This is a genomic window from Microbacterium sp. Leaf288 (assembly GCF_001422925.1).
Lineage (GTDB): Bacteria > Actinomycetota > Actinomycetes > Actinomycetales > Microbacteriaceae > Microbacterium.
The window spans coordinates 627,956-685,081 of record NZ_LMNI01000012.1 but is presented as its reverse complement, the minus strand read 5'-3'; the positions used below and the strand labels follow the sequence as shown (position 1 = coordinate 685,081).

Below are 57,126 nucleotides of genomic sequence, written 5' to 3'. Positions count from 1 at the left end.
GGACGACCAGCAGACGCTCGCGACCGTGGCGCTGCTGCTGGCGATCGCCGTCGTCGCCGTGGTCGCGCTGGTCGCGGGGATCACCTGGTGGGTCGTCGGCCGCGCCCTGCGACCGGTCTCGCGCATCCGTGCGGAGGTCGACGACATCACGGCCGACCGGCTCGACCGGCGGGTCGTCGTTCCGCCGTCGGGCGATGAGATCGCCGCGCTGGCGAGCACGATGAATCGCATGCTGGACCGATTGGATGCTGCCGCCACCGCGCAGCGCCGATTCGTGTCCGACGCCTCCCACGAGCTCCGTTCGCCGCTGGCGACGATCCGCCAGCACGCCGAACTGGCACAGCTGCATCCCGAGGCGACGTCCGTCGACGACTTCGCCGGGGTGGTCCACGACGAGGGGCTCAGAATGCAGGAGCTCGTCGACGCGCTGCTGCTGCTGGCGCGCCTCGACGAGCGGGCGGCGCTGCAGCGGGACGAGGTCGATCTGGACGACCTCGCGCTCGCCGAGGTGAAGCGGCTGCGCACCGGCGGCGTCGCGGTGGATGCGTCCGGCGTCCATGCCGCGCGGGTGCGCGGCGATGCCCGCCTGCTCGGCCGGCTCCTGCGCAATCTCGCCGACAATGCCGCCCGTCACGCGCGAAGCGCGATCGCGATCGGCGTGATCGAGCGCGATGGGCAGGTGCTGCTGACGGTCGACGATGACGGCGCGGGCATTCCGGGGGAGGAGCGCGAGCGCATCTTCGAGCGGTTCGTGCGGCTCGACGAGGCGCGTGCGCGCGATGCCGGCGGCAGCGGGCTGGGGCTCGCGATCGTGCGTGCGATCGCGAACGCCGAGGGCGGCAGCGTGCGGGTCGAGGACTCGCCGCTGGGGGGCGCGCGGTTCGCCGTCGCGTTGCCGGCGTCACCCTGAACGCCGCTTCAGGATGCTTCAGGTCTGCTTCAGCGACAGCTCGGCACCATCGAAGCATGGATGACAAGAACAGCACCCCCGAGACTTCCCCCGCTGCAGCGCAGCCCGCCGACGATCGTCAGCCCGAGGCGCTCGCGGCCGCTCCGGCCCCGGCTCCCGCCGGTCCGGCGGACGCGACCACGGGATCCGCGCACGCCGCTCCCGCCCCGAAGCGCAGCCGCACACGCGGCTGGCTGATCGGCGGCGGCGCGGTGCTGGCCGCCGCGATCCTCGCCGGCGGCGGCATCGCCCTGGGCGCGGAGATGGCCGATGAGGCCGGCGACCTCGCCGCATCGGCGTCGTCCGACTCGAGCGACGACGACTCGCGTGACACCGACGACTCGAGCGACGACACCGCCGGCAGCACCGGCGGTGATGTGTCGAACCTGGGCACCGACTCCGCCGACGACCTGGTCGCGATGATCGACGCCGCATCCGCCGCCGGCGAGGGCGAGCCCACGTCGATCGATCTGAAGCGCGACGGCAGCGCCGAGGTGACGCTCGAGGCCGCGGACGGCTCCGAGACCGAGGTGCGCGTCGACGCCGGCGGCGAGGCATCCATCGTCTCCACGGAGTCCGCCGACGACGACGGCGCCCCGCAGTACGTGCTCGACGCCGACTCGATCGCCGCGATCGTGGACGCGGCGCTCGCCGAAGCCGACGGCCGCATCGTCGAGATCGAGGCCGACGACGACAGCACGTCGCCCTGGGACGTCACGGTCCTGACCGCCGCAGGAGACTTCGTCGAACTCGATCTGGACGCCCAGTTCGCGGTGGTCGCGACGGGGACCGACAGCGACGACTGAGCGCGGATGGAGACGGCGGCCGCTCACGAGGGCGGCCGCCGCTCGGCGTCGCTGCCGGGTGCTCGCTTCCGATCGGATCCCGCGGGCGCCTGCCGGCCGCGGTCAGTCGTTCGTCAAGGACTCGAGTGCGCCCGCGTCGAGCTCGTCCCGGGAAGTCAGCCCGAGTTTCCGGAGCGCGTTCGACATGTGGGTCTCAACGGTGCGAGGAGAGAGGTACAGCTCTGCGGCGATCGCGCGGTTCGTGCGTCCCGCCGCCGCTCGCTGCACGACCTCCTGCTCGCGCCGCGAGAGGTCGTTGCCGTGGGTCGGCCGCCCCCCGCGCCACGGATACGGCACGGGAACGCCGTGCCGCCGCATGGTTCGGGTCACCCGGGCGATGTCCTGCCGTGCCGACAGACGGCCGTACGCGGTGAGGGCCTCCGTGAGCAGACCGGGGCCGTCGGCCGCGTCCCGTTCGCAGCGCCAGTCTCCGAGCCGTTCCGTCGATCGAGCCGCCACGTAGACGAGCCCCGCCTCGTGCGCGGCCGCCCGGGCGTGCGACAGCCGCTCCTCGGCGGTGGAGGTGTCGCCGTCGTGGTGCGCGATCAGGGCCTGGCACGTCGTCACGGCCACGGTGATCGCGGGCGCCTGCGCGTCGCGGATGCGCTCGCCGACGGCCGTGACCCGCCCGCGGATATCGTCTACCGTGCCGAGGTCCGACGCGGCCTCGACCTGGCAGACCAAGGCGTCGGCTGCCCACGCCCACATGCCCTTGCGCTGGATCTGCTCGAGGGCGGCGGATGCCTCGTCGAAGGCCTTCTGCGGATCGCCCAGCGTGAGCCGCAGGCGAGCGAGCGCCGCGCGTGCGGGCACCAGCGGCCACACCGCGCCGACCCTCTCGCAGTCGCGGATGAGGTCGGTGAGACCCTCGACCGCTTCCGCGGCGTTCCCGCGAGAGCCTTGAACGAGGTGGTGCAGGTAACGCGCCTCGAACGACGCGGCACCGAATCCGAACGCGCGCGAGGCCAGGGCGTCGGCCCGCTCGGCGAGCCCGTCCCATCGACCTGCGGCGTGGTCGACCATCGCGCCGACCAGTTCGAAGACCTCCAGCAGGCGCGGCGAGAGTGACCGCTCGGCGATCGACCGCCCCTCGGCCAGCAACTCGTCGGCGCGGCGCACGTTGCCGATGTGGAGGGCGCCCTGCGCCCAGTTGAGTGCGGCGCGAGCGTGTTCGCGGGGCTGCGTGAGCACGACGGGGTCGCGTCGCGCGGCGTCGATCAGCCCCCATGCGGCCGGATCGCCCTGTTCGAGAAGAAGCGAGGCGCGCGCGATGCGCACCCCGAGCTCGACGTCCACCGATCCGGCGCGCTGGGCCGCCGCCACGGCTTGCGCGCATCGCGCCAGATGCGCCTCGAGCGACACATCGACGACGGTCTCGGGCGCGGCGAGCACGGCCAGCGCCCGCGCCTGGAGGTCGGGACGCTCGTCGAGCTCATCGACCGCGCGCTCGATCTCGCCGTACCCGTCGCGGGCGAACCCCTGCTGCCGATAGAGCCGGCCTAGGGCGAACCGGAGCTCGCCGCGGGCGGCCGGCGTCAGCTGCTCGCTCTCCAAGAGGCGGGTGAGGATCGGGGCCGACTCGGCGTGTGCCAGTCCGTCGACGGCGGCACGCCCCAGCTTCGTCGCGATCCGCACGCGATCGTCGATCGAGAGGTCGGTCATGTCGGCGGTCGCCTCGCGGAGGAACTCGGCCGCCGCCGCCTCATTGCCGTGGCGCACCGCTTCATCGGCCGCGGCCTCCGCCCAGCGGACGAAGTCCTTCACGAGACCGGCGCGCTGGTAGTGGTGGGCGATGCGCGCCGAGAGGATCGGGTCGTGCCGCTCCTCGAGCACCCGGGCGATCCGGGCGTGCCACCACTGACGGGTGGGCAGAAGTGTGGCGTCGTAGACGATCTGCTGTGCGAGCACGTGCCGGAAGCGGCTGCGGCCGTCCTGCTCATGCAGCAGGCCCGCGGCATGGGCTGCCGTGAGAGCGGTCGCCACCTGCCGGGCGTCGTGCTCGGTGAGCGCTGCGATGAGGCCCGGGTCGACGGTGGGCCCGACCACGGCGGCCGCCTCGATGACCTCACGGGCGGTCGCGTCCAGCGTCATCAGCCGCTGGATGACGACATCACGCAGCGCCGTCGACACCGACAGCGCCGCGAGGGCGTCCGTGTGGGTCGGGATGTCCGCGGCCGGAAGCTGCGCCAGCAGGGTGCGCAGGACCTCCTCGACGACGAACGGTACGCCGCCCGTGACCTCGTGCAGCGCCGCGGCGACCGGATCAGGGACGTCCACGCCGAGCAGGTGCCGGGTGAGTTCGCCGACCTGCGCGACGTCGAGCGGCGCGAGCCGTGCCGTGCGGGTCCGGCCCTCCGGGGCGCGTGCGAACGACTCTCCGACGGGCGTCGCGCCGAGGTCCGTGCGACTGGTCACGACGATCGTCACGTCGGCGGGCTGGTGCGCGATGAGGTAGGTGAGGAAGTCGAAGGTGACGGCGTCGGCCCAGTGCACGTCCTCGAGCACCAGCACCGCGGGGGAGAGATGCTCGATCAGCTCGGTCGCCGCGCGGAAGATCTGGTGTCGCGCGTCGCGCTGATCCGCCGGGCGTTCGGGTGGCGCGGGGAGGCGGTCGGCGATCTCGGGCACGAGCGGAGCCAGATTCCCCACGACGGGGCTGAGGTCGCCGACGTCGATGCGATCGCGCTGTTGCCGGAAGGCGTCCAGTACCGGTCCGAGCGGGAACGGATCGTGGAGCGGCTGACACTGACCCATCAGCACCGCGGCCGAGGGCGGTGCCGCGGCGAGGAGTTCGCGGGCCAGGCGGCTCTTGCCGATCCCGGCTTCGCCCTGGACGACGATGAGCGCCGGGGGTGACGTGATCGCGCGAGCCAGTGCGTCGAACTCGGCGCGACGACCGACGAGGACAGGCGACACCCCGCCGGGAGGTGGAGCGGGGGGCTGAGGCATGACTGCCATTCGTCTCGTGGGGCGCGAGCAAAAGTCAGTGTAGGTCACGGATGCAGGCCCCGTTCACCCGTCCGTAACCTCCAACGCAAGGTGTGAAACGAATCATCCGTGTGCGAGGAGAGACAGTGCCCAGACATCTCAGACAACGACCGCGGAGGCACGCCTCTACGCGGCTGACCATCGCGGCGGCCGCCGCCCTCGCCCTCGTGGTGACAGCCGCACCGGCCGCACCGACCGCGGCGCTCGCCGTGGACCCGGCGCCGGTCGCGGTGGAGGACCTCGGCGACCGGACCGGCGGCGTGAAGGTCACGACCCCAGAGGACGCGCAGGCGCTGGTGAGCGAAGCCGCGCAGCCGCAGACGTACATCGTGCAGATGGGGCCCGCGCCCGTGGTCGCATACGAGGGCGGTGAGAAGGGGCTGAAGTCGACGAAGCCTCGCGGCGGCGCGAAGGTCGACCCGGCCGACCCCGCGGTCGAGGCGTACAGCACGCACCTCAAGGGTCAGCAGCGGGCGGCTCTCGCGAAGGTGAAGGGCGGCAAGCCCTCATACAGCTACGTGTACAGCTTCAATGGCTTCGCGGCCGAGCTCACTCCCGCGCAGGCTGCCGAGCTCGAGGCCCAGCCGGACGTCGTCTCGGTGCACCCCGACGAGGCGGTCGAGACCGACACCTCGTCGACGGAAGGATTCCTCGGACTGGACGACGAAGACGGCCTGTGGGCACAGCTCGGCGGTCCGACCGGTGGCAAGAAGACGCCGGGAGCGGGCGAGGACATCGTGATCGGCGTCATCGACAGCGGCATCTGGCCCGAGGTCGCCAGCTTCTCCGATCGCAGTGACAAGAAGCTCGTGTACCAGGGCAAGCCCCAGGGGTTCCGCGGCACGTGCGCGTCGGCGGAGAAGGTGGGCGACGATTCGTGGGACGCCAACCTCTGCAACAACAAGCTCGTGACCGCCCAGTACTTCAACGCAGCGTGGGGAGGCGATGAGGGCGTCGCGCAGCAGCTGCCGTGGGAGTTCCTCTCGCCGCGTGACTACAACGGTCACGGCACCCACACCGCCTCGACCGCCGGCGGCAACCACGGCGTCGACGTGACAGGCCCGGCGGCGCCGTTCGGTGAGATCTCGGGCATCGCGCCGCGGGCGCGCATCGCGGCGTACAAGGCGCTGTGGTCCGTCGAGGACGGCTCTACCGCGACGGGCTACACGTCCGACATGGTCGCCGCCATCGACAAGGCCGTCGCCGACGGCGTCGACGTCATCAACTACTCGGTGTCGGGTTCCAGCACCGACTTCCTCGAGCCCACCGAGGCGGCGTTCCTCAACGCCGCCGCCGCGGGCATCTTCATCGCGGCATCCGCCGGCAACTCGGGCCCTGATGCCGCCACCGTCGCCCACCCCGGTCCCTGGCTGACCACCGTCGCGGCCGGCACCCATGACCGCACGACGACGGGCGCCGTGGTGCTCGGCAACGGCGCGCGCTTTGAGGGCGTGTCGCTCAGCAGCGCCGCGGTCGGCCCCGCGCCGGTCATCACGGGCGCCGCGGCGCGGCTCTCGGGTGTCTCGATCGGCGCCGGTGCCCGCTGCTACCCCGCGAGCGACAACAACGGCAAGCCGGCGCTCGATCCCGCCAAGGTCGCCGGCAAGATCGTGCTGTGCGAGCGCGGCGGCGACATCGCCCGCGTCAACTCGTCGCGCGCGGTCGCCGAGGCGGGCGGGGTCGGCATGATCTTCGTGAACGCCTTCGGCAACTCGCTCAACGCCGACTTCCACTCGGTGCCCACGGTGCACCTGCAAGACACCGAGTGGAGCGCGATCAGCGCCTACGCGGCAACGGCAGGAGCCACCGCGACCATCGAGAAGGCGGTCATCGCGAACGGCGGCACGGCGCCCTTCACCGCGGAGTTCTCCTCGCGCGGCCCGCTCGTCGCCGGCAACGGTGACGTGCTGAAGCCCGACGTGATCGCTCCGGGGCAGGACATCCTCGCCGCGGTCGCCCCTCCCGGCCAGGGCGGGATGGACTTCAACCTGATGAGCGGCACGTCGATGTCGGCGCCTCACGTCGCCGGTCTCGCCGCCCTGCTGCAGGACCTCCACCCGGACTGGTCGCCGATGGCGATCAAGTCGGCGCTGATGACCACGGGATCGGACGTGCTGGACGGCGAGGCGAACACCGACCCGAACCTCATCTTCAAGCAGGGTGCGGGGCACGTGCAGCCCACGAGCGCGGCCGACCCGGGCCTGGTCTACGAGAGCGGCGTCGACGACTGGACCGCGTTCCTCTGCGGCTCGACCCGCAGTGTGTCCGGCACGGCATGTGACGACCTCGAGGCGGGAGGCCGCTCGCTGGACCCCAGCGATCTGAACACACCCTCGATCGGCATCGGCCTGCTCGACGGCACCCAGACCGTCACCCGTACGGTCACGAACGTCGACGACGAGGCCGCGACCTACTCGGCGACGGTGAGCGGGCTCGCCGGAGTGGGTGTCACGGTCGAGCCGAGCACGCTCACCGTCGCGCCGGGCGAGACCGCGTCGTACTCGGTCACGTTCGCCGTCGGCGAGGAGACCCAGCTGTTCGACTACCTCGCCGGTCAGCTCTCGTGGACCGATGGCACGCACACGGTGCGCTCGCCGATCGTGCTCCGGGCGAAGCAGCCGGGCGACGAGGACTGGGCCGCCCGGTACGACGGAGCGGGCGGGCAGTTCGGCAGCTCGTCGGATGTCGGCACCGAGCTCCTGCTCCACCCCGACGGCCAGCGCGTCTACATGAGCGGCTACAGCCGGCCGCCGTCGGCGGGTGGGCTCGTGAGCGACTTTCTCACCGCGGCGTACGACCCCGAGACCGGCGACGTGATCTGGGAGGAGCAGTGGGATGCCTCGAACGGCGGGTCCGACGAGCCGGCGGGCTTCGGAATGAGCCCCGACGGAGAGACGCTGTACGTCGGCGGCACCAGCGGTGGCGACTACCTCACGGTCGCCTACGACGGAGCCACCGGTGAGCGGCGCTGGACCGCGCGACTGGACGGTCCGGTTCAGGCCGGGGACTCGCTGAACGACCTCGTCGTCAGCCCGGACGGATCGACCGTCTACGTCACCGGCTACCAGACCACGGGTGAAGCGCAGCTCGACTACGCGACCGTCGCGTACGACGCGGCGACCGGCGCCGAGCGCTGGGTGTCGCGCTATGACGACCCCGTGAACGGGACCGACGACGCGCGCAGCATCGCGGTGAGCGAGGACGGCTCCACGGTTGTCATCACCGGTCAGAGCGCCGGCGACGGCACCGGCCTCACCGACTGGGGTACGGTCGCGTATGACGCCGCGACCGGCGCGCAGAAGTGGGACGTGCTGCGCAACGGTTCGGACGGGCAGATCGACATCGCGGACAACATCGCGATCGTCGGTGACTCCGTGATCGTGGCCGGCGTCGTGAGCAACACCGACCGCCAGGTCGACTGGGAGACGGTGGCCTACGACCTCGCGACCGGCGAGGAGCGCTGGGCGACCGGATACGGCGAGGCGGGCACGGACGTGCCGCAGGCGCTCGCGGTCAGTCCGGACGGCGGCACCGTCGTGGTCGTCGGCAACGTGGAGGGTGGCGCCGAGATGGACTACGCGTCGGTCGCCTACAACGTGGCCGATGGCGCTCAGCTCTGGGCGACGCGGTATGACGGAACCGCTCACGGGCTGGACGTCGCCTACGACGTGGCGCTGACCGCTGACGGCACCCATGCCGTCGTCACCGGTGAGTCTCGCGACGCCGAGACGGCCTGGGACTACGTCACGATCGCCTACGACCTCGTCACGGGCGAGCAGGTCTGGTCGGCGAACTACGACGCGACCGGCGCGAGCGACGGGGCGAACGGCGTGGCGGTCGACCAGCGAGCCGACGGCACACGGCGGGTGTTCGTCACGGGAGCGAGCACCACCGCGTTCGACGCGGTCGGACTCGACAGCAACATCGACGCCGCGACGGTGGCGTACTTCGACCCGTTCGACTGATCGACAGGGCGGCGAGGCCGCCGGGCGAGGACTCCCGTTCTCGTCCGGCGGCCGTCGGCGTTCTCGGGAGTTCGCGGTCGATACGCTCGCTGTCATGGTGAGAGGCCTGAGCAGACGGGGGCTCGCGGCGGCTGTGGTGCTCGCGGGCCTTGCCGGATACGTCGACGGCTTCGCGTTCGTCTTCCTCGGCGGCTACTTCGTCTCGTTCATGACCGGCAACACCACCCGCGCGAGCGTCGACCTGTCGCAGCTCTCGCTCGTCAGCGCGGCGTTCGCCCTCACGCTGATCGTCGCGTTCGTAGTGGGCGTGATGGCGGGGACAATCGTTCCCGGCGATCGCGCCAGCGGGCAGCTCCGGGTGCTGCTCCTGATCCTCGGCCTCGTGTGCGCCGCTGCGATCCTCGCCGGATTCGAATGGCGGTGGGCGACGGGATGCTGCCTCGCCTTCGCGATGGGCGCGCTCAACACCGTCTTCGCACGAGGTGGCCAGGTCGCGTTCGGAGTCACCTACATGACGGGTGCCCTGGTGAAGGTCGGGCAGGGTCTCGTCGGAGCGATCCGCGGCCAGGCCGGAACGGCGTGGCCGCGGCATCTGCTGCTGTGGGCCTCCATCGCCTCCGGCGCCGTCCTCGGCGCCGCGGCGTTCGCCTGGATCGGGCACGGTGCCCTCTGGATCATCGCGGCCGCGCTGGCCGTCCTCCTGGCGAGCCGTTGGGTGTCACGGGCCCGCCCCACGCGCGGCGGATCTGTGGGCTGACACCCGCACTCCTGAAGAACCCGGCCGGCGGGATGCGTCGAGTCTTCGGCAGGGGAGCGAGCAAGCCGCATTCGACGGGGCCGGTCTCGACATCGACGTGGATCGGAAATGCCGACGACGGTGGACGCGTTGGCGTGTGGCATGCGATCGATCGTCTACTCCCGCACCGGAAGCTCGTCCGTCCTCTCGCTCGCGGAGCGCGAGCCCGCGAATCCGGGGCCGGGGGAAGTGCGCGTGAAGGTCGCCGTCTCGGGCGTGAATCCGACGGATTGGAAGGCGCGGGCCGGGAGCGGAGCGAAGCCGGCCTTCGACGAGGTCGTGCCGAATCAGGATGGTGCGGGCGTCGTCGACGTCGTCGGCGACGGTGTGACGGAGCTCGTGGTCGGCGACCGCGTGTGGCTGTATCTCGCCCAGCACCAGCGCCCCACCGGCACCGCTCAGGAATACACCGTGGTCCCCGCCGAGCGGGCGGTGAAGCTGCCGGCTGGCGTCGGCTTCGACGTGGCAGCGAGCCTCGGTGTGCCCGCGATGACGGCGCACCGGGCGCTCACGGTGCACGAGTTCGGACCCGCACGGCTGGCGCCGGGTTCGCTCGACGGACGTGTCGTGCTCGTGGCCGGGGGAGCGGGTGCCGTCGGGCATGCGGCGATCCAGCTCGCGGCCTGGGCGGGTGCGACGGTGATCGCGACGATCTCGAGCGAAGAGAAGGCGTCGCTCGCGCGTGCCGCGGGGGCGCACCACATCGTGAACTACCGCGACGAGGATGCCGCCGTCCTGATCGCCGCGATTGCGCCCGGCGGCGTCGACCAGGTCGTCGAGGTGTCGATCGCGCAGAACGCCGGTCTCGATGCTCAGGTGGTCGCGAATCACGGTTCGATCGCGTACTACGCCGACAACGGCGGCGAGGAGGCCACCATCCCGGTGCGGCCGACCTTCGCGAAGAACGTGCGCATCCAGGGGCTGCTCCTGTACACGGTCGGCGCAGCCGCCTTGGAAGCCGCCGCCGAGGACATCACCGCCGCGCTGCGCGACGGCGCGCTCCCCGTGGGTGAGGAGGCGGGGTTTCCGCTGACGTGGTTCTCGCTCGAGCAGACCGCGGCGGCACACGATGCCGTCGAGCAGGGTGCCGTCGGCAAGGTGCTCATCGACGTCTCGGGTGAGAACCGCTGAGGACGGATGCCGCCGCCCTGCCCGCAGAAGCAGGCTGGAGTGGGGCGCGACGCGCACCGCCGGCGAGGTGGGTGACAGTCCGTACCCGCGGAACCGGGTGGAGTGGGGCGCGACGTGCACCGCCGGCGAGGTGGGTGACAGTCCGTACCCGCGGAACCGGGTGGAGTGGGGCGCGACGTGCACCGCCGGCGAGGTGGGTGACAGTCCGTACCCNCGAACCACCCTCCGAGCGCGGCGAGGGCCGCACGAGCGGCCGCGTGCTGCCGCGCACGACCGGCACCTCCGGGCTACCCAGCCGGTGCAGCAGCTCGAGCGTCAGACCGCCGGCGAGGTGGGTGACAGTCCGTACCCGCGGAACCGGGTGGAGTGGGGCGCGACGTGCACCGCCGGCGAGGTGGGTGACAGTCCGTACCCGCGGCCCGGTGATCGTTGCATCGCGCCCCGCCGCTACCCGGCGGGGAGGAGTCTTCGCGGCGCTGGTCGGAGGTCGCCGAAATCGTATCGGCGAGTCACCCGAGTCGGCAGCGCGGTGGGGGGAAGTCCCGGGCGATGGAGGACGAAGTCCTCCTTCCCGTTTCTCGTGATTCGCCAGCCATGGTGGTGAAGATTCATGTGGTGGAACGGACACAGCAGGATGCCGCGGTCGATGTCGGTGTGGCCGCCTTGTGCATACGGATCGATGTGATGCGCCTCGCAATACGATGCGGGTCGGTCGCACGCGGGGATGCGGCATCCGCCATCCCGAATCGCGAGTGCGATGCGCTGCCTGGGGGTGAAGAGCCGCGCCTCTCGTCCGAGATCGAGCGGATTGCCCGCCGGATCGAGGGTGACGGTCATGGTGGCGGTGTCGCAGGCTCGGGTGCCGATGATCCAGCCGGGCAGCGTCGCGCCTGAGTCTTCGACCAGCGCAACCGCCGGCCGTCCGTCCCACGCGTCGTCCCGGGCGGCTCGTGTGGCGACGACGCGGATGCCCGCCTGGCGGGTGCCGAACACGGCCTGGGCATCGGCGAGCGCGCCCGCACGGATGATATCCATCATCAGGTCGTACGCGAGCTGGTCGTTGGTGCGCGGATCGTCCTGCAGCTCCTGAGCCCGCGCGGCCTCGTCGGGGTCGACGAAGCGCGGTCCGCCGCGACGCGGACGCAGCGCGGTGCCGATGATCGTCTCGACGCCGACCGCGCCGATGTCGTCGAACGTGAAGCTGCCGCGCCGCACCCCGTCGCGGTCGGTCCAGGTGCGGAACGAACGTGCCTCGAACCGCTCGTCGAAGCGGCGCTCCGCACCCTCGGGGTCGAGCAGGTCGCGCACGGCTCGCGCGGCCGTCACCAGTTCTTCGACGGTACGCACCTGCGCTTCATCGATCAGGTGCGCCGCCGCCATGACCCACGCATCGCGCGCGTGGGTCTCGTCGTCTGCATCCGATCCGGTCGGCGGCCCCCCGAGCCCTCGGAAGATCGCGTCGTGCTGCGCAGACGTGAGTGCGCCCGCCATGAGCGCCGCGCCGAGCGCCGCGTGCCACGGCCGTGGCGCCGGCGCTGCTGCGACGGGGGCCGTGGCGTCCTCGCCGCCACCGGCATCGGCTTCAGCAGGAACGGATGCCGCGGCCAGCGCCTCGCCGATGCGCACCTGCTTGGTCGCGTCGGCGCGCGTGCTGCCGGTGAGGTCCTGGATCAGCGACACCGCCGAGCGGTGCCCGCGCTTCTGGGCGAGTCCGCCGTGCCCGGCATCCCTCGTGGAGCGAGCTGCCACAACCCCGGACGCCGCGATCCGCAGGGACTCCCCGGCACGGACGAGTACCGTGGCACTCCGGATCACCGACAGCAGATCGTCGTCATCGAGCCCCTGCGCCGTTGCCGGAATGCCGGCCGCGTCACCGTCTCCGAACGCCGCGCGCAGCGCGTCGAGCGCCGCTTGCAGGTCGGAGAAGATGTCCATGATTGATTGTGTCGAGAACCTCCGACATTCGAACAAGGGGACGCATCCTGCTTCCGTAATGACGCTGGCCCCAGCGCTGTGTGCCGGCGCAACCAGGGGAGGGGTCGGCGGCCGCTGACCTCGGAGCCGCGGCCTCCGGAAACTTCGCCCGCACAGTTCGGCCTGCATGACGATGGAAGTCGCGGTCGGTTTCCGTTCCGGGCGAATCCCCGGTAGAGAACGAGTATGGATGCCGCGATCGAGACCGCCCTCGCCCTGACCGACGACGCGCCCTTCGCGCAGCGCGTGGTCGACATCACCACGCGGGGAGCCCGCTCCCAGCAGCTCCGCCGGATCGAGATCTGGTTCCACAACGTCGACGGCGAGGTGTACATCACCGGCACTCCCGGCGCCCGGTCCTGGTACGCGAATCTGCTGGCCCACCCCGAGTTCACCTTCCATCTGAAGCACGAGGTGCAGGCCGACCTTCCGGCGACGGCGACCGCGATCATCGACCCGCAGGAGCGCACCGAGGTGCTGAGCGCGATCGTGGGCGGCATCGACGCGATCTACTCAGGGCGCGCTTCGCGGCCGGCGTTCGCGCCCGTCGAGGAGTGGATCGATCGCAGCCCCCTGGTACGGGTGAACTTCAACTGACGCGGGCGCGCGCCGCGGCGCGGCTGGAACGGGGTCGCACGGGGCGCGGCTCGCGTCGCGATGGATTTCCCGCATGCGGCCCCGAGGCCCGCGCACCAGGCGTAGCCTCCCGGCATGACACCTTCGCCTTCCGGAATCACGACGGCCGGCCAGCTGCGCGCATCGGGTCACACCTACCGGCCCGTCCGCATCGAGATGCGCGAGAACCTCCTCGCCGCCCTCGCGAACGGCGACGATCCGTGGTCGGGCATCCACGGCTTCGACACCACCGTCATCCCGCAGCTCGAGCGGGCGATCCTCGCCGGCCACGACATCGTCCTCCTGGGTGAACGCGGCCAGGGCAAGACCCGCCTCCTCCGCAGCCTCAACGGCCTGCTCGACGAATGGTCGCCGGTCATCGAAGGGTCGGAACTCGGCGAGCATCCGTTCCACCCCATCGCCCCGGCATCCGTTCGTCGTGCAAGCGAGCTGGGCGACGAGCTGCCCGTGAAATGGCGCCACCGCCGCGAACGGTACGCCGAGAAGCTCGCCACGCCCGACACGTCGGTGGCCGACCTCATCGGCGACGTCGACCCGATCAAGGTCGCCGAGGGGCGCTCGCTCGGCGATCCCGAGACGATCCACTACGGGCTCGTGCCGCGCAGCAACGGCGGCATCGTCGCGATCAACGAGCTGCCCGACCTCGCCGAGCGCATCCAGGTGTCGCTGCTGAACGTCATGGAGGAGCGCGACATCCAGATCCGCGGGTACGTGCTGCGCCTCGACCTCGACGTGCTCGTCGTCGCGACGGCGAACCCCGAGGACTACACCAACCGCGGCCGCATCATCACGCCGCTGCAGGACCGCTTCGGCGCCGAGATCCGCACGCACTACCCCCAGGCGATCGACGAGGAGATCGCCGTCATCCGCCAGGAGGCCGACCTCGTCGCCGAGGTGCCGGCGCACCTCCTCGAGATCCTGGCTCGGTTTACCCGCAATTTGCGGGAGTCGGATGCTGTGGACCAGCGCTCGGGCGTATCCGCCAGGTTCGCGATCGCCGGCGCCGAGACGATCGCTGCCGCGGCTCTGCACCGCGCGACCCGCCAGCACGAGGAGGTCGCGGTGGCCCGCCCGGTCGACCTCGAGACCGCGGTGGATGTGCTCGGCGGCAAGATCGAGTTCGAGACGGGCGAGGAGGGCCGCGAGCGGGCGATCCTCGAGCACCTGCTGCGGACTGCGGTGGCCGATACGGCGCGGGCGCATCTGCGCGGCCTGGATTCCCGTGCGCTGGCGGACGCCCTGCACACCGGCGCGACGGTGATGACGGGCGAGCAGGTGCCCGCGGCCGAGGTGCTGTCGGCGATGCCGGTGCTGGGCGAGTCGGACCTGTACGACCAGGTGGCCGCGCGGCTGGAGGCGGTGACTCCGGGTGAGCGGGCTGGTGCGCTGGAGCTTCTCCTCGAATCGCTGTACCTCGAGAAGAAGATCGGCAAAGACAGCGCAGGCGGTGAGACCGTCTATGGCTAGGTACCCGGCGTCACACCCCCGCTCGTTGAGCGAGCGAGGAACGAGCGAGTCGAAACGCCCCGAACGCGGTCGCAACCCATCCCCGAGGCATCCGTAATGCCCCGCTCCGTCCACCGCACCCCCGCGCACACCTCCCGTTACGGCCGTTACGCCGGCGGCGACCCGCTCGCGCCTCCCGTCCCCATCCAGTCCGCGCTCGAGGCGATCGGCCGCGAGGTCATGGAGGGAACCTCCGCCGAGCGCGCGATGCGCGAGTACCTCCGGCGCGGCGACCAGAACCGCCTCGGCCTCGACGAGCTCGCCCGCCGCGTTCGCGAGCGCCGAGCCCAGCTCACCCAGCGTCACCGCCTCGACGGCACCCTCGAGGAGGTCCGCCGCCTGCTCGACCATGCCGTCCTCGAAGAGCGCAAGCACCTCGTCCGCGACGTCGATCTCGACGACGACACCAGAGCCTTCGCCGAGATGCGCCTCGAGAATCTCCCCACCAGCACCGCCGCGGCGGTCAACGACCTCGCCGACTACGACTGGCAGAGCCCGACCGCACGGGCCGACTACGACCGCATCCGCGAGCTGCTCGGCCGCGAACTCCTCGACCAGCGGTTCGCCGGCATGAAGAACGCACTTGAGAACGCGACGGATGCTGACCGCCAGGCGATCCGCGACATGCTCAACGATCTGAACGACCTGCTCGAGAAGCGCCGGCTCGGCGAAGACACGCAGGAGGACTTCGACGAGTTCATGCGCACGCACGGGGATCAGTTCCCCGAGAATCCGCAGAACCTCGACGAGCTGCTCGACACGCTCGCCGAGCGCGCCGCGGCGGCGCAGCGGATGCTCAACTCCATGACCCCAGAGCAGCGCGACGAGTTGCTGAGCCTCGCCGAGCAGGCGTTCGGCTCGCCCGACCTCATGCAGTCGCTGTCGCGCCTCGACGACAATCTGCGGTCGCTTCGTCCCGGCGAGGACTGGTCGGGTTCGGCATCCTTCTCCGGCGATCAGCCGACGGGTCTCGGCGAGGCGACCGGCATCATGCAGGACCTCTCCGACCTCGATTCGCTGACCGATCAGCTCGGCCAGATGTATCCGGGCGCGCGCATGGACGACATCGATCTCGACGCGCTCGAGCGGCTCATGGGCGAGGACGCCGCCGTCAGCGCCCGCACCCTGCGCGAGCTCGAGCAGGAGCTGAGGGATACCGGGATGCTGCAGCGCGCGTCGGACGGACAGCTCCGGCTGACCCCGCGGGCGATGCGGCAGCTGGGGCGCGCGTTGCTGAGGGACATCTCGACGCGGCAGTCCGGTCGCTCGGGGCGTCGTGAGACCCGCAACGTGGGTGCCGCCGGCGACCGCACCGGGTCGACGCGCGAGTGGGCGTTCGGCGACACCGAGCCGTGGGACATCCCGCGCACGGTGTCGAACGCGGTGCTGCGGACGGTGCTCGACGGGGGAGAGGTCTCGGCCGGGGTGCGGCTGGACACGCGCGATGTCGAGGTGGTCGAGACCGAGGAGCGCACGCAGGCCGCGGTCGCGCTGCTGGTGGATACGTCGTTCTCGATGGCGATGGACGGACGCTGGGTCCCGATGAAGCGCACGGCGCTGGCGCTGCATCACCTGATCTCGACGAGGTTCCGGGGCGACAAGCTGCAGCTGATCGCGTTCGCGCGTCACGCTGAGGTGATCGACATCGAGCAGCTCACCGCGAAGGACGCGGTGTGGGACAAGGGCACGAACCTGCAGCACGCGCTGCTGCTCGCGCAGCGGCATTTCCGCAAGAACCCCGTGGCGCAGCCGGTGCTGCTGATCGTGACGGACGGCGAGCCCACGTCGCACCTGCGTCCCGACGGGAGCGTGTTCTTCGCCTACCCGCCGGACCCGCGGACCGTCGCGGTCACGGTGCGCGAGCTCGACAACGTGCAGCGGATGGGCGCGCAGACGACGTTCTTCCGGCTGGGGGAGGACCCCGGGCTGGCGCGGTTCATCGACGCGCTGGCGAGGCGGGCCGGCGGGCATGTGGTGGCGCCGGAGCTCGACGACCTGGGGCGTGCGGTGGTCGACAGCTACCTCGGCGCGCGGCACACGGGGCGCGGAACCCCGGAGGACTTCGGCGACATGCTCCACGGTCGGTCGTGGTGGTGGTGACCGCTCGCGGCTAGCATGCCGACCTCCCTCGACCTTCCGGCTCGGGGGAGTCTTGCGCTGATCTTGCGCTTCGTGTGAAGGCCGTCCGGCCTCGCAGGTTTCTTGTCGCGATCTTGCGGCAGCGCTCGTGCTCACTCGGTGGGACGTTGCGGTGCGCCGCCAAGACTTGCCACGTGCTCGAGGAGCGGTCGGAATCCGACCGAATGTCCGCCGGCACCTCTGCCTCCACGAAGAAGAGCGGCGCCGCCCGCGAAAGGACACTCCCATGAAGAAGATCGTCAAGGCCTCCATCGCCACCACCGCCGGTGTCATCCTGCTGCTCGGCGGCGCGGGCACCTTCGCCACCTGGAACTCGTCGGCGACGGCGCAGGGCGCCTCGATCATGGCGGGCAACCTGGTCGTCGAGGCATCGCAGGACGCGGGCACCTGGACCGCCAACGGCTCGGCCATCTCCATCGACGACTACCGCGTCGTCCCCGGCGACGTGCTCACCTACACCAAGACGATGAAGGTGGGCGCCGAGGGCGACAGCCTGAGCGCGACGCTCGCCCTGACCGACTCGTCGATCGCTCCCGCCGACGTGACCGAGCCCGCCGACGTGGCTCTCGCGAGCTACCTCACCGACTCGGCCGTCCTCACCGCCTCGGGCGCCGGCATCGCCGGCACCGGCCCTACGTTCACCGTCACCCCGGCCGGCGACGTCGTCAGCCAGGACGTCACCGTCACGGTCACCATCGCCTTCCCGTACGGCGACGTCGCCGGCGGCAACAACGCCGCGATGAACGGTGCGGTCACGCTCGACGAGCTCACCGTCAGCCTCACGCAGAACACCAACTGAGCCCCGGGGGCCCGCTTTCCCGAGGCGGGCCTCCGGTTCCACGTCCGTCCCACCCGAGAAGGAGCCGCGATGAGCCGCCGCACCCGCCGCCACGCCGCCCGGCGCGCCGCCCGCCGTGCGGCGGCGCCGCGGCGCCTGCTGCTGGGCGCGCTCGGCACGGCGGGAGCGATCGTCCTCGGCGTCCTCGCCGGCGGCGGCACGTTCGCCCTCTGGACCGTCGCCGCGCCCGCGGCCTCCGCCGTCACGCTGCAGGCGGGGTCCGCGGGCCTCAGCTCGACGCCGCTCCAACTTTCGGCCACCAACCTCTATCCGGGCCGCACCGTCTACGCTGCGACCACGGTGAGCAACACCGGCACGACGCCGCTCGCCCTCACGATCGACCCGGTCGCGAGCACCGCCGCGGCCACCCCTTTCGCATCGGCGGTCGCCGTCACCGTCGGCAAGACCTCCTCGGCCGCGGACTGCACCGCCGGCCGCGTCCCCGCCACCGTCACGACCACCGTCGGCGCCGCCGGCTCCGACCTGCAGCTCACCCTCGCTCCTGGTGCCTCCCAGCTCGTCTGCGTAGGCGTGGGGCTGCCCCAGAACGCGTCGTCCGCCGCGGCCGGGGCCGCAGCATCCACCCTCACGATCACCATCTCGGGAACGCAGGTGCGCCGATGACCCGCCGTCGCCTGCTCGGCCCGATCGCAGCGCTCGTCACCCTCGCGGTGCTCGGCAGCGCCGGCGGCGCGACCGCCGCGTGGATCGCGCGCACGTCGGTGGCAGCATCCGTCTCCTCCACGGCCATCGCCACCACGGCGCAGCTGACGAGCGGCCTCGACGCGAACTACCGTTCCGGCACGACCGCGCCGGCCACCGCGGGCCAGCTCACGATCGCCAACACCGGCGGCGCTCCGCTGTCGTACGCGCTCGCGACGCAGCTCGGCGCGGGCAGCAGCAGCGCGCTCGCCGCGAAGATCACGCTCCGCCTGTGGTCGGGCAGCGCGTGCGGCACCACCGCTCCGAGCGGTGCCGTCAGCACGACTCTCGCCGACAGCGCGCCCGCCCTGCCGACTGCGGCGCGCTCCCTCGCACCGGGCGCCTCCGTGGTGGTGTGCGTGTCGACGCAGATCGACGGGCAGACGGATGCCTCGCTCTCGGGGCAGTCCGTCACGGCGGCGTTCCGGGTGACTGGCGCGGTCGGGACGAACTGGACCGCAGCGGCGACCACGGCCGCGTTCACCCAGTCCGTCTCGGGACTCGGCCCTGCGAGTGCTCCGGCCTGCACGCAGGCGCCGCCGCACGGGGTGCAGCTGAGCTGGACCGCCCCCGCGAACCGCGCGGCCGGCGTGAGCCTGCAGTACCGCGTGGTCGACAGGTCCAACACCGTCGTCAAAGAGGTCTCGAGCAGCGCCGCCACCGTCTCCGTGACCCTGGCCGGCACCGACATCCGCGCAGACGGTGTTCACGAGCTGCGCATCGTCGCCATCGAGACGACCGGTTCGACAACCACCTCGTCCGACAGCGCGATCCTCACCGTGCGCCGGACCGCCGTCGGAAACTCCAACGTCAAGTACGAATGCGTGAACCCATGACCATCTCCACAGCCGCCTCGACGTCCACCCTCCCGACGCCCCGCGCCGCCGAGTCGTCACGCCGAGCCCTCCGCGCCGATGCCCGCCGCCGTGACGAGGGGCAGAGCCTGCTGCACTACCTCGCCGTGTCGGTCAGCGCGTCGATCCTCGTTCTGCTGCTCGGCGTGGCGGTCGCGGTGGTCGGCCTGCCTGTCGTCGTCGGCGGCAGTGCCATGACGGTGCTCACGCAGTCGATGGAGCCCGGCTTGCCGCCCGGAACGCTCGTGGTCATCCGCCCGACGCCGGTGGACGAGATCCGCGTCGGCGACGTCATCACGTACCAGATCAGCTCGGGCGAAGCGGCCGTGGTGAGCCACCGCGTGGTGTCGAAGACGTACGCCGACGGCGAGCTGACCTTCGTCACGAAGGGTGACAACAACGACACCGCCGACCCTGCACCGGTGCGTCCGGTGCAGGTCCGCGGAACCCTCTGGTACAGCCTGCCGCTGCTCGGCTGGGTGAACAGCCTGCTGAACGGCGCGAACCGCACGATCGTCCTCGCGGTCGTCGCCGGCGGTCTCTTCCTCTATGCCGCGGTGTCGGTCGGCGGGGCCGTACGGGATCGACGGAAGAAGACGGATGCTGCAGCCGCCGCTGCAGAGCACGCTGAGGCCCGAGGCGGGTCGCGGCGCGGCAGCCGGTAGGCGCTCTCTCGCTGCGGAGCGCGGTGACGGCACCCGCGCGACCCGCGAGCGTCGGTCGCATCGGCCATTGATCGAGATGGTGCCGCGGGCTCCTCACAGCGAGGAGCCCGCGCCGTTCGTCAACCGGACGCGCCCTTGCGTGGCTTGATGAACGCTCGTGACTCCTGGCTCGCGCGCTTCTCGGCGCGCTTCTCCTTCGGTGACGAGCGGGCGACCTTCTTCGTGTCGCGTGCTCGCGGTGATCGGCCTGACATGCGGACTCGCTTCCCCTGGGTGGCTGGCGGGTGAACCCACGACCATAGCCGTCTTCCTGGGGAAGTCAACTCGCGCACCTCGAGCGCAGAAAAATCCGCTGACTTGCCTTTTTCTGGAAGCGGGCTATGGTGATGGCCATGACCCCGATGACCCGCCCACACCGCACAGAGCGTCTCGCCGACGCCTCCGTGGTGACGGCAGTGGTCGACATCGCGGGCGCCCGTCACGAGGTGCTGCCGCCCCGGCGGCGCGACGCGGATGGTCTGTCCGTGCAGCCCATCCGTCGCGTCGCGCCCCCGTGATGTCCGATCTGAACGATCGGTCCAACCGGACACACCCGCGCGTCGCATCTGCGGCGCTTTTTTTGTACCCCGAGGAGCATCAATGTCCATCAAGACCACCGAACCCGTTCCGCTCGACGGCGTGCAGCGCGAGCTCGAGCGGCGGCTCGAGGAACGGCTGGCCGTCCTCCAGGAACTCGAGCCGTTCGCTCTCCCGAGCGTCGATCCCGTCGCCTACCAGTCGGCGGCGTCGCACCGGATCGCGATCGAGCAGATCAGCGCGGCGCTCAATCGCATCACCCAGGGCACGTACGGCCGCTGCACCCGGTGCGGAGGGCAGATCGCCCCCGAGCGGCTCGAGGTTCTCCCGTACGCGGCCGCCTGCATCGAATGTCAGAGCCATGCCGAAGCCGCGTGACCGCAAGCCCTTCGCGATTCCGTCCGTCCCGCCGGTCGCCTGCGCCGGTGCGGCCGGCGCGCATCACGCAGAAGCACCCGTGCCGTCGCTTGCGGCCCGGGTCATCGTTCGAGCAGGCGCGCTCTTCCGTCTGCGCGGCGACCGTCAGGTTGTGCACCGCAGACTCGTCGATCGCCGCCCTGCGACGCCGCCCCCTTCGATTGCTGCGCCGGGAGCAGCGTACGCCGGCCCGGCGAGCACTTTCCGCGGTACCACCGCTCGCTACGTCGCGTTCGGCTGAACCCGACTGAGACCCGCACCATCAGGTCGGGGTCGGTCGTCGTGGTGGGGAGCGAGGCCGTGCCTGGGCGAAGCATCCACTTCGCCCAGGACGGTGCGCCGGTGCGGAGGTGGGTGGCACGAGCCCGCTCGTCGTTCCATCATGGTGAGGACGGCGTGGCTGGGAGCGCTCAGGCTCCACGCGTTCGCCCTTCGTCCGGCGACGGGAGGTCGACGGTCGCTGAGGACCTGTCGGCAGACCTTCGATGGCGGAAGGAGTCACCGATGAACCAGAACGGATGCCAGCTGCCCAGCGCCCTCGCCGTTGCGGCGTCGGTCCTCGCCCTGTCAGCGTGCTCACTGATGATCCCCGTCGGGCCGATGACCTCCGAGGAGCGGGAAATCGGCGAGGTGTCGCACGTCGTGCTCGACACCTCCGGTGATCTTGTCGTGTCTGAGGGGGAGCCGGCGCTCACGGTGCACGCGCCGGAGGGGGCGATCGATCGCCTGACCTCCGAGGTTGAGGGCGACACCCTCGTGCTGGGCGCCGAGCCCGGCTTCACGATGGGGTTCGGCGACGTGCGGTACGAGCTGACTGTGCCACGACTGGAGCTGATCCAACTGACCGGCTCCGGCGATGTCGAGGCGACCGTGTCGGCGGACGGCACCGTGCAGCTCGACATCGACGGCTCGGGAGACGTCGACTGGTCGGGCATCTCGGCTGATCGGGTCGAGGTGCGCCTCTCGGGCTCGGGCGACGTCACGCTGACGGGCTCTGCCGCCGAGCTCTCCGTCGACCTGGAGGGCAGCGGATCCGTCGACGCCGAGGAGCTCGAGGCGCAGGATGCCGTCGTCAACCTCTCCGGGTCGGGCGAGGTCGACGTCGCTGCGAGAGACAGTCTTTCGGTCGACCTTTCGGGCAGCGGTCAGGTCACGTACTCGGGTGACCCGAGTACGGACGTGCGCGTGTCGGGTTCGGGGGACGTGGAGCGGCGCTGAACGGACGCAGGGCCGCGGCGGCATGGTGCCGGGTTCGTGCGGATCCGCTGCTCCCGGCTGTGCCATACGAGATCCGGCATGCGCGGCACCCCCTTTCCGCGCTCGTCACCCGAGCGGCGAGCCGAGCCGCAACGGGCCACCTCGATATCCTCTCCTTGTGACCCTGCGTGACGATGTCGCTCCCGAGCGGACCAGTATGGGCCGCGGGATGGACGTGGTGTCCTGCGTAGCGGAGATGTCCGCAACGAGCGGGCAGGGCGTATCGGTGCAGACCATTGCGCGAGCGCTGCAGCGCGACCGCTCGCAGGTCTCTCGCACCCTTGCCGCGCTGGCGGAGGAGCGGCTGGTGTCGCGAGGCCCCGACGGTCGCTACCGACTGGCGTGGGCTTGGTACGCCTCGGCGGAGCAGCTGGTCGAAAGGCGTCTGCGCAGCGACGGCCTCTCGATTCTGGACGAGCTGTCAGCGGATGTCGGTGAGGCGTGCTTCCTCGGAGTCCTCGAGGGCGATGCGACGGTCACGATCGTCGAGAGTGTGCCGCCCGCCGCCCGGTTGATCGGCTCGTGGGTCGGGCGAGCGTATCCGGCGTTCTGCAGTGACGCGGGTCAGGCGGTGTTGTGGGATGCCTCCGATGAGGAGGTTCGCGGTGTGTTCAGCCGCACGAGCTTCCGCAGCGCCGGTCCCAACGCCGCCGCATCGGTCGATGAGTTCCTCGTGCGCCTGAAGGAGTCGCGGGCCAGGGGCTACGCGATCGTGGCGGAGGAGGCCGAGCCGGGCCTGTACTCGGTCTCGGCGCCGGTGTGGGACTTCCGGGGCGAAGTCATCGCCGGCCTGCAGATCGTGGGGGAACGGCGCCGCCTGGAGTCGAGGTCGGAGGCTCTGGGAGCGGCGTGTGTCCACGCCGCCGAGCGTCTGTCGGCGATGCTCGGCGCGGGCGAGGCTCGGGGCGAGTGAGCCGGAGCGGGTTGCTCACGACTCCTGGATGAGCTGGCTCAGCCGCGCGCAGGCGTCGCGAAGCGCACTCTGCGCTTCGCGTGTGCGGCGCTCCGAGAGGCCGCCGCTGCTGATGCCGATGGAGACCACGATGCCGCGCTGATCGCGGATCGGCAGTGCGAAGTCCCGCACGCCTTCGACGTATTCCTCGCGGGCGTCCACCATGCCGAGCTCGCGGTCCCGCTCGAGCAGCTGATGGAGCTGATCGACCGATCTTGCCGCGCCGGGGCCGCCGACTCCGACGAATTGCACGTCGGCAAGGAGGGCTTCGAGGTCATCGCGTGTGTGGTCCCAAAGGAGGGCCCGGCCGGGTCCGGTGCACCAGATGGGGGTCAGGATGCCGGGGCGCAGGTAGTCCGCGGACACGCCCGGGCCCTTCTCGGAACGGAGCAGGATCGCGCCCGAGCCCTCGGCGGCGACCAGTTGCGCCGAAACCCCCAACGTGGAGGCGAGCACGCGCAGACTCTCACGTGCTGCTCGGAGCCACGGCCGGCTCAGGGCCCCGGCGGCGCGGAAGTAGCCGTCGCCCGCCTTGAGCACCGCGGCGTTGTCGCGATCGAGGTAGCCCAGGTCCCGCAGCTCGCGTGTGAGGCGCGAGACGCGACTGCGCTCGATGCCGGTGGTCTCGGCCAGACGTGAGGCGTTGTGCCCCTGCCTTCCCGATCGCTCCTGCGCCACCGCCGCGTCAAGCAGCGCGAGACCCTGCAGCAGTGAGGACGGGGCGCTCATGATCTGGGGTGCTTTCTGGGCCGATGGACGAGGGGCCGGTCACCCGGTGGGGACCGATTCGGAGGCCGGCACGTCGACGACGACGCGCGGGTTCAGCCGAGCCCACGCGGTGTACGAGCCGGCGGCGATGGTTCCGCTTGCCCGTTCGATGTCGGCGGAACGGATCTGTGCGGATCCCTGCCGCCCGTAAAGTACCACTTCGTCGCCGACCTGAGCCGACGGCACCTGGGTCACGTCGATCACCAGACTGTTCATGGCCAGCCGATCGATGACCGGCGCGAAGGTGCCGTGGACGAGAACGTGCGCCCGGCCGCCGAGCGTGCGCGGGTACCCGTCGGCGTAGCCGACGGGTATGACGGCCAGCCGGCTGGAGCGATCGATGCGTGCGGCCCTGTCGTATCCGACCGTGCTGCCCGCCGGGTAAGGGTTGATCGCCGCGATGCGCGACACCAGCCGCATGGCGGGGAGCAGGTCAGGAATCGCGGCCGAGGTGTCGCCGTACAGTGCCGCACCGATCCGGACCATGTCCATGCGCGAGTCGGGGACGGTCAGCGCCGCGTACGAGGTGGCGCAGTGCTTCTCGAATCGGCCGCGCGGAGCGCCCAGCACCCGCTCGGCCGCGCCGGCCTGGTTCCGGAAGGCAAGGGCGCCGGCGCGCACATCGTCGGCGTCTTCGCAGGGGAAGTGCGAGCAGACTCCGACGATCGCGAGCTCAGGGCTCGCGGCGATGCGTCGCAGGTGAGGCTGCGCCTGAGGGTCGTCCCAGTCCATTCCGTCTCGACTGAGCCCGGTGGAGTTGAGGGAGAGATGGACGCGGAGAGGACGCCCGAGCGCGCGGGCGGCGGCGACCACGACACGCGCGTGATCGCCGCCGCCCACCCACTCTTCGATATCGAGCCGGGCACCCTCCTGGATCTCGTCGCGCAGTGCCGCCCGGAGGCGGATGATGCGTCCCGGAAATCCCAGCCGGCGTACCTCCTCGGCTTCCTGGTTCGAGGTGATCCCGATGGTGTCGACACCAGCCGTCATCAGGATCGGCAGGACGACGGGGATGCCGTGTCCATAGGCATCCGCTTTCACCACCCCGCAGAGCCGCGTCGTGATGCCGACCTCGCCTCGTACGACGTCGAGGTTGTGGGCGATGGCGCCCGCGTCGATCTCGACCCAGACAGGACTCGTGGTGCGCATGCGTAAAGGTGGTTGGTCGGCGCGGTTTACCCGCGGGACTGCCGCACGGGCTCTTCTGCGACGGGGTCGTCCGCCTCGTCGACGGGGGCCTCCTCCGACACGGCGACGACCGGGCGCGCGCCACGGCGTCCGTAGCGCCACCAGAAGTACAGGTAGCACAGCCCCACGAACGGAACCCCGAAGTACAGGGCGGCGACCTGGTTCGGGTCGAACGCGATGGCCACCAGCGAGATCGACAGCAGCACGAACGCCAGGATGGGCAGCACCGGGTACAGCGGGGTGCGGTACGGCAGCGTCGTGATGTCGCCGCCTTCGCGCACGAACCGGCGGCGGTGGAAGAACTGCGACGCCACGATCGACATCCACACGGCGACCACGGCGAAACCCGCGATCGACACCAGCACCAGGTACACCGTCTGCGGCGCGATCACGCTGGAGATCAGCGAGACAAGGCCGAGCGCCAGACTGACAGTGAGTGCGACGAGCGGGATTCCTCGGCGGGTGAGGCGCTGCAGCACCCGCGGCGCGTGCCCTTCCTCCGCGAGGGAGAACAGCATCCGCGCGCACGAGAACAGGCCGCTGTTGCCGGCGGAGAGCAACGCGGTGATGATGACGAAGTTCATGATGTCGGCGGCGTAGGGGATGCCGACGTACTCGAACACGTCCACGAACGGGCTGCTGGTCAGCCCGGCATCCTCATAGGGGAGAAGCGCGGCGATGACGGTGATCGACCCCACGAACAGGATCAGCAGGCGCAAGACCGTCGAGCGGATCGCCTTGGGGATGTTCTTGCCCGGGTCCTTGGTCTCACCCGCGGCGACGCCGATCAGCTCCGAACCGCTGAACGCGTAGAAGACGGCGAGGGCGGTGACGACGACGCCGGCGACGCCGCCCGGGAACAAACCCTCCGGCGTGACGAAGTTGCTGAACAGCGGGGCAGCGGGGTGTTCGGTCGACAAGGGCGTGAAGCCGAAGATCGCCATGCCGCCGAGCACGATGAGCGCGACGATGGCGACCACCTTGATCAGCGAGAACCAGAACTCGGTCTCACCGAAGACCCTCGCCGAGATCGCGTTGATGGTGAACAGCGCCAACGCGAAGATCAGGCACCAGACCCATACGTCCACGCCGGGGAACCAGCGCTGCATCAGGATGCCGGATGCCGTGAACTCCGAGCCCAGGGCGACGACCCAGCACAGCCAGTACAGCCACGCGGTGGTGAAGCCGGTGGCGGGGCCGATGGACCGTGCCGCGTAGATGTGGAAGGCGCCTGAGACGGGATAGGCCAGCGCCAGTTCGCCGAGGCAGGCCATCACCAGCCAGACCACGAACGCACCGATCAGGTAGGCGATGATCGCACCCAGCGGGCCGGCCTGGCTGATGGTGTAGCCCGAACTCAAGAAGAGTCCGGAGCCGATCACACCGCCGAGGGCGATCATGATCAGGTGTCGCGCGTCCATGGAGCGCTGCAGTCGTCGCAGTGGCACTTGGGTCGCGGTGGTGTGGGGGAGGGCGTTCGGAAGCGCACTCTGGTCGGGCAGCGGGCTCATGACTTCTCGCATTCGAGTCGGGAGTCGGTGTTGGAATGTCGCCGTGCTACATCATCACAACCATGTGTCTATGATGCACGACGCGCGTGTCGGGCAGATTACGGGGCGCGGGGGTCGGTGCACAAGGCATCAGCGGGAATTAGCGGCGTGCAAGGGCGATTCGGGCAGACCTTCTCCGCGGTGGTCAGTTCGGCATCCTGTGCGAGCGATCCGTCAGGCGCGGACTGACGCGACCGCTGGGGATGCTGAGTCGAACCTCTTCCCGATTCTTTCAAGGAGCTCGACGTGGACCGTCATGACATTGCGCTGATCGGCTTCGGCGGCGTCAACCGTGCGCTGGCGCAGATCATCCTCGACCGTGGCGACGAACTCGCCGCTGACCTCGGCTTCGCCCTGCGTGTCGTGGCGATCACAGACCTCCGTCTGGGATCGCTCATGCAGGCCGAGGGCATCGACCTGGCCGACGTGTTCGCCATGCGCGACGGTGAGACCTTCGCCGGCCGGCCGGGGGGAACGGCGGCGCCGCAGAACGATTACGTGATCCGCAACAGCACGGCCGACATCGTGGTCGAAGCCACCTTCACCAACCCCATCGACGGGGAGCCGGGGATCTCGCACGTGCGTGCTGCGCTGGAGAGCGGGAAGAGCGTCACCACGACGAACAAGGGCCCGGTCGCGCTGGCCGGGCGCGAGCTGAACCGCCTCGCGGCTGCGAACGGCGTCACGTTCCAGTACGAGGGCTCGGTGGTCAGCGGCACGCCGATCCTGCGGTTCGCGTCCGAGACGCTTCAGGGGCTGCGCATCAACGCGGTCGAGGGCATCCTCAACGGCACCAGCAACTACGTGCTCGGTCAGATGGAGTCGGGCATGACGCTGGACGGCGCGGTGGCGGAGGCTCAGTCGCTCGGTTACGCGGAAGCTGATCCGACGGCCGATATCGAAGGCTCCGACGTGCAGCTGAAGGTCGTGATCCTCGCCAACGAGCTCCTCGGTGCCGACATCACCACGGCCGATGTGACCCGGCGGGGGATCTCCGAGGTCTCGGCCGCCGACATCATCGACGCGGCTGCGCAGGGCAAGCGTTACAAGCTGATCGGCTCGGCGTTCCGCAGCGCCGCCGGAACGGTCACCGCCAAGGTCGAGCCGGTGGCGCTGCCGCTGACGCACCCGCTCGCCAGCGTCACCGGACCCACGAACGCGGTGTCGTTCGACACCGATCTGCTCGGCACCGTGACCGTCTCCGGCCCCGGTGCGGGGCGCATCGAGACCGCCTACGCCCTGCTGTCGGACATCATCGCGATCGACGCGCACCAGCGGGCTCGCGTCGAGGCCGGCCGGTGAGCATTGTGGAGGGCACGCAGGCCATCACCTCCGGGTGCCCCGACTTGATCGTCACGAGCCCTTTCGACGGAGAGGTGATCGGTGCCGTCCCGCAGAACGGGCCGGCCCAGCTCGAGCAGATTCTGCAGCGTGCTCGTACCGGATTCCAGCTGTCGCGGTCGTTGTCGCGGTTCTCGCGGCACGAGATTCTCCAGCGAGCGTCTGCGCTGCTGTGCGAGCGAGCCGAGACCGCCGCCGACCTGATCGTGCGTGAGGCGGGAAAGACCGTCCGGCAGGCGCGGAAGGAGGTGTCTCGTGCGGTCATGACGCTCTCCCTGTCGGCCGACGCGGCCCGCTCCGATGCCGGAGAGGTCGTCCCTTTCGATGCGTTCCAGGGGTCCGAGAACCGCCGCGGGTGGTTCACCCGCGAGCCGCTCGGCATCATCGTCGCCATCACCCCCTACAACGACGCGTTGAACCTCGTCGCGCACAAGCTGGGGCCGGCGATCGCCGGCGGCAACGCCGTCGTGCTCAAGCCGTCGCAGCTGACCCCGCTGACCGCGCGGTTCCTCGTCGACCTGCTCATCGACGCGGGCCTGCCCGATGAGATCATCACCGTGGTGCACGGCGACCGTGAATTGGCGCAGGCGCTCACCTCGGCCCGCGAGGTGCGCATGGTCTCCTTCACCGGAGGGTTCGCGACAGGGGAGGCGATCGCCCGCAACGCCGGTCTGAAGAAGCTCGCGATGGAACTGGGCGGCAACGCTCCGGTCATCGTGTTCTCGGACGCCGATATTCCCGCCGCGGTCGAGGCATGTGTGTCGGGAGCGTTCTGGGCTGCCGGGCAGAACTGCGTGGGCGCGCAGCGCATCCTGGTGCAGACCGAGGTGTATGAGGAGTTCCGCGACCGCTTCGCGGCGCAGACCATCGCTCTGAAGGCCGGCGACCCGCGAGACGAAACCACCGATGTCGGCCCGATGATCTCCACCGCGTCCGCCGAGGCCGCTGAGCGGATCGTGGAGGATGCCGTCACGGCGGGCGCGCGCGTGCTCGCGGGCCACCGCCGGGAGGGGGGCGTGTACTGGCCCACCGTCGTCGAGGGAGTACCGTTCTCGTGCGAGCTGTGGGCCGACGAGGCGTTCGCGCCGGTGGTCGTGCTGTCGCCGTTCGAGACCGAGGAGCAGGCGATCGCGCAGGCGAACGATGTCGACTACGCGCTGCACGCTGCCACCTTCACCCGCGACATCGCACGTGCGCTTCGCGTGTCGGAGCAGCTCGACGCCGGCGGCGTGATGATCAACGACTCCTCCGACTACCGCGTGGACAGCATGCCGTTCGGGGGCTCGAAGTACGGCAGCATGGGCCGCGAAGGCGTGCGATTCGCGTACGAGGAGATGACCCAGCCCAAGGTCGTCTGCATCAACACATGAACCGCCCCGAGACCCGACTCGAGCGCGATTCGCTCGGCGAGCTGGCGGTGCCTGCCGACGCGTACTGGGGCATCCACACGGCCCGGGCCCTCGAGAACTTCACGATCAGCAGCACGCCGATCTCACAGCATCCCGATCTCATCGACGCGCTCGTCACGGTGAAGGATGCTGCTGCCGCCGCCAACCACGAGCTCGGGCTGCTGCCGGCAGGCGTGGCGGACGCCATCGCCGTCGCCTGCCGGAGGGTGCGCGACGGCGAGCTGCACGACCAGTTCTGTGTCGACGTGCTGCAAGGCGGCGCGGGCACCAGCACGAACATGAACGCCAACGAGGTGATCGCCAACGCCGCCCTGGAGCACCTGGGGCTGCCGCGCGGCCGCTACGACCTGGTTCACCCCATCGACGACGTGAACCGGAGCCAATCGACCAACGACGTCTACCCGACTGCGGTCAAGATCGCCGTGGCGAAAGGCCTGCTGCGGCTCATGCCGGCGCTGGAGGAGCTCGCTGCGGCGTTCGAGGAGCGAAGCGTCGCGTTCGGCTCGATGGTCAAGATCGGCCGTACCCAGCTGCAGGATGCCGTGCCGATGACGCTCGGCGACGAGTTCGCCGCGTTCGCCGTCGCCATCCGCGAAGACGTGGTGCGCATCGGCGACACGGTGCCGCTGCTGCTGGAGTGCAGCCTGGGCGGGACCGCCGTGGGAACCGGAGTGACCGCTCCGGCCGGCTATCGCGAGATCGCTCTGGAACGGCTCCGTGAGCGTTCCGGACTCCCGATGACCCCGGCGGCGCACCTGTTCGAGGCGAGCTGGGACGCCAGTGCCTTCCTGCAGTCGTCCGCGGTGCTCCGCCGCAGCGCGATCAAGCTGTCGAAGATCAGCAACGACCTACGGCTGCTCGCGAGCGGTCCGCAGGCGGGGCTGGGTGAGATCCACCTGCCGGCGCGGCAAGCCGGGTCGTCGATCATGCCGGGCAAGGTGAACCCGGTGATCCCCGAGGTCATGAACCAGATCGCGTTCGCGGTCATGGGCGCCGACGTGACGATCGGCGTCGCCGCCGAAAGCGGCCAGCTGCAGCTGAACGCCTTCGAGCCGATCATGGCGCACTCGCTCCTGCAGTCGCTGAGCTGGGTGACCAACGGCGTCTCGGCGCTGCGCCGATTCTGCGTGGAGGGCATCGAAGCCAACGACACCGTGCTCGAGCGCTACGTCGCATCGTCCATCGGCACGGTGACGGTCCTGGTGCCGTCCATCGGCTACGAGGCGGCCGCCCACGCGGCTCAGTACGCGCTTCGCACCGGCATCCCGATCGCCGACGCGGTGGCGCAGCACTCAGAGCTCTCTCGAGAAGAGGCGGCAGCGCTCCTCGCGCACTCAGGCGCTGCCGCCCGGTTGCCCGGGCGGCAGCGTCACCGGCGATCGATCGCGCGCGACAGCGACACCGCGGTCACGGTGTCGGCCACGCCGGGCAGGGCCGCGATCTGCTCCCAGATGTGACCCACGCGATCCATCGAGTCGGCTTCCAGCGTCACGAACAGGTCGTACGCTCCCGACAGCACGTCGCAGCGAGTGACCTCCGGGATGCCCCGCAATGCGGCGATCACCCGATCGTCCCGCATCCTGTCGACGCGATAGACCATGACCATCGCTGTCACGCGTGGCCGCGACGCGGTTCCCCTGATGACGCTGTAGCCGGCGATGACGCCGTCGCGCTCCATGCGCTCGATGCGCTGCCGCACCGCATTGCGCGACAGATGCACCTTGCCGGCCAGAGCGACCATCGGCATCCTCGCGTCCGCAGTCAAGGCTGCGAGCAGCTGTTGGTCGATGTCGTCCAGATGCGATGCGGCCATCATGCCTCCGTGCGTGATTGGCAATTGCAAGTGTCAATATCACACAGTACCGTAGATCGGGATGCTGTCACAGATGGCTCCCCTGATGGCACGTCTCTTCGCGGGAGAGTAAGGAACGAAATGTCGCAACGGCCGGACCGCCGACGGGCTGAGACCCTGTCAGACCTCACCCTCGCCGTGCACGGCGGCAATCGCCTCGACTCCACGAAGGCGCTGCGGACGCCGTTGGTGATGGCGAACTCCTACGAGCTTCCCGACGATCCGAGCGACATCAGCTGGTCCGCCTCCGCGCCAGGGCTGTACACCCGGAACACCGGCGTCAACCAGGCCGGCCTCCAAGACAAGCTGGCCGCCCTCGACGGCGGCGAAGACGCCGTGGCGCTCGCCTCCGGCGTCGCCGCCCTGCACGCCGTCTTCTTCACGCACGTCCGCGTCGGCGATCACGTCATCGTCAGCGACGTCACGTACGAGGCGACCTGGAGACTGTGGACCGAACTCCTGCCGCAGCGATACGGCATCGAGGCGACGTTCGTCGACGTCGGCGACCTGGACGCACTGCGCGCCGCCTTCCGCCCCCACACCCGGCTCGTCTGCATCGAGGCGATCGCGAACCCCACCACCAAGGTGGCGGACGTCGGTGCGATCGCAGAGATCACGCATGCCGCCGGCGCGATCCTCATGGTGGACTCCACGTTCACTCCACCGCCCTTCTACCGCCCGCTCGCCGACGGCGCCGATCTCGTCGTCCATTCCCTGACGAAGTACATCAACGGTCACGGCGACGCCATGGGCGGCGCCGTCATCGGCTCGCGCGAACTCATCGAGCCGATCAAGGCCGACGCCATGGTCGATGTCGGGGGAGTGATCTCGCCTTTCAACGCCTGGCAGATTCACCGCGGTTCGGTGACCCTCCCGTTGCGCCTCCGGCAGCACCTGGCATCCGCGCTCGCCGTCGCGGAGTTCCTGGAGTGCGATCCGCGAGTGGAGTACGTCTACTACCCCGGCCTGCCGTCGCACCCCGAACACGACCTGGCGACGCGGCAATTCGGCGGTCGCGGGTACGGCGGGATGATCGCCTTCGCCGTGGCCGGCGATCCCGACACGCAGAATCGGTTCGTCGCCAACCTCCGGCTCATCACGTCGGGCTTCTCTCTCGGGCACGACGACTCACTGATCGTGCACACCGGAACCGAGGGCGGTCGCGTTGCCGCCTACCCGCTGCCCTTCCGCACGTTCGGTCATCTGCGTCTCTCGGTCGGCATCGAGGAGACCTCCGACCTGCTCGCAGATCTCGAGGCGGCCCTCGACGCGACGTTTCCGTCGTCGGGGTGCCTCGTCGAGCCTCGTGCCACAGACTCTGCCCTGACCCGATCGGGGAGGATGAGCAGGTGACGAACCCGACGGCACCTCGCGTGATCGTGCTCGACGGCGGACTCTCCAATGCGCTCGCCGAACGGGGTCATGATCTCACCGACGAGCTCTGGACTGCCCGACTGCTGCGCGACGCTCCGGGCGAGGTGGCCGCCGTACACCGCGCGTACTTCGACGCAGGCGCGCAGGTCGCCACGACCGCCAGCTATCAGGCGAGCGTCGCCGGGTTCGAGCGCGAGGGGATGACGAGCACCGAAGCGGAGGGCCTCATCACGCGGAGCGTGAGGATCGCCCGCGAGGTGCGCGACGACGTCGCCGAGTCGACCGATGACGACGTCGTCCGTCTGGTGGCGGCATCCGTGGGTCCCTACGGTGCCGTGCTCGCCGACGGATCCGAGTACCGCGGCCGGTACGGGTTGAGCCGCGCAGCGCTTCGCGACTTCCACGCCCCGCGAATGGAACTGCTCGCGAGCGCGGGGCCCGACATGCTCGCCTTCGAGACGATCCCGGACCTCGACGAGGTCTCGGTGCTCCTGGAGCTCGCTGACGAGTTCGCGATCCCCGCCTGGTTGTCGTGCACGGTCTCCGGTGATCGACTTCGCGACGGCCGGCCGGCAGCCGAAGCCTTCGCCCTCGCCGCCGGCCATGATTGCATCGTGGCAGTCGGGGTGAACTGCTGCGCACCCGACGATGTGCTGCCGGCGGTGCGGGCGGCGACCGCCGCGAGCGGCAAACCCGCCATCGCCTACCCCAACTCGGGCGAGACATGGGACGGCGCAGCACGCCGATGGATCGGCGACCCGGAATTCGACCTCGCACTCACGACGGCGTGGGCCGAGGCGGGCGCACACGTCATCGGTGGATGCTGTCGCATCGGGCCGTCGACCATCGCCGCGATGGTGCGCGCACTGGGCTGACGATCCAGGGACGCGCACTCTGTCCATAGTGCGATCACGAGGTCCGACTGGGTCGGGTGAGGTGCGGTCGCTCCGCACTTGACCCATCGACTAACTCGCGTTAGTCTCGTCCCGCACAGAACTAACTCGGGTTAGTTCCCCTCTTGAGAGCAGATTCACATTCATGTCAAAGATGACTCGACGGCCAGTCACCATGAAGGACGTCGCTCTGCACGCCGGGGTATCGCGTACTGCTGTGTCGCTGGTCCTGAATGGTCGGCACTCGGTGTCATTGGCGGACGAGACGAGGGACCGGGTACTCGCGGCCGCTGCCGAACTCGGATATCGGCCGAACGCGGGGGCTCGCGCCCTCGCGCAGCAGCGCAGCGACTGGTACGGGCTGGTCACCGAGATCGTTACGGCGCCGTTCGCGGTCGACATCATCAAGGGCGCCCAGGATCGGGCGTTCGCCGACGAGAAGTACCTGCTCATCGCGTCCACGGAGTCGGATCGGGATGCCGAGACCGCCGCGATCGAGCGGCTCCTGGAGCAGCGCGTGGAAGGGCTGCTCTACGCGGCGACGTGGCACCGGGCGGTCGAGCTCCCGGAGATCGCACGCGAAGTGCCCACCGTTCTCGTCAACTGCTACGACGCGGAAGGACGATACCCCGCGATCGTCCCCGATGAGCGCGTCGGCGGTCGCCGCGCGACCGAGCGCCTCCTCGCAGCCGGACACCGGCGCATCGGGTTCGTGAACCTCGACCCCGATATCCCGGCAGCCGTCGGCCGTCGTGTCGGCTACCACGAAGTGCTCGGTGAGGCGGGGATCGCGCTCGACGAGAGCCTGGAGATCTCCGGACACGCGACCGCCGACGGCGGGTACGTCGCGGCATCCGCCCTGCTCGATCTCGCCGATCCGCCTACCGCGATCTTCTGCGCCAATGACCGGATGGCCATGGGCGCATACGACGCGATCAAGGAGCGCGGTCTGCGCATTCCCCAAGACGTTGCCGTCATCGGGTTCGACAATCAGGAGCTCATCGCGGCGTACCTGAGGCCGGGCCTGACGACGGTCGCACTGCCCTTCGGACAGATGGGCGCCCAAGGCGTGGATCTCCTCGCCGCCATGATCGCGGGTCAGTCGACCGGCACGGGAACCGTGACGGTCGACTGCCCGCTCCTCGAACGCGCGTCGGTGTGACTGGACATCCCGTCCGACGCGCAGCCCCTTCGGCTTCAACGAAGAAGAAAGGAACACCCTCATCATGACAGTTCACCGCAAAGCGGTGCTGATCGCCGCCGCAATGGCGGCCACAGCAGCACTCGCACTCTCCGGCTGCAGCGCCGGCGGAGGCGAGTCCGCGGACTCGCTCGACGGCTCCCAGCTGCTGACCATCCCCCGTGAAGACATGGGGACGTTCGACCGCAACTTCAATCCGTTCGCGAACCCCGACTTCCCGATGACGCAGCAGGCGATCTTCGAGTCGATGCTCGTCTACAACCCGGCGGACGGTTCGACGACGCCGTGGCTGGCGACCGAGTGGGAAGTCGCGCCCGACAGCACCGGCATCACCTACCACCTGCGTGACGGCGTGAAGTGGTCCGACGGCGAGCCGTTCGTCGCCGACGACGTCGTGGTGTCGTTCGACCTGCAGCGCGAGGTGCGCGGCGGATTCGACTACATCGAGTCCGTGACCGCGGTGGACCCGCACACCGTGCAGTTCGACTTCAATCAGCCGTTCTCTCCCGCGCTGCTGGACATCGGCCAGCAGGTCATCGCACCCGCCCACGTCTGGGCCGACGTCGACGACCCGACCAAGTTCGCCAACGAGGAGCCCGTCGGCACTGGACCCTACACCGAGGTGACCAGCTTCCAGGCGCAGTCGTTCGACCTGGGCAAGAACCCGAACTACTGGCAGCCCGAGAAGCAGAAGATCGAAGGCATCCGGATGCTCGCATTCTCCGGCAACGACGGCGCGAACCTCGCCGCCGCGAACGGCGACGTGGACTGGGCTCCGCAGTTCATCCCCAACATCGACGAGGCCTATGTCGCGAAAGACCCCGACAACCGGTTCTTCTGGTTTCCGCCGACCGGATCGATGATCAACTGGCAGTTCAACACCACCAAGGCGCCGTTCGACGACGCGGACGTCCGCAAGGCGCTGTCCATGGCGGTCGACCGCGAGCAGGTCACCGAGATCGGCATGCAGGGATACACGCGCCCCGCTGACTGCACCGGCCTGACCGGTTCGTACGACTCGTGGCGCGACGAGGCCGTCGTCGAGTCGTGCACGTGGACCGCCCGTGACCTCGAGCGCGCCGGCGAACTGCTGGACGAGGCAGGCATCACCCTCGGCGAAGACGGCAAGCGCGTCCTCCCCGATGGCACACCGTTCGCGTTCGACTTCTCGGTGGGCTCGACCTCGAGCGACTGGGTGTCGGTCGGCAACGTCATCGCGCAGAACCTCGCGGAACTCGGCGTGACCGTCACCGTCGCAGCGAAGGACTGGGGCGACGTCGTCGCCGGCTACGAGAACGGCACGTTCGACTCCGGCATCGTGTGGAGCGCGAACGCCCCCACGCCGTACCAGTTCTACCGCGGTGCGATGTCGACCGAGACGGTCAAGCCGGTGGGCGAGCAGACGTTCGACAACTACCACCGCTACGGCAACCCGGAGGCCGACGCGCTGCTCGCGCAGTTCGCGGCGGCATCCGACGAGGCCGCGCAGCACGAGATCATGAGCCGGCTGCAGGCGCTGTTCGCCGACACCGCACCGGTCGCGCCGCTCTTCCCCGGCCCCGAGTGGGGCGCGGCGAGCAACGCACGGTTCACCGGGTGGCCGACCGAAGAGGACCCCTACGCGACGCTCTCGACGCGCGCTCGGACGACGGTCCTGGTCCTCACCAGCCTCGAACCGGTCGTCGCGGACTGACACATCGCGTCGTCCTGCTGCGCCGCCGCCGCGCGGCGCAGCAGGACGACCGTGGAGACACATCATGGGCTACATGCTGCGGCGCCTCGGGTTCTATCTCGTCGCGTTCTGGGTGTCGATCACCCTCAACTTCTTCCTTCCCCGCTTCATGCCGGGCGACCCCGTGTCGCGCATGGTCGCGCGGCTGCAGGGCCAGATCCGCCCCGACCAGATCGAAGCGCTGAGAGAGTCGTTCGGACTCAGCGACGCGCCGCTCTGGGAGCAGTATCTGCGCTACCTCGGCCAGATCTTCACCGGCAACCTGGGCTTCTCGATCTCGCGATTCCCGACGCCTGTCATCGACGTCATCTCCAGCGTCATCGGCTGGACATTCCTGCTCGGCTTCGTGTCGCTGATCATCGCCGTCGTCATCGGCAACGTGCTCGGGATCCTCGCCGCGTGGCGCCGCGGCGGCGTCCTCGACTCCTTCGTCCCGCCTCTGCTCATCTTCATCGGCTCGTTCCCCTACTTCTGGCTGGCGATGGGGCTGCTGTACCTCTTCGGTGTCACGCTCGGATGGTTCCCGCTGCGCCACGCGTACGAGGTGGGTACTGCGCCCGAGTTCTCGCTCGCCTTCGTCGGCGATGTCGCGTACCACCTGATCCTCCCCGCCACCTCGATCGTGCTCGTCTCGGTCGGCGGCTGGATGCTCGGCATGCGCAACACGATGATCGCCACCAACGCCGAGGACTACATCGTGATGGCCGAAGCCAAGGGTCTGCGGGCGAACCGCGTGATGATGCAGTACGCAGCCCGCAACGCCCTCCTCCCGTCGGTCACCGCATTCGGCATGTCCCTGGGGTTCGTCGTCGGCGGCGCGCTGCTCACGGAGGTCGTCTTCGCCTACCCGGGCATCGGCTACACCCTGCTCGCCGCGGTGCAGAACCTCGACTACCCGCTCATGCAGGGACTCTTCCTCACGATCACCACGGCCGTGCTGATCGCCAACTTCCTCGTCGACATCGTGTACGTGCGCCTCGATCCGCGCGTGCGCGTGAGCTGAACGGAGGGTTCGTGATGTCACTCGCGCAAGATCCCCGCGCCATGGCCGAGCTGGAGCTCGGCACCCCGCCCGGCCCGGACGGACAGGTCACCGCAGCACCGCCCCCGCGGCGCCGACGCGGCGGAGGCGGACTCCTGCGAGGCCTCCTCGGAAATGCCAAGGCCACCTCGGGTCTGGTCATCCTCATCCTCTTCGTCCTGATGGCCGTGTTCGCGCCGATCCTCGCCCCCGGCGATCCCACGCTCATCCAAGGCATCGGCTCGCAGCCTCCGTCGGCCGCGCACTGGCTGGGAACGACGGCCAAAGGGCAGGACGTGCTGGCGCTGAACGTATGGGGTTCGCGTTCGTCGCTGTTCGTCGGCTTCACGGTCGGCATCCTCGCGACGTTCGTCGGCCTCCTCGTCGGCCTCGCCTCGGCCTACCTCGGACGCACCCTCGACAACGTGCTGTCGCTCGTCACGAACGTGTTCCTCCTCCTTCCTGGACTTCCGCTGCTGGTGATCCTCGCCGCGTTCCTGCCGCAGGGCCTCGGCACCGTCATCCTGGTGCTCGTCATCACCGGCTGGGCGGGGTCGGCGCGTGTGCTGCGTTCGCAGGCCATGTCGATCCGCGGCAAGGACTTCGTCGCCGCCTCGCAGGTCACCGGTGAGGGGGGACTGCGCATCATGTTCCGCGAGATGCTGCCGAACATGGCCTCGATCGTGATGAGCACCTTCCTCGCCTGCGTGATCTTCGGCATCGGCGCTCAGGCCGGCCTGGAGTTCCTGGGCCTGGGCGACATCAGCACCGTCAGCTGGGGCACGAATCTCTATTGGGCGAGCAATGACGGCGCCCTGCTGACCGGGGCGTGGTGGGTCTTCGTCCCTCCCGGCGTGTGCATCGCCCTCGTCGCCTTCGCGCTCGCGCTCGTCAACTACGGCGTCGATGAGACGACCAACCCCCGCCTGCGGCGGCCGCGCCGTCGCACCACGCCCGACGCGCCCACGCGTGTCGCCCCCCGCACCGCGAAGGAGGCGGCGCGATGACTGCTCCGCTGCTCGAGATCCAGGACCTCTCCGTCGAGTACGTCACCGAGGCCCGCACCGTGCGCGCCGTCGATCGCGTGTCGTTCTCGATCGCGGAGCGGGAGGTGTTCGGCCTCGCGGGGGAGTCCGGTTGCGGCAAGTCGACGATCGCGAACGCCATCCTGCGGCTGCTGCGAGACCCCGCCGTCATCTCCGGCGGGTCGATCCGCTTCGCCGGCACCGACGTGCTGGCGCTGAACGCCGAGCAGCTCCGCGAGTTCCGCTGGCGCCAGGTGGCCATGGTCTTCCAGAGCGCCATGAACTCGCTGAACCCGGTGATGACCGTCGGCGACCAGATCGTCGACATCTTCACCACCCACGAGGGCGTATCGAAGAAGACCGCGATCGCGCGCGCCGGGGAGCTGCTCGATCTCGTGGGCATCCCGCGAGACCGACTGCGCTCGTACCCGCACCAGCTCTCGGGCGGGATGCGGCAACGTGTCGTCATCGCCATGGCAACGGCGCTCCGCCCGCCACTGCTCATCATGGACGAACCCACCACCGCGCTCGACGTCGTGGTGCAGCAGGAGATCATGGCGCAGATCAAAGACCTGCAGCGTGAGCTCGGCTTCGCCATCCTGTTCATCACCCACGACATGTCCCTGATGGTCGAGCTGTCCGACCGGATGGCGGTGATGTACGCGGGACGGTTCGTCGAGACCGCACGGTCCGAGGAGATCTTCGACACTCCGCAGCACCCCTACACCCGCGCCCTCATGAACGCCTTTCCGCCCATGTCCGGTCCTCGCAACCGTCTGCAGGGCCTCGGCGAAGGTGTGAGGTTCCGCGACATCCCCGATCTCGAACCGATCACGCCCACCCACTGGGTGGCGCCCAGCGACGACGACTCCCTGATCACGGAGACCATCTCATGACCGCACCCGAGACTCCCGTGCTCTCGACACGAGGGCTGCAGAAGACATTCACCATCGGCGGCGCATTCTCCCGCAAGCGGGTCCGCGCCCTCGGCGGCGTCGACCTCGACATCGCCCACGGTGAGGTCGTCGCGCTCGTCGGCGAGTCCGGCAGCGGAAAGTCCACACTCGCGCGCTGCATCGCCCGCCTCGAGCAGCCGTCGGCCGGCACCTTCCTCTTCGAGGGCGAAGACGTCCTCGCCACCTCCAAGCGGCGCGCGACCCGCGAGTACCGCTCAGCGGTGCAGATGATCTTCCAGGACCCCTTCGGGTCGCTGAATCCCGTCCACCGGATCGGTCACTTCCTCGAGCGTCCGCTGCGCATCCACGGTGCCGCATCGGGCCGTGCCGCGCTGGAACGCGCCAAGCGGCGGCTCATGGAGAAGGTCGGTCTTCCGGACGAGATGCTGGACCGCTACCCGCACGAACTCTCCGGCGGCCAGCGGCAGCGCATCGCGATCGCCCGCGCCCTCGCGGTGAACCCGCGGCTGATCCTCGCGGACGAACCCACGTCGATGCTCGATGTCTCGGTGCGGATCGGCGTGCTCAACCTCATGCGCACGCTCTGCGAGGAGCAGGGCATCTCGATGCTCTACATCACGCACGACCTCGCGTCGGCGCGGTATCTCGCCGATCGCATCGTCGTGATGTTCGCCGGCGAGTTCGTCGAGGGCGGAGACGCGATGGAACTCCTGGCGAACCCGCAACACCCGTACACGAGACTCCTGATCTCGGCAGTACCCGACCCCAAGCGCACGGAGCCGTTCGACCCCGTCCAGCGAGCTCGCCTCCGTCGCGAGGTGCTGACGCCGACCGAGTGCGCGCTGGCCCACACCGCCGCCGAGCCGTGCTCCGACGCGAAGCCGGTCTTCCATCGCGTCGGTGAGCAGCCCGAGCACTGGGTGCGGTGCGGGCTCTACGCCCCGCCCTCTGACGCCCCCGGGACCGCCCTGGAACTGCCCGACGACCTCGAAGAAAGCCCTGCCGCATGACCGCGACATCCACTTCCACGCTCGTCCCGGCAGAGCTGATCGCGCGCGCCGCCGACGATCCTCATCGTCCGGCCTACCATTTCACTGCCCCGGCTGGATGGTTGAACGATCCCAACGGCCTGACCCAGCGAAACGGCGAGTACCACCTCTTCTACCAGTTCAACCCGTACGCCCCGCTGCACCACCGCATCCACTGGGGTCACGCGGTCAGCACCGACCTGGTGCACTGGCGCGATCTGCCGATCGCGCTGACCCCGAGCGACGGACCCGACGTCGACGGATGCTGGTCCGGCGTGCTGGTGTACGACGGCGACACCCCGACGATCGTGTATTCCGGCCGCCACGGTGACCGGGAGCTGCCGTGCGTGGCGATCGGCACCCCCGACCTCGTCGAGTGGACGAAGGTCGCCGAGAACCCCGTGATCTCAACAACACCCGCCGGCATCGACGTCACGGCATTTCGCGACCACTGCGTATGGCGCGAAGGCGAGACATGGCGGCAACTGATCGGCTCAGGCATCCGGAGCCGGGGAGGAACGGCGTTCCTGTACGAATCCACCGACCTGCGCGAGTGGACCTACATCGGGCCGCTGCTGGTCGGCGACAGCACGGTAGGCGATGCGGGCGCTCCCGACTGGACCGGCACCATGTGGGAGTGCGTGGACCTGTTCCGGATCGGCGAGGAGAATGCCGCCCACCGCGACATCCTCGTGTTCTCCGCATGGGACGAGGGTGTCACCCACCACCCGCTGTACTGGTCCGGTCGGTACGAGGGCGACCGGTTCACGCCCGCCGCGCTGCATCGGCTCGATCTGGGCGGACGCTACTTCTATGCCCCGCAGTCGATGCGGGACGAGTCGGGAAGGCGCCTCCTCTTCGGCTGGCTGCAAGAGGGACGACCCGACAAGGCCGCCGTTGAGGCAGGGTGGTCGGGCATCATGTCGCTGCCGCGCGTGGTGACGGCCGCGCCGGACGGTTCCCTCCACCAGGCACCGGCCCCCGAAGTCGACGCGCTCCGTGACGAACAGGTGGCGTCCGTCTCGTCGGTGCTGGGTGCCGAGCCGGTGGAGGTCGTCCGTGGGGATGAGCTCGACCTCGAGCTGCGACTCACGATCCCCGACGACCGGGCGGTCACGATCGCCCTGCGCGCCACCGACGACGACGCCGAGCGCACGGTCCTGCACCTGCAGCGTCGCGGCGACCAGGCCGAGCTGAGCCTCGACCGCTCGCGGTCGAGCCTGGACCCCGAAGTCGACGCCGGCCCGCGTGCGGGTACGGTGCCGGTGGATGCCGACGGCGGTCTGGACCTTCGAATCCTCGTCGACCACTCCGCGCTCGAGGTGTTCGCGGGCGGAGTCCCGCTGACGGCGCGCGTGTACCCGACCCGCCCGGACGCCCTCGGGATCCGGCTGTCCGGGGACGACGTCCCGGTGCAACTGCGCGCCTGGTCCATGCGAACGGTCGCCAGGAACGCGGCGGCCACCCCATGAGCATCGCCCCTGGGCCGCCCACGAGGCCGACCGCGCGCCGAGTTTCAACTCAGTGTGCCCGATAGCTGGAACAACGACCCCCAGTGGCCCGTCTTCGTCGACGGCGAGTATCGCTGCTGCTTCCTCCGTGGGGGCAATGCGCTCGTGATCGGCGAGGCGCTCGTCGACGCGACTGCGATGCGACGGTTGGACGCGACGGCGGGAGTCGAAACTCCGGATGCGAGTTTCCTTGTGCTGCCGGCAGCCCCGCGGAATCTCGCGGAATCGGCCGCTTTGCCGCGAAAATCAAGGATGTCTGGCCCTCAAGCGATAGTTGTGTCGGGCGGTTGTGATCAGCGACTTCGGTTTCGATTGGCGCGGCTCGTGTCCACTGTGTGTCCACGAGGAAGGCTGCCTCAGAAACCTGCGTCCCGCCACACTCGATGTCCGACGCGCCCGCGAACACCCGATTGCGCCGATTCCCCGATACCGTGTGGCAAGCAGCACGGGCCTTGCTCTTCGCGTCCGTCTTCGATCGCGCCCCATGGAGCAGACCGGTGCCGCCATTCGTGCTTGGACCTCGAAACCCTTGGGTGGCTCAGCGCGCCCGAAGAGCGCGCGTGGAGGGACCTGAGGTGTAGGCGCGGCTGATGGCAAGCGATGCGGCTCGGGCTGCCATGTCGAACCGGGGAAGGTTGATTCGCCCGGCGACACCCGAGACCGAGACGGCGGCGACCGCCTTGCCTGCGTAGTCGAAGATCGGCACGGCGACGCCGGCGACGTTGTTGAACGACTCACGGCGGTCGAACGCGGCGCCCTTGCGTCGCACGTCGTCGAGTTCGCGGCGCAGGAGATCCGGTTCGGTGATGGTCTCGGGTGTGAGCCGGCGCAGCGGGTTCGACAGCAGGTGCTCGACGACGCTCTCGTCGGCGAATGCGAGCATCGCCTTTCCCGAGCACGAGGCGTGTGCCGGCCAGCGTTGGCCCGTCTTCTGGGGGAGCAACGGCGCGTTTCGTCCGACGATCATGTCGAGGTAGACGACCTCCGTGCCCTCCAGCACGGCGAGCCCGACGTTCATCTCGGTCGCGCGGTTGAGGTCGGCGAGCGCGGATCGCGCTGCCTCCCGCAGGGATCGCGTGCCCGGTGCCGACTGCCCCAGCTCGAACATGAGCGTGCCCAGCTGAAGACCCGTGGGGGTGCGCTCGAGCATTCCGACCCGAACCAGCTCGGTGACGGTGCGGTGGACCGTCGTCTTGGGCAGATCGGTTCGCCGCACGAGTTCCTCGGGGGTCATCCGAGCAGAGGGACGGAGGAACTGGCGGAGCACGAGGGCTGCGCGACCGACGGCTGAGATCTCCTCAGTGTTCCGATGAACGGGACTCATGCCTTGAGTCTGCGGCCCCGGTCGACGAGTGTCAATGCCGACATCGCGTTACAAGGAGGTACTTATGGGCGTGTCGGCGGCGATCGTCGGGTCCGGCAACATCGGGACCGATCTCATGATCAAGCTCCTTCGGGACGATCTCATCGATCTCGACTACATGATCGGTGTGGATCCGGCCTCGGACGGCCTTGCACGGGCCCGCTCGCTCGGCGTGGAGGCGAGTCCCGGAGGCGTCGACTGGCTCCTGTCGCAGAGCAGCCTGCCTCAGATCGTGTTCGAGGCGACGTCCGCGGGCGCGCACCAGGCGAACGCGCCGAGGTACGAGGCGGCCGGCATCCGTGCCATCGACCTTACGCCGGCGGCCATCGGTCCGTTCGTGTGCCCGCCGGTGAACCTCGACGAGCACCGCGGCGCCGCAAACCTCAACATGATTACCTGCGGCGGCCAGGCGACGATCCCGATCGTCAACGCCGTGTCGCGCGTCGCCAGGGTGCCGTACGCCGAGATCGTGGCATCCATCTCGTCGAGGTCGGCGGGTCCGGGCACGCGGGCCAACATCGACGAGTTCACCGAGACCACGTCGTCGGCGATCGCCCAGGTGGGCGGTGCCGAGCGCGGCAAGGCGATCATCGTGCTCAACCCCGTCAAGCCCGAGATGATCATGCGCGACACCGTGTTCTGCGCCCTGCCCGCCGACATCGACGAGGACGCCGTCACGGCGTCGATCGTGAACATGGTGGAGGCGGTCCGCGAGTACGTGCCCGGCTATCGCCTGACGGCGGATCCCCAATTCGATCCGCCTCGCCAGGACTGGAACGGTTGGGGGCGCGTCACGGTCATGCTCGAGGTCAAGGGCAACGGCGACTACCTCCCGCCGTGGGCGGGAAACCTCGACATCATGACCGCGGCCGCAGCGCGCGCGGGTCGCCTGGTCGCCGAGCAGCTGCAGGCGGTGGCCGCATGAGCGCCCGCGACCTGCCCGTGTTCGACGGCGTCCGCATCACCGACACCACGTTGCGCGACGGCAGCCACGCCGTCAGCCACCGCTTCAGCGTCGAGACGGTCGAGAACGTGGTTCGCGGTCTCGATGAGGCCGGCGTCGCGATCGCCGAGGTCTCGCACGGAGACGGGCTCGGCGGTTCCTCCTTCGCGTACGGGATGTCCGCCAATGACGAGCTTCGCCTCATCGAGGCGGCGGCCTCCGTCGCCGAGCGCGTGCGGATCGCCGGACTGCTCGTTCCGGGCATCGGCACCGTGCACCGGCTCAAGGAGGCGGCATCGGCGGGGATCTCGATGGTTCGCGTCGCCACGAATGCGACGGAGGCCGACGTCTCGGTCCAGCACTTCACCGCGGCGCGTGAGCTCGGGCTCGAGACGGCCGGATTCCTCATGCTCGCGCACCGGGTCGAACCGGCGGCGCTCGCCGCGCAGGCGCGGATCATGGCCGATGCCGGGTGTCAATGCGTCTACGTGGTGGACTCGGCGGGCGCGATGCTGCCCCAGCAGGTCGCCGATCGCGTGGCCGCTCTCGTTCAGGAGCTGGGAGAGGACGCCCAGGTGGGAGCCCACGCGCACCTGAATCTGGGGCTCGGCATCGCGAACAGCCTGGCCGCCGTGCATGCTGGTGCCCGTCAGATCGACGGCACCGTGTGCGGCCTCGGCGCCGGGGCGGGAAATGCGCCATCCGAGCAGTTGGTGGCCGTCTTCGAACGGGCCGGCATCGCCACAGGTGTCGACCTCGAGCGCATCCTGCAGCTGGCCGCAGATCTGCCCGCGTGGGTCGAGCGGCTTCCCCGTGCGGACCGCGCAGCGGTCGTGCAGGGCTACGCGGGCGTGTACTCCTCCTTCCTGCTGCACGCCGAACGCGTCGCCGCAACCTACGACGTCGAGGCGTACCGCCTCCTCGCCGAAGCGGGCCGGCGGGGCTATGTCGGCGGCCAGGAGGACCTGCTCATCGACATCGCGATCGCCCTGGTCGCTGAACGCGAAGCGGTGACGGTATGACCTGGACCATCGGTGCGGCGTCGGTGCACCGCGTCACCGAACTCGACACCTGGCGGTTCTCGCCGGTCGACCTGTTCGCGGCATGGACAGATGCCGACACCGCCCTCGCCGCGGACCGGTACGCCGTCGCGATCGACCGGTCGAGCGGCGAGCTGGTGCTGTCGATCCACACGTACGTGATCGACATCGGCGGGCGGCGGATCCTGGTGGACACCGGCAACGGCGACCACAAGCAGCGGCCCGCCCTGCTCCCGCATCACATGCTGACCGCGGGCTACCCGGAGCGACTGAGGGCTGCCGGCATCGAACCCGAATCCATCGATGTGGTCACCGCGACCCACCTCCATCCCGACCACTGCGGCGGCTACACCGTCCTGCTCGACGGCGTGTGGACGGCGGCCTTCCCGAACGCGGAGTACCTCCTCCAGGACGCCGACCTGGAATGGCTCCGGTCGCTGGACCGCGAAGCGGCCGACGGCACCGTGGCCGGCGACATCGCGCGCACGTATCGCGACAGCGTGCTGCCGATCCTGGATACCGCGCGCACCGTCGTCGGTACGACAGTCGTCGCGGAGCACGAGGGCACCGTCGTCCGCCTCGAGCCCGCGCCGGGCCACTCGGCCGGACACGTGGTCGTGCGCATCGACGCTCCCGAGGGCGGCGGCGCCGTGCTGGTCGGCGATCTCATCCACCACCCGCTCCAGCTCGACCGGCCCACCCTCACCAACAACGGCGATGCCGACCCGGAATCCGCGATCCGCAGTCGTCACGACGTGCTCGGGGAGGCGGCATCCAACGGTCGTCTCGTCCTGACGGCCCACTTCCCGGTGGGTGGTCCCGAGCGCGTCTCCGAGGCGAACGGGCAGCTGACCTGGCAGCGCGGCCGCACTGCAGACCTCAACTGAATACCCGATCCACACATCACTCGAAGAAGGTCAATGATGACTGCACGAACCCGAGGCGTGACCATCACCGCCGCGTCTGCTCTGCTCCTCGCCGCCGCCGTACTAAGCGGATGCGCCGGCGAGGACTCCGCCGCCGCCGACTGCGACACCGTCGTGCAGGTGCCGCCGGACTATTCGATCCCCGCGTGCGGCGACCCGCACCTGGCGGTGTTCCTGCCGGGCACCAACAACGCCGACCTCCAGTCGCGGATCCAATACCTCGAAGAGACGATCCCGAAGATCGAGGGCGCGACGATGACGATCTTCGACGGCAAGTTCGACGCCACCACGCAGCTCAACCAGATCGAGAACGCGATCCAGAGCGGCCAGTACAACGCCGCCATCGCCGCGCCGGTCGACGGCGTGCTCATGTGTGATGCGCTGTCGAAGAAGGCCCCTGCGGCCGGGATGCTCGTCGTCGTCCCAAACCTCGCGATCTGCGGCCTCACGGCGGAGGAGGGGGAGGAGCTCGCTGCGCCCGGAACGCTCGCGTACGTCGGGGGGACGCAGTCACCCGACTACTGGACGGACTACCTCACGTGGATCGTCGAGCATCACGAGGGCGAACCGAAGTTCATCGCGCTCACGGATCCGCCCGCGCCGTTCCCGCTGACCGCGAACTTCCAGGAGGCCGTCAAGCGGGTCCACGAGAAGTACCCCGAGTTCGAGATCGTCGGCGAGGCGGCCACGGACCTCACCGTCGCGGGTTCCTTCGCCGAGGCACAGGCCCTCATCCAGGCGCACCCCGAAGCGACCGGGCTGGTCACGATGTTCTCCACCGAAACCGAGGGCGCACTTCAGGCGCTGCAGGCGGCCGGCGCAGAAGGATCGCTAACCGTGTACGACAAGGGCGCGACGGGATTCGCCGTCGATGCGCTGATGGACGGCCGGATCGCCGCCACGTCGCCCGAGCGGGCGATCACCTCGACCGCCGCGATGCTGAACGCCATCCTCGATGCGCGTGCCGGCAAGGACGTGTCGCGGTTCATCGGCAACGACGGTGCGCCCATCCCCGACGATGCCCCCGCATCCGGATTCACGGTGTTCACCGCCGACACTCTCGGTGACTTCCAGCCCGAGAACTGACCCCGGGCGGGTGCGCGGCGGTTCGTCCCGCGCACCCGCCGTGGGTGGAAGGAGTCCCACGATGATGCTCGAAGACCCCGAGCCGATCCTCGAGGCGCACGGCGTCGGCATGACGTACGGCAGCGTCACCGTGCTCAGCGGTGCATCGATGTCGCTCATCCCCGGCCGGATCCACGCCCTGGTCGGGCAGAACGGAGCAGGCAAGTCCACGATGCTGGGAGCCCTGGCGGGGCGCATCACCCCGACCGCGGGCCGCATCACCGTCGCCGGCACGGCGCTCGGCTCCGGCGATCCGCGCACGGCGCGCGCGGCGGGAGTCGTCGCGGTGTATCAGGAGCTCACGATCCTGCCGGCGATGAACGCCCGTGACAACGTCCTCCTGGGAGATCCGCCGCGCCGATGCGGCGTCATCGACCGCAGCCGCGCCCGCCGCGAGTTCGCCGAGCTGGCCGAACGGCTCGGCGTCGAGTTGACGGGAGGCGAGCCGGCCGGGGAACTCTGCGTGGCGCAGCAGCAGATGCTGGAGATCATGCGAGCAGCGCGCTCCCACGCTAAAGTGCTGCTCCTCGACGAGCCCACAGCCTCTCTTGCTGCGACCGAGCGCGTCGCGCTGCTCTCGCTGATGCGACGGCTCGCCGCCGACGGCATCGCGCTCGTGTTCGTCTCGCACAACCTCGACGAAGTGCTGGACGTCAGCGACGACATCACCGTCTTCCGCAACGGACGGCTCGTGACGAGCCGTCCGACAGCGGCGTGGACCAAACCCGATCTCGTCGAGGCGATGCTCGGCAGCAGCGGCCGCGCGCTCGCGGCCGCACTCCTCGACGGCCACGGCGCCGCCGACGAGACAGCCGCCTCCACGGCGGAAGCCGTCCTCACCGTCGACGACCTCTGCGTTCCCGGTGTGCTGCCCGGCGTCTGCCTGCAGGTGCGCGCGGGTGAGATCGTCGGCATCGGCGGACTGGTGGGTTCGGGGCGCACCACGCTGCTGCGCGCCCTGGCCGGCGACCTGCCGCGGGCTTCCGGGAGGCTGTCGATCGGCGGCGCTCACCGGAGCTGGCCGCGCAGCCCGCGCGCGGCGCTGCGCGCCGGGCTCGCGCTCGTCCCCGAGGAGCGCAAGCGCGACGGGCTCGTGCTCGGGCAAGACGCCGTCGAGAACATCACACTGTCGAACCTGCGCGCGGTCGCCCGTGCCGGATGGATACGCCGCCGATATGCGCGCGCGCTGGCCGTCGAGCACGGTCGCGCCTTCGGCCTGCCCGAGGAGATGGTCGACAGACCGGTCGGAGCGCTGTCCGGCGGCAACCAGCAGAAGGTAGTGCTCGCGCGGTGGATGCACCGGCGCCCCCGAGTGCTGCTGGCCGACGAACCGGGGCGCGGCATCGACATCGGCGCCAAGGCGCAGATCCTCGGCACCCTGCGCGACTTCGTGGACGCAGGCGGCGGAGTCCTCATGGTCTCGTCCGAACACGAGGAGCTGCTCACGTTCGCCGACCGCATCCTCGTGATGGCCGCCGGCCGCATCGTCGCCGACCTCGACAACCGCGCCCGAACCGTGACCGAACACGACATCCTCACGGCGGCGTTCGACATTCCTCATCAGGAGGCATCGTGACCACCACCCCCATTCCGACTGCGACCACGCCCGTCACCGTTGTGCCGAATGCGTCTGCACGCTTCGCAACGCTGGCCGCACGATGGTGGATGCTCGCAGTGCTCGTCGCGGTGCTCGCGGCGGCCACGGCGCTCTACCCACGGTTCTGGGCGTCGGGCAACCTCATCAACCTGCTGGCGCAGAATGTGCCCCTCGGCATCATGGCGGTCGGAATGACCTACGCCATGATCGCCGGCGGATTCGACCTGTCGGTCGGGGCGATCTACGCGACCGGTGCGGTCACGGCCGCGAGTCTGGGCCAGACCCTATCCCTGTGGGTGGCGGTCCCGGTCGCGATCGTCGTCGGCGCCGGCCTCGGCGCGCTCAACGGCGCCATCGTCACAGGTCTGCGCGTCAACCCGTTCATCGCCACACTCGGCTCCGGCTTCGTCTACGGCGGACTCGCCTTCATCTTCACCGGGTCGGCGCCTGTGCTCGTCCGAGCCGACGGGTTCCAAGAGCTCGGACAGGGCCGGCTCGCGGGCATCCCGGTGTCGATCCTGATCGGCATCGTCGTGTTCGTCGTCGCCGGGCTCGTCCTTGCCCGCACGGTATACGGCCAGAACGTGTACGCCGTCGGCGGCAACACTGAGGCTGCACGTCTGGCGGGACTGCGCACACGGGCCGTCCAGTCCTCCACCTACATCATCGTCGGCGCCCTCGCCGCGCTGGCGGGGGCCATCCTCGCGTCGAGAATCGGCGTCGGGCAGGCTGACGTGGGTGCGAACGTGACGTTGCAGGTGATCGCGGTCGTCGTCATCGGGGGCACCTCGCTGTTCGGCGGAGAAGGCTCTATTCCGCGCACGCTCATCGGTCTACTCATCCTCGCCGTGATCAAGAACGTCTCGGATTCGCTCGGCTGGGACAGCAACGTCGAGAACGTCACCACCGGCGTCATCGTCGTCGCGGCCGTGGCCGCAGACGCTGCCCTGCGACGCCTGGCGGCCAACCGATGAAGCTGACCGGTATACCGATGATCGGAACATTCGGCTTGGTGGGCGACGGTGCCGCGACGACAGTGGAACAACGCGGAACGGACCGCGGAATGCGAAGGAGCACCTCGATGCACGAACACGGCGGAGCCTGGCAGGGCGGAGCGATCCGACAGAACGGATTCGTCGTCCGCGACCTGGATGCTGCACTCCACTACTGGACGCGCACGCTCGGCGTGGGCCCGTTCTTCCGTATCATCGAACAGCCTCTGGTCGGCTTCGAGTATCGCGGCGAGCCGAGCGCGATGCGCATGAGCGTCGCGCTGGCCCAGAGCGGCGGCATCCAGATCGAGCTCATCGAGCAGCTCGACGACTCCCCGAGCGCCTTCCGCGACTTCGCACGCGCCACCGGCGAGGGACTGCAGCACGTGGCCTACTGGACCGACCGGTTCGACGAGATCACTGCCGAGGCCGAGCTTCGGGGAATGGTGAAGGTGCAGGGCGGGCGCTCCGGAAGCGGCGGGCCGAACGAACGCTTCGCCTACTACGAGGCGGCCGGCCGGCAGGCGCCGATGGTCGAGATCTCCGAGACGCTCGGTCGCAAGGCCCAGCTGTTCGCAGCCGTCGCCGACGCGTCGGCCGGCTGGAACGGGCGAGAGCCCGTGCGCGACATGGCGGAGCTGCTGTCATGAGCACGCGAGGAGTCGTCCTGGTCACCGGCGCTGCCTCCGGCATCGGACAGCAGACCGCCGCGCACCTGGAAGCCGTGGGATGGAGCGTCGCCGCGGTAGACCGCTGCTGGAGCGACACCGCGAACCCGGTCGGCCGGTCCTACACGGCGGACGTCACCGACGAGTCGGCGGTGCAGCGCACCGTCGACGAGATCGAGCGGGAGCTCGGCCCCCTTCGCGGTGTCGTCACCTGCGCAGGGATCATCGTCGTCGCCGATCCGCTCGAGCTGACCGTCGCCGAGTTCCGCCGGGTCCTCGACGTGAACGTCACCGGCACCTACGTCGTCGCGCGATCGGCGGCCGCAACCATGGCGCGCTCCGGCTGCGGATCGATCGTCACCGTGTCGTCGGTCTCGGGACTGCTGGCCGCACCCCATCGCGCCGCGTACTCCGCGTCGAAGGCGGCCGTGATAGGACTGACCCGGTCCCTCGCCGTCGACCTCGCCGAGCGAGGCATCCGCGTGAACGCCATCGCCCCGGGATCCGTGAAGACGCCTCTGCTGGCGTCGGTGCAGACCCCCGAGCTGCGCGAAGCGCAGCTGCGAAGCGTGCCGATGGGGCGTCAGGGCGAGAGCTCCGAGATCGCCGAAGTCACCGAGTTCCTGCTCAGCGACCGCGCGTCCTTCGTCACGGGCCAGACCTGGGCCGTCGACGGAGGTCAGTCCATCCAGGCGGGATGGCGTCTGCCCGCGGAGGTCGTCGCGTCGTGAACGAGCTCATCATCTGCGCCCAGCTCAACGAGGGCATGACCCGCGAGCCCAACCCGCACATCCCGTACACCGCCGACGAGATCGCCGAGCAGGCCCTCGCGGCGCGGAAGGCGGGCGCCGCGATCACCCACGTGCACGCACGCACCGCCGACGGCGGCATGGACGACACGGTTGCCGGGTACCGGGCCATGCTGGCGGCGATCCGCGCGCAAACCGACATCCTGGTGGCGCCGCCACTTCTCAACATCCCCGGCGCGACGGATGCCGAGCGCCTGGGTGTCGTCCTCGACCCCCAGAACCGGCCCGACTTCGTGACGGTCGAGACCGGCTCGACGAACTTCGACCTCGTGGACGAGCGGACAGGCGACTACGCCTCGCACACTCGCCTCTTCCAGACGTCGGTCGAATCGCAGTTGCGATTCCTCGACGCCGCCCACGACCTCGGTCTGCCCGTGTTGGCGACATCCTTCAACGGGTCGTGGTCGCGGGCGATCGACATCCACATCGGCGCCGGCCGCCTCACCCCACCGCTCCTGCTGCTGCTCGTGCACGGCGGACCCGGCTTTCCCGCCGCTCATCCGGCGACCTCGGCCGGCCTGCGCGCCCACCGGGAGCTTCTGCCGGATCACCCCGGCGTGGAATTCATGGTGTCCGCGCACCGTGGCGACGTGCTTCTCCTCGCCGAGGAGGCCATCGAGGCGGGTGGCCACGTCGCGATCGGCGTCGGCGACTTCCCCCACCCCGAACGCGGGCTTCCGACGACGGCCGAACTGGTCGCCGAGGTTGCCGCCATCGGTCGCCGCCACGGCCGTCCGCCGGCGACACCGGAACAGGTGCGCTCACATTTCACCCCCACGAGAAGAACGGTGGCCACGCAGTGAGCAGGGTCCTTAACGGAAACTCCACGATCGAACACATCGCGACCATCTCCGGCACACGGGTGCAGGTCGCCGACTCCGTGGCGTTCGGTTCCACCGAGAACCGCGGGCAGATCTTCGTCTGCGGTTCCCACGGCGGTCGCAGCGCCGGCGAGTACGCGCTCGAGTTCGGCTACGGGGCGCTCGTCTCCAGCGACGCCGGGTTCGGGCTGAACGACGCGGGCATCGCCGGGCTGCGCGACCTCGGCGACCACGGGATAGCCGGGGTCGGCGTCGCGCACACCAGCGCGCGCATCGGCGACGGCCGCGACGTGTGGCGCAGCGGCATCGTGAGCTACGTCAACGGACCGGCCTCGGATGCCGGAGCCCGGCCCGGTCAGACGGTGCTGGCCGCCGTCACGCTGATCGCGGCATCCATCGCGAGAGAGGAGTCCCGATGATCCGGGAGACCGTGGCCACCATCGACGGGCTGGAGGTGATCGCGCTCGACAGCGCGTCGCAGATCGAGCTTGGCGATCGCCGGCGTCTGGTGATCGCCGCCTCCAACGGCGGGCGCGAATCCGGGCGAGCCGCCGTCCTCGCCGGCTGCGCCGCCGTGGTCTTCAACGACGCCGGGATCGGCAAGGACCGCGCCGGCGTCAGCGGCCTCGACCTCGTCGACGCCGAGGGGATCGCCGGAATGGCGGTCGCCCACACCAGCGCCGAGATCAGCGACGGTCTCGGCACGTGGCGCACCGGCGTGCTGTCGACCGTCAATTCGACCGCCGCCGCGCTGGGCATCCGACCCGGGATGCCGGTACGCGAGGCCGTTGCGATCGTCGCAGCGGCACGGAAGGAAGCATCATGACCGTGCAGCTGCACGACGACCCGGCCGAGCTCGTCGCCGACGCCATCCGCGGACTCGTCTCCGCTCACCCGACGATCGTCTCCGCGCGGTTCGACCCGCTGTTCGTGATCCGCGCCGACAGCGGCGCCCCGGGCACCGTCGCCGTGGTCTCGGGAGGCGGATCCGGCCATGAGCCACTGCACGCGGGGTTCGTCGGATCGGGGATGCTCGACGCCGCCGTCCCCGGGCAGGTGTTCGCCAGTCCCACCGCCGGGCAGGTGCATGCGGCGCTCGTCGCGGCGGACCGCGGCGCGGGCGTCGTGCTCATCATAAAGAACTACACGGGCGACGTCCTCAACTTCACGCTGGCCGCCGAGGACGCGCGAGACGACGGACTCAGCGTCGAACTCGTCCTCGTCGACGACGACCTCGCCACCGACGGTGAGAACTCGGGCACGGGCAGGCGCGGCACGGCCGCCACGGTGGTCGCCGAGAAGCTGGCGGGCGCCGCGGCGCGAGAAGGCCGGTCGCTGGGGGAGGTCGCCGCCGTGGCACGCGGCGCGGCCGAGCGCAGCCGGAGCCTTGCAGTGGGGTTCCGCTCCGCCACTCTCCCCGGACACGACACCCCCTCTTTCGAACTCCAGCCGGGCGAGCTCGAGTTCGGCGTCGGCATCCACGGCGAACGCGGCACGGGTCGCACGCTCGCCGGCAACGGGAGCGAGATCGTCGCATCCCTCGTGCGCCCCCTGGTCGACGCACTCGGTCTGAGCGAGGGCGACGAGATCATCGCCGTCGTCAACGGCCTCGGCGGGACCGCCGGCGTGCACCTCGGGGCAGCCCGGCACTATCTCGACCGCGCACTCGAGGGAACCGGCATCCGCATCGCACGAAGCCTCGTCGGCTCGTACGTCACCGCGCTTGAGATGCAGGGGATCTCCATCACGCTGACGCGCATCACGGACGGCGACCTCGAGCTGTGGGACGCCCCCGTCACGACGGCGGCACTGCGATGGTGACCGCAGCCGCCTGGGTCGACGGCTTCATCGACCGCGTGCACGCCGATCACACCGTGCTCACCGCGCTCGACACGCGCGCCGGCGACGGAGACTTCGGCGACAACCTGCTCTCGGCGGCCGCGCGCGCCCGCCGGGAACGAGAGGCGGGCACCCCGCCGTTCCGCGCCCTGGTGCAGGCCTTCCGCGACGCGGGGGGCACTAGCGGCCCGCTGCTCGGGATGTGGTTCCGGCCATTCGCGCGAGAGCTGCAGGACCCGGTCGACGCCGCGGCCCTCGCACGCGCCGCACGCGAGGGCCTGGCCGCCATCCAGTCCGCCGCCGGCGCCCAGGTCGGCGACAACACGATGGTCGACGCGATGGCGCCCGCAGCAGACGCGCTCGCCGACGCCGCAGACCGAGGATCCGACGCGCCTGCGGCGCTTGCCGCGGCGGCCCGCGCAGCCGCCGAGGGGGCCGCATCTACCGAAGGGCTGCTCGGACGCAAGGGGCGGTCGAGTTACGTGGGCGACCACGCCCTGGGGGTCGCCGACCCCGGGGCCGTCGCCATCGCCTGGTTCTTCGAGGCAGGGAGGGATGCGCAATGAGCCGGCCAGTCATCATCACCGTGGCTCCGACGGGAGGGATGCTGCGCTCCGACGCGCACCCCCACGTCCCGACGCAGCCCGATCAGATCGCCGCAGACGTCGCCCGCTGCGTCGACGCCGGCGCGAGCGCCGCCGCGCTGCACGTGCGCCGGCTCGACGAGACGGCCACGTGCGATCCCGCGCTGTACCGCGAGGTCAACCGGCTCGTCCGCGAGCGCTGCGACGTCGTGATCAACAACTCCAGCGGCGGCGGCGTCTCGGGCGAGATGCGCACCGACCTCGGCGGAGGGATGGCAGAGTTCAGCTGGCCGCAGCGACTCGCCGCCACGGACGGCGGCGCCGACACCGTGACCCTCGACGCGATCACCGCCTGGGCGACGGTCGACGGCGACGAGGTGCTCATGAACACCCCGGCCAGCCGGGCGCGCGAACTCGCGCAGCGCATCCGCCGGGCCGGCGCCGTCCCGGAGTGGGAGGTGTTCAACCCGTCACACATCACCAAAGACATCCCCGAGCTCATCGCGGCCACGGGCGCAGGCGGACCGCACATCGTCAACATCTGCCTCGACCTCGACCGGGTGTTCAGCAACGCCTCGCCGTGGACGCCGCGCCAGCTCGAACTCATGGTGGACCAGCTGCCTGCGCAGGCGGTCTTCTCGGTCAGCGTCGGAGGCAGCGATCCCTTCCCGGCGCTCGCCCACGCGCTGATCCTCGGCGGCCACATCCGGGTCGGGCTCGAAGACCACCCGTGGCACCCCGACGGCAGCCCGGCCACGAACCTCGAGCTCGTCCAGCGCGCCGTCCGGCTGGTCAAGGCGCTCGGCATGCGCCCCGCGACCCCGGACGAGACCCGCCGGCTCTGGGGGCTGGTCGCATGATCACCAACCTCGGCAGCACCGGCGAACGGCCCGGGCGACGCTCCGCGGACTGGTTCGGCACCGACGACGTGAACGGGTTCCTCCACCGTTCGTGGATGAAGAACCAGGGTCATCCCGACCGGATGTTCGACGGCCGCCCGGTGATCGGCATCGCACAGACCTTCTCCGACCTCGCGCCGTGCAACGGCCACTTCCGCGAGCTCGCGGAGTTCGTCAAGCGCGGCGTGTACGAGGCCGGCGGATTCCCCGTCGAGTTCCCGGTGATGTCGCTGGGCGAGACCATCGTCCGCCCGACCACCATGCTCTACCGCAACCTCGCCGCCATGGACGTCGAGGAGTCCATCCGCGCCAACCCCGTCGACGGCGTAGTGCTCCTGTGCGGCTGCGACAAGACGACGCCCTCGCTGCTGATGGGCGCCGCATCCGTCGACCTCCCCACCATCGTGCTGTCGGGCGGTCCGATGCTCACCGGCAGCTTCCGCGGTCAGCCGCTGGGCTCAGGCACCGACGTGTTCCGCATGAGCGAAGACGTCCGCGCCGGCCGCATGTCGCGCGACGAGTTCCGCGACGCGGAGTCGTGCATGTCGCGCTCCGCAGGGCACTGCAACACCATGGGCACCGCCTCGACGATGGCGAGCGTCGTCGAATCGCTCGGGATGTCGCTGCCGCACAACGCGGCCATCCCCGCGGCCGACTCCCGCCGCCGAGTGCTGGCGCATGAGACCGGCGCACGCATCGTGGCGATGGTCGCCGAAGACCTGCGGATGTCGCAGGTGCTCACCCGCCAAGCCTTCGAGAACGCGATCACCGTGAACGCCGCCATCGCAGGATCCACCAACGCGATCATGCATCTGCTCGCCCTGGCGGGCCGGATCGAGGTGCCGCTCGTCCTCGACGACTTCGACCGCATCGGGGCCGACGTCCCGGCGCTCGTGGATCTCAAGCCGTCCGGCAGATTCCTCATGGAGGACTTCTTCGAAGCAGGAGGACTCCCCGGACTCATGGCGACCATCGCCGAGCGCCTCCACCTCGACATCGCCACCGTCGCGGGCACGGTACGCGACCGCATCGCGGCGGCGCCGGTCTGGAACCGCGACGTCATCCGGCACGTGGACGACCCCGTCGCCGCCGCACCGGCGCTGGCCGTGCTGCGCGGCAACCTCGCTCCGGAAGGCGCGGTCATCAAGGTGTCGGCGGCCTCGCCGGAGCTGCTCGACCACCGCGGACCCGCCGTCGTCGTCGACAGCATGGAGGAGCTCTACGCACGCTTCGACGACCCGGATGCCGACATCCCCGTCGACGCGGTGCTCGTGCTCCGCAACGCCGGCCCCAAAGGTTACCCCGGCATGCCGGAGCTCGGGAACCTGCCGCTGCCGAAGCGGCTGCTCGAAGCCGGTGTGCGCGACATGGTGCGGATCTCGGACGCCCGCATGAGCGGCACCGCGTTCGGCACGGTGGTGCTGCACGTCTCGCCCGAATCCGCGGTCGGCGGACCACTCGCGCTGCTGAGAGACGGCGACGTCGTCCACCTCGACGTCCACAACCGGCTACTGCACGCC

At 70.0% G+C, this 57,126-nt stretch carries 51 protein-coding genes (2 of these 51 only partly in view); 43 read left to right on the top strand and 8 right to left on the bottom strand.

From position 1 onward, the window contains the following. Both ASF40_RS16665 and ASF40_RS16660 read left to right on the top strand, forming a co-directional pair. On the top strand, nucleotides 1-910 hold the 3' portion of the coding sequence (locus ASF40_RS16665) for a sensor histidine kinase (protein WP_056371591.1). The gene continues 386 nt to the left of window position 1, outside the view; the window shows 910 of its 1,296 coding nt (coding positions 387-1,296); its start codon lies beyond the left edge, outside the window; the stop codon is at nucleotides 908-910. Between the two features lie 56 nt (nucleotides 911-966). Continuing rightward, nucleotides 967-1,755: a PepSY domain-containing protein gene (locus ASF40_RS16660; RefSeq protein ID WP_056371032.1), complete on the top strand. Its 789-nt coding sequence runs from the start codon at nucleotides 967-969 to the stop codon at nucleotides 1,753-1,755. Between the two features lie 102 nt (nucleotides 1,756-1,857). Here ASF40_RS16660 and ASF40_RS16655 read toward each other — a convergent pair whose 3' ends face one another. Next, the gene (locus ASF40_RS16655) at nucleotides 1,858-4,743 is read right to left on the bottom strand and encodes a helix-turn-helix transcriptional regulator (RefSeq protein WP_162239870.1); all 2,886 of its coding nucleotides are present in this window, start codon (nucleotides 4,741-4,743) and stop codon (nucleotides 1,858-1,860) included. Between the two features lie 125 nt (nucleotides 4,744-4,868). Here ASF40_RS16655 and ASF40_RS21665 point away from each other — a divergent pair, with 125 nt between their 5' ends. The 3 genes from ASF40_RS21665 to ASF40_RS16640 all read left to right on the top strand — a co-directional run bounded on the left by ASF40_RS21665 (nucleotide 4,869) and on the right by ASF40_RS16640 (nucleotide 10,674). Beyond that, on the top strand, nucleotides 4,869-8,747 hold the full coding sequence (locus tag ASF40_RS21665; protein WP_157549734.1) for a S8 family serine peptidase: 3,879 nt from the start codon (nucleotides 4,869-4,871) through the stop codon (nucleotides 8,745-8,747). 94 nt (nucleotides 8,748-8,841) lie between these two features. Beyond that, complete coding sequence (locus ASF40_RS21270; RefSeq protein WP_162239869.1) at nucleotides 8,842-9,504, top strand: YoaK family protein; 663 nt, start codon at nucleotides 8,842-8,844, stop codon at nucleotides 9,502-9,504. A 141-nt stretch (nucleotides 9,505-9,645) separates the two neighbouring features. Next, nucleotides 9,646-10,674 (top strand): NADPH:quinone reductase, encoded by a 1,029-nt coding sequence (locus ASF40_RS16640; RefSeq protein WP_056371590.1) that lies wholly within the window; start codon nucleotides 9,646-9,648, stop codon nucleotides 10,672-10,674. Nucleotides 10,675-11,121: 447 nt separating this feature from the next. Here ASF40_RS16640 and ASF40_RS16635 read toward each other — a convergent pair whose 3' ends face one another. Next, nucleotides 11,122-12,609: an HNH endonuclease signature motif containing protein gene (locus tag ASF40_RS16635; RefSeq protein ID WP_056371024.1), complete on the bottom strand. Its 1,488-nt coding sequence runs from the start codon at nucleotides 12,607-12,609 to the stop codon at nucleotides 11,122-11,124. A gap of 225 nt (nucleotides 12,610-12,834) precedes the next feature. Here ASF40_RS16635 and ASF40_RS16630 point away from each other — a divergent pair, with 225 nt between their 5' ends. The 7 genes from ASF40_RS16630 to ASF40_RS16600 all read left to right on the top strand — a co-directional run bounded on the left by ASF40_RS16630 (nucleotide 12,835) and on the right by ASF40_RS16600 (nucleotide 19,988). Continuing rightward, the gene (locus tag ASF40_RS16630) at nucleotides 12,835-13,245 is read left to right on the top strand and encodes a nitroreductase/quinone reductase family protein (protein ID WP_056371022.1); all 411 of its coding nucleotides are present in this window, start codon (nucleotides 12,835-12,837) and stop codon (nucleotides 13,243-13,245) included. 114 nt (nucleotides 13,246-13,359) lie between these two features. Continuing rightward, complete coding sequence (locus ASF40_RS16625; protein ID WP_056371020.1) at nucleotides 13,360-14,751, top strand: AAA family ATPase; 1,392 nt, start codon at nucleotides 13,360-13,362, stop codon at nucleotides 14,749-14,751. Between the two features lie 96 nt (nucleotides 14,752-14,847). After that, nucleotides 14,848-16,890, top strand: coding sequence for a vWA domain-containing protein (locus tag ASF40_RS16620; protein ID WP_056371019.1), 2,043 nt, complete (start codon nucleotides 14,848-14,850; stop codon nucleotides 16,888-16,890). Nucleotides 16,891-17,155: 265 nt separating this feature from the next. Further along, complete coding sequence (locus ASF40_RS16615; RefSeq protein WP_056371016.1) at nucleotides 17,156-17,728, top strand: alternate-type signal peptide domain-containing protein; 573 nt, start codon at nucleotides 17,156-17,158, stop codon at nucleotides 17,726-17,728. Nucleotides 17,729-17,797: 69 nt separating this feature from the next. After that, the gene (locus ASF40_RS16610; protein ID WP_056371014.1) at nucleotides 17,798-18,391 is read left to right on the top strand and encodes a hypothetical protein; all 594 of its coding nucleotides are present in this window, start codon (nucleotides 17,798-17,800) and stop codon (nucleotides 18,389-18,391) included. Next, nucleotides 18,388-19,305, top strand: a complete 918-nt coding sequence (locus tag ASF40_RS16605) for a hypothetical protein (RefSeq protein WP_056371012.1) — start codon at nucleotides 18,388-18,390, stop codon at nucleotides 19,303-19,305. Before ASF40_RS16610 ends, ASF40_RS16605 begins: the two co-directional genes overlap by 4 nt. Beyond that, nucleotides 19,302-19,988, top strand: coding sequence for a signal peptidase I (locus ASF40_RS16600; protein ID WP_056371010.1), 687 nt, complete (start codon nucleotides 19,302-19,304; stop codon nucleotides 19,986-19,988). Before ASF40_RS16605 ends, ASF40_RS16600 begins: the two co-directional genes overlap by 4 nt. A gap of 119 nt (nucleotides 19,989-20,107) precedes the next feature. On the opposite strand, the gene ASF40_RS21620 is transcribed toward ASF40_RS16600, so the two are convergent. Beyond that, nucleotides 20,108-20,242 (bottom strand): hypothetical protein, encoded by a 135-nt coding sequence (locus ASF40_RS21620; RefSeq protein WP_268776140.1) that lies wholly within the window; start codon nucleotides 20,240-20,242, stop codon nucleotides 20,108-20,110. A gap of 138 nt (nucleotides 20,243-20,380) precedes the next feature. Here ASF40_RS21620 and ASF40_RS21265 point away from each other — a divergent pair, with 138 nt between their 5' ends. The 4 genes from ASF40_RS21265 to ASF40_RS16585 all read left to right on the top strand — a co-directional run bounded on the left by ASF40_RS21265 (nucleotide 20,381) and on the right by ASF40_RS16585 (nucleotide 23,151). Continuing rightward, a complete protein-coding gene (locus tag ASF40_RS21265) occupies nucleotides 20,381-20,545 on the top strand; it encodes a hypothetical protein (RefSeq protein WP_162239864.1) in 165 nt (54 codons plus the stop codon). An 82-nt stretch (nucleotides 20,546-20,627) separates the two neighbouring features. Then, nucleotides 20,628-20,942: a TraR/DksA family transcriptional regulator gene (locus ASF40_RS16595; RefSeq protein WP_056371009.1), complete on the top strand. Its 315-nt coding sequence runs from the start codon at nucleotides 20,628-20,630 to the stop codon at nucleotides 20,940-20,942. 543 nt (nucleotides 20,943-21,485) lie between these two features. Beyond that, nucleotides 21,486-22,199, top strand: a complete 714-nt coding sequence (locus tag ASF40_RS16590; protein WP_056371007.1) for a head GIN domain-containing protein — start codon at nucleotides 21,486-21,488, stop codon at nucleotides 22,197-22,199. A gap of 157 nt (nucleotides 22,200-22,356) precedes the next feature. Further along, a complete protein-coding gene (locus ASF40_RS16585) occupies nucleotides 22,357-23,151 on the top strand; it encodes an IclR family transcriptional regulator (protein WP_082497121.1) in 795 nt (264 codons plus the stop codon). A gap of 15 nt (nucleotides 23,152-23,166) precedes the next feature. On the opposite strand, the gene ASF40_RS16580 is transcribed toward ASF40_RS16585, so the two are convergent. The 3 genes from ASF40_RS16580 to ASF40_RS16570 are packed head-to-tail and all read right to left on the bottom strand — an operon-like array spanning nucleotide 23,167 to nucleotide 26,657. Continuing rightward, nucleotides 23,167-23,919: an IclR family transcriptional regulator gene (locus tag ASF40_RS16580; protein WP_056371002.1), complete on the bottom strand. Its 753-nt coding sequence runs from the start codon at nucleotides 23,917-23,919 to the stop codon at nucleotides 23,167-23,169. A 39-nt stretch (nucleotides 23,920-23,958) separates the two neighbouring features. Further along, nucleotides 23,959-25,107 (bottom strand): alanine racemase, encoded by a 1,149-nt coding sequence (alr, locus tag ASF40_RS16575; protein WP_056371000.1) that lies wholly within the window; start codon nucleotides 25,105-25,107, stop codon nucleotides 23,959-23,961. 26 nt (nucleotides 25,108-25,133) lie between these two features. After that, nucleotides 25,134-26,657 (bottom strand): amino acid permease, encoded by a 1,524-nt coding sequence (locus ASF40_RS16570; protein WP_056370999.1) that lies wholly within the window; start codon nucleotides 26,655-26,657, stop codon nucleotides 25,134-25,136. A gap of 285 nt (nucleotides 26,658-26,942) precedes the next feature. On the opposite strand from ASF40_RS16570, the gene ASF40_RS16565 reads away from it, so the two are divergent. The 3 genes from ASF40_RS16565 to ASF40_RS16555 are packed head-to-tail and all read left to right on the top strand — an operon-like array spanning nucleotide 26,943 to nucleotide 30,903. Beyond that, complete coding sequence (locus tag ASF40_RS16565; protein WP_056370997.1) at nucleotides 26,943-27,998, top strand: homoserine dehydrogenase; 1,056 nt, start codon at nucleotides 26,943-26,945, stop codon at nucleotides 27,996-27,998. Next, on the top strand, nucleotides 27,995-29,407 hold the full coding sequence (locus tag ASF40_RS16560; RefSeq protein ID WP_082497120.1) for an aldehyde dehydrogenase family protein: 1,413 nt from the start codon (nucleotides 27,995-27,997) through the stop codon (nucleotides 29,405-29,407). The genes ASF40_RS16565 and ASF40_RS16560 overlap by 4 nt, the downstream gene beginning before the upstream one ends. After that, on the top strand, nucleotides 29,404-30,903 hold the full coding sequence (locus ASF40_RS16555) for an aspartate ammonia-lyase (RefSeq protein ID WP_082497119.1): 1,500 nt from the start codon (nucleotides 29,404-29,406) through the stop codon (nucleotides 30,901-30,903). Before ASF40_RS16560 ends, ASF40_RS16555 begins: the two co-directional genes overlap by 4 nt. On the opposite strand, the gene ASF40_RS16550 is transcribed toward ASF40_RS16555, so the two are convergent. Further along, on the bottom strand, nucleotides 30,816-31,262 hold the full coding sequence (locus ASF40_RS16550) for an Lrp/AsnC family transcriptional regulator (protein ID WP_235560264.1): 447 nt from the start codon (nucleotides 31,260-31,262) through the stop codon (nucleotides 30,816-30,818). The genes ASF40_RS16555 and ASF40_RS16550 overlap by 88 nt on opposite strands. Before the next feature lie 117 nt (nucleotides 31,263-31,379). On the opposite strand from ASF40_RS16550, the gene ASF40_RS16545 reads away from it, so the two are divergent. From ASF40_RS16545 to ASF40_RS16505, 9 genes are all read left to right on the top strand, one after another. Beyond that, the gene (locus ASF40_RS16545) at nucleotides 31,380-32,651 is read left to right on the top strand and encodes a trans-sulfuration enzyme family protein (RefSeq protein ID WP_235560263.1); all 1,272 of its coding nucleotides are present in this window, start codon (nucleotides 31,380-31,382) and stop codon (nucleotides 32,649-32,651) included. Then, complete coding sequence (gene mmuM / locus ASF40_RS16540) at nucleotides 32,648-33,547, top strand: homocysteine S-methyltransferase (protein ID WP_056370995.1); 900 nt, start codon at nucleotides 32,648-32,650, stop codon at nucleotides 33,545-33,547. The genes ASF40_RS16545 and mmuM overlap by 4 nt, the downstream gene beginning before the upstream one ends. Before the next feature lie 163 nt (nucleotides 33,548-33,710). Then, complete coding sequence (locus ASF40_RS16535) at nucleotides 33,711-34,727, top strand: LacI family DNA-binding transcriptional regulator (protein WP_056370993.1); 1,017 nt, start codon at nucleotides 33,711-33,713, stop codon at nucleotides 34,725-34,727. 64 nt (nucleotides 34,728-34,791) lie between these two features. Then, on the top strand, nucleotides 34,792-36,459 hold the full coding sequence (locus ASF40_RS16530; protein ID WP_056370991.1) for an ABC transporter substrate-binding protein: 1,668 nt from the start codon (nucleotides 34,792-34,794) through the stop codon (nucleotides 36,457-36,459). 64 nt (nucleotides 36,460-36,523) lie between these two features. Next, nucleotides 36,524-37,501 carry an ABC transporter permease gene (locus tag ASF40_RS16525; RefSeq protein WP_056370989.1) on the top strand — a complete coding sequence of 326 codons (978 nt, stop codon included), beginning with the start codon at nucleotides 36,524-36,526 and terminating at the stop codon, nucleotides 37,499-37,501. Nucleotides 37,502-37,542: 41 nt separating this feature from the next. Beyond that, complete coding sequence (locus ASF40_RS16520; RefSeq protein WP_056371583.1) at nucleotides 37,543-38,526, top strand: ABC transporter permease; 984 nt, start codon at nucleotides 37,543-37,545, stop codon at nucleotides 38,524-38,526. Beyond that, complete coding sequence (locus ASF40_RS16515) at nucleotides 38,523-39,440, top strand: ABC transporter ATP-binding protein (RefSeq protein ID WP_056370987.1); 918 nt, start codon at nucleotides 38,523-38,525, stop codon at nucleotides 39,438-39,440. The genes ASF40_RS16520 and ASF40_RS16515 overlap by 4 nt, the downstream gene beginning before the upstream one ends. Next, a complete protein-coding gene (locus ASF40_RS16510) occupies nucleotides 39,437-40,471 on the top strand; it encodes an ATP-binding cassette domain-containing protein (RefSeq protein ID WP_056370983.1) in 1,035 nt (344 codons plus the stop codon). Before ASF40_RS16515 ends, ASF40_RS16510 begins: the two co-directional genes overlap by 4 nt. Beyond that, complete coding sequence (locus tag ASF40_RS16505; RefSeq protein WP_056370981.1) at nucleotides 40,468-41,961, top strand: glycoside hydrolase family 32 protein; 1,494 nt, start codon at nucleotides 40,468-40,470, stop codon at nucleotides 41,959-41,961. The genes ASF40_RS16510 and ASF40_RS16505 overlap by 4 nt, the downstream gene beginning before the upstream one ends. A 577-nt stretch (nucleotides 41,962-42,538) precedes the next feature. Here ASF40_RS16505 and ASF40_RS16500 read toward each other — a convergent pair. Next, the gene (locus ASF40_RS16500) at nucleotides 42,539-43,324 is read right to left on the bottom strand and encodes an IclR family transcriptional regulator (RefSeq protein ID WP_056370979.1); all 786 of its coding nucleotides are present in this window, start codon (nucleotides 43,322-43,324) and stop codon (nucleotides 42,539-42,541) included. Between the two features lie 34 nt (nucleotides 43,325-43,358). Between ASF40_RS16500 and ASF40_RS16495 the strand changes: the two genes are divergently transcribed. The 15 genes from ASF40_RS16495 to ASF40_RS16425 form a co-directional block, all read left to right on the top strand. Continuing rightward, on the top strand, nucleotides 43,359-44,288 hold the full coding sequence (locus tag ASF40_RS16495) for an acetaldehyde dehydrogenase (acetylating) (protein ID WP_056370978.1): 930 nt from the start codon (nucleotides 43,359-43,361) through the stop codon (nucleotides 44,286-44,288). After that, nucleotides 44,285-45,328: a 4-hydroxy-2-oxovalerate aldolase gene (dmpG, locus tag ASF40_RS16490; protein ID WP_056370976.1), complete on the top strand. Its 1,044-nt coding sequence runs from the start codon at nucleotides 44,285-44,287 to the stop codon at nucleotides 45,326-45,328. Before ASF40_RS16495 ends, dmpG begins: the two co-directional genes overlap by 4 nt. Continuing rightward, nucleotides 45,325-46,233 carry an MBL fold metallo-hydrolase gene (locus ASF40_RS16485; protein WP_056370973.1) on the top strand — a complete coding sequence of 303 codons (909 nt, stop codon included), beginning with the start codon at nucleotides 45,325-45,327 and terminating at the stop codon, nucleotides 46,231-46,233. The genes dmpG and ASF40_RS16485 overlap by 4 nt, the downstream gene beginning before the upstream one ends. Before the next feature lie 36 nt (nucleotides 46,234-46,269). Continuing rightward, nucleotides 46,270-47,358, top strand: a complete 1,089-nt coding sequence (locus ASF40_RS16480) for a substrate-binding domain-containing protein (protein WP_162239868.1) — start codon at nucleotides 46,270-46,272, stop codon at nucleotides 47,356-47,358. Nucleotides 47,359-47,419: 61 nt separating this feature from the next. Next, nucleotides 47,420-48,973, top strand: coding sequence for a sugar ABC transporter ATP-binding protein (locus ASF40_RS16475; protein ID WP_056370970.1), 1,554 nt, complete (start codon nucleotides 47,420-47,422; stop codon nucleotides 48,971-48,973). Then, nucleotides 48,970-49,968, top strand: coding sequence for an ABC transporter permease (locus ASF40_RS16470; RefSeq protein WP_200919508.1), 999 nt, complete (start codon nucleotides 48,970-48,972; stop codon nucleotides 49,966-49,968). The genes ASF40_RS16475 and ASF40_RS16470 overlap by 4 nt, the downstream gene beginning before the upstream one ends. 107 nt (nucleotides 49,969-50,075) lie before the next feature. Further along, nucleotides 50,076-50,636, top strand: a complete 561-nt coding sequence (locus ASF40_RS16465) for a VOC family protein (RefSeq protein ID WP_056370968.1) — start codon at nucleotides 50,076-50,078, stop codon at nucleotides 50,634-50,636. Then, complete coding sequence (locus ASF40_RS16460; protein WP_056370962.1) at nucleotides 50,633-51,385, top strand: SDR family NAD(P)-dependent oxidoreductase; 753 nt, start codon at nucleotides 50,633-50,635, stop codon at nucleotides 51,383-51,385. The genes ASF40_RS16465 and ASF40_RS16460 overlap by 4 nt, the downstream gene beginning before the upstream one ends. Further along, complete coding sequence (locus ASF40_RS16455; protein WP_056370960.1) at nucleotides 51,352-52,266, top strand: 3-keto-5-aminohexanoate cleavage protein; 915 nt, start codon at nucleotides 51,352-51,354, stop codon at nucleotides 52,264-52,266. Before ASF40_RS16460 ends, ASF40_RS16455 begins: the two co-directional genes overlap by 34 nt. Further along, the gene (locus ASF40_RS16450; RefSeq protein WP_056370958.1) at nucleotides 52,263-52,703 is read left to right on the top strand and encodes a hypothetical protein; all 441 of its coding nucleotides are present in this window, start codon (nucleotides 52,263-52,265) and stop codon (nucleotides 52,701-52,703) included. The genes ASF40_RS16455 and ASF40_RS16450 overlap by 4 nt, the downstream gene beginning before the upstream one ends. Before the next feature lie 11 nt (nucleotides 52,704-52,714). Beyond that, on the top strand, nucleotides 52,715-53,110 hold the full coding sequence (locus ASF40_RS16445) for a hypothetical protein (RefSeq protein WP_200919507.1): 396 nt from the start codon (nucleotides 52,715-52,717) through the stop codon (nucleotides 53,108-53,110). Next, entirely contained in the window at nucleotides 53,107-54,105 is a 999-nt protein-coding gene (locus ASF40_RS16440) for a dihydroxyacetone kinase subunit DhaK (protein ID WP_056370954.1), read from the top strand. Before ASF40_RS16445 ends, ASF40_RS16440 begins: the two co-directional genes overlap by 4 nt. Then, nucleotides 54,099-54,689: a DAK2 domain-containing protein gene (locus tag ASF40_RS16435; protein WP_056371580.1), complete on the top strand. Its 591-nt coding sequence runs from the start codon at nucleotides 54,099-54,101 to the stop codon at nucleotides 54,687-54,689. The genes ASF40_RS16440 and ASF40_RS16435 overlap by 7 nt, the downstream gene beginning before the upstream one ends. Further along, complete coding sequence (locus ASF40_RS16430; RefSeq protein ID WP_056370952.1) at nucleotides 54,686-55,567, top strand: 3-keto-5-aminohexanoate cleavage protein; 882 nt, start codon at nucleotides 54,686-54,688, stop codon at nucleotides 55,565-55,567. Before ASF40_RS16435 ends, ASF40_RS16430 begins: the two co-directional genes overlap by 4 nt. Beyond that, on the top strand, nucleotides 55,564-57,126 hold the 5' portion of the coding sequence (locus ASF40_RS16425; RefSeq protein WP_056370950.1) for an IlvD/Edd family dehydratase. It continues 174 nt past the right edge of the window; the window shows 1,563 of its 1,737 coding nt (coding positions 1-1,563); the start codon lies at nucleotides 55,564-55,566; the stop codon falls past the right edge of the window. The genes ASF40_RS16430 and ASF40_RS16425 overlap by 4 nt, the downstream gene beginning before the upstream one ends.

Coding starts and splice junctions, on each gene's coding strand:
- ASF40_RS16625 (WP_056371020.1), top strand. CDS start 13,360: ATGACACCTTCGCCTTCCGGAATCACGACGGCCGGCCAGCTGCGCGCA.
- alr (WP_056371000.1), bottom strand. CDS start 25,107: ATGCGCACCACGAGTCCTGTCTGGGTCGAGATCGACGCGGGCGCCATC.
- ASF40_RS16595 (WP_056371009.1), top strand. CDS start 20,628: ATGTCCATCAAGACCACCGAACCCGTTCCGCTCGACGGCGTGCAGCGC.
- ASF40_RS16555 (WP_082497119.1), top strand. CDS start 29,404: ATGAACCGCCCCGAGACCCGACTCGAGCGCGATTCGCTCGGCGAGCTG.
- ASF40_RS16485 (WP_056370973.1), top strand. CDS start 45,325: ATGACCTGGACCATCGGTGCGGCGTCGGTGCACCGCGTCACCGAACTC.
- dmpG (WP_056370976.1), top strand. CDS start 44,285: ATGAGCGCCCGCGACCTGCCCGTGTTCGACGGCGTCCGCATCACCGAC.
- ASF40_RS16605 (WP_056371012.1), top strand. CDS start 18,388: ATGACCCGCCGTCGCCTGCTCGGCCCGATCGCAGCGCTCGTCACCCTC.
- ASF40_RS16520 (WP_056371583.1), top strand. CDS start 37,543: ATGGCCGAGCTGGAGCTCGGCACCCCGCCCGGCCCGGACGGACAGGTC.
- ASF40_RS16475 (WP_056370970.1), top strand. CDS start 47,420: ATGATGCTCGAAGACCCCGAGCCGATCCTCGAGGCGCACGGCGTCGGC.
- ASF40_RS16440 (WP_056370954.1), top strand. CDS start 53,107: ATGACCGTGCAGCTGCACGACGACCCGGCCGAGCTCGTCGCCGACGCC.
- ASF40_RS16620 (WP_056371019.1), top strand. CDS start 14,848: ATGCCCCGCTCCGTCCACCGCACCCCCGCGCACACCTCCCGTTACGGC.
- ASF40_RS16460 (WP_056370962.1), top strand. CDS start 50,633: ATGAGCACGCGAGGAGTCGTCCTGGTCACCGGCGCTGCCTCCGGCATC.
- ASF40_RS16480 (WP_162239868.1), top strand. CDS start 46,270: ATGACTGCACGAACCCGAGGCGTGACCATCACCGCCGCGTCTGCTCTG.
- ASF40_RS16455 (WP_056370960.1), top strand. CDS start 51,352: ATGGCGTCTGCCCGCGGAGGTCGTCGCGTCGTGAACGAGCTCATCATC.
- ASF40_RS16615 (WP_056371016.1), top strand. CDS start 17,156: ATGAAGAAGATCGTCAAGGCCTCCATCGCCACCACCGCCGGTGTCATC.
- ASF40_RS21265 (WP_162239864.1), top strand. CDS start 20,381: ATGACCCCGATGACCCGCCCACACCGCACAGAGCGTCTCGCCGACGCC.
- ASF40_RS16610 (WP_056371014.1), top strand. CDS start 17,798: ATGAGCCGCCGCACCCGCCGCCACGCCGCCCGGCGCGCCGCCCGCCGT.
- ASF40_RS16515 (WP_056370987.1), top strand. CDS start 38,523: ATGACTGCTCCGCTGCTCGAGATCCAGGACCTCTCCGTCGAGTACGTC.
- ASF40_RS16510 (WP_056370983.1), top strand. CDS start 39,437: ATGACCGCACCCGAGACTCCCGTGCTCTCGACACGAGGGCTGCAGAAG.
- ASF40_RS21270 (WP_162239869.1), top strand. CDS start 8,842: ATGGTGAGAGGCCTGAGCAGACGGGGGCTCGCGGCGGCTGTGGTGCTC.
- ASF40_RS21620 (WP_268776140.1), bottom strand. CDS start 20,242: ATGTCAGGCCGATCACCGCGAGCACGCGACACGAAGAAGGTCGCCCGC.
- ASF40_RS16465 (WP_056370968.1), top strand. CDS start 50,076: ATGCACGAACACGGCGGAGCCTGGCAGGGCGGAGCGATCCGACAGAAC.
- ASF40_RS16590 (WP_056371007.1), top strand. CDS start 21,486: ATGAACCAGAACGGATGCCAGCTGCCCAGCGCCCTCGCCGTTGCGGCG.
- ASF40_RS16430 (WP_056370952.1), top strand. CDS start 54,686: ATGAGCCGGCCAGTCATCATCACCGTGGCTCCGACGGGAGGGATGCTG.
- ASF40_RS16570 (WP_056370999.1), bottom strand. CDS start 26,657: ATGAGCCCGCTGCCCGACCAGAGTGCGCTTCCGAACGCCCTCCCCCAC.
- ASF40_RS16655 (WP_162239870.1), bottom strand. CDS start 4,743: ATGCCTCAGCCCCCCGCTCCACCTCCCGGCGGGGTGTCGCCTGTCCTC.
- ASF40_RS16630 (WP_056371022.1), top strand. CDS start 12,835: ATGGATGCCGCGATCGAGACCGCCCTCGCCCTGACCGACGACGCGCCC.
- ASF40_RS16550 (WP_235560264.1), bottom strand. CDS start 31,262: ATGATGGCCGCATCGCATCTGGACGACATCGACCAACAGCTGCTCGCA.
- ASF40_RS16660 (WP_056371032.1), top strand. CDS start 967: ATGGATGACAAGAACAGCACCCCCGAGACTTCCCCCGCTGCAGCGCAG.
- ASF40_RS16535 (WP_056370993.1), top strand. CDS start 33,711: ATGTCAAAGATGACTCGACGGCCAGTCACCATGAAGGACGTCGCTCTG.
- ASF40_RS16505 (WP_056370981.1), top strand. CDS start 40,468: ATGACCGCGACATCCACTTCCACGCTCGTCCCGGCAGAGCTGATCGCG.
- ASF40_RS16530 (WP_056370991.1), top strand. CDS start 34,792: ATGACAGTTCACCGCAAAGCGGTGCTGATCGCCGCCGCAATGGCGGCC.
- ASF40_RS16600 (WP_056371010.1), top strand. CDS start 19,302: ATGACCATCTCCACAGCCGCCTCGACGTCCACCCTCCCGACGCCCCGC.
- ASF40_RS16640 (WP_056371590.1), top strand. CDS start 9,646: ATGCGATCGATCGTCTACTCCCGCACCGGAAGCTCGTCCGTCCTCTCG.
- ASF40_RS16580 (WP_056371002.1), bottom strand. CDS start 23,919: ATGAGCGCCCCGTCCTCACTGCTGCAGGGTCTCGCGCTGCTTGACGCG.
- ASF40_RS16435 (WP_056371580.1), top strand. CDS start 54,099: ATGGTGACCGCAGCCGCCTGGGTCGACGGCTTCATCGACCGCGTGCAC.
- ASF40_RS16525 (WP_056370989.1), top strand. CDS start 36,524: ATGGGCTACATGCTGCGGCGCCTCGGGTTCTATCTCGTCGCGTTCTGG.
- ASF40_RS16635 (WP_056371024.1), bottom strand. CDS start 12,609: ATGGACATCTTCTCCGACCTGCAAGCGGCGCTCGACGCGCTGCGCGCG.
- ASF40_RS16495 (WP_056370978.1), top strand. CDS start 43,359: ATGCCGACATCGCGTTACAAGGAGGTACTTATGGGCGTGTCGGCGGCG.
- ASF40_RS16500 (WP_056370979.1), bottom strand. CDS start 43,324: ATGAGTCCCGTTCATCGGAACACTGAGGAGATCTCAGCCGTCGGTCGC.
- ASF40_RS16545 (WP_235560263.1), top strand. CDS start 31,380: ATGTCGCAACGGCCGGACCGCCGACGGGCTGAGACCCTGTCAGACCTC.